We start from the raw sequence: 57671 nt of genomic DNA, 5'->3' as shown, positions 1-57671 counted from the left end.
CGACCGCTCCGGCGGCCAGCGTCCCCAGGGAATAGACTCCGCCGAAGGGCGCCCAGGTAACGCCGCCGTCCGCGGAGATTTCGGCGTTCTCCAGCCCCGCAGGGAGCGGGTCGTTCAGGACGGCGCCCTCCGCCGCCGAGGGACCGGCGTTGGAAACTACAAGCGTATAGGTGATCCGTCCCCCGGCCGGCACCCGGTCGGGGCTTGCCAGCTTGATAACGGAAAGGTCGGCGGAGGGCCGGACCGGCGTCGTATCCGTTGAGAGGTTGTTGCCGGGATTGGGATCGGGCGTGGCGCTCTCCGCCACGGCGGTGTTGACGATCTCGCCGGTCGCGGAGGCGCTGAGCGTTCCGCGGAGCAGGATCGTTCGGCTTGCGCCCGCCGCGAGCGTGCCGAGCGCATAGGGACTGGCCCAGGGGAAGAAGGTGACGCCGCCGTCCACGGAAAATTCAGGGTCGTGCAGGACGGCGGGCACCGCGTCGATGAGCGTCACGCCTTGGGCGTCGGAGGGTCCGGCGTTGACGACCGCGATGGTATAGCCGAAGGTCCGGCCGGGCACGGCGGGGCTGCTGTCGGCGGTCTTGAAGACCGCCACGTCGGCGGACACCGTTACGGGAGTCTCAACCGTGTCGGAGTTGTTGCCGGGATCGGGGTCGGGCGTGGCGCTGCTCACCACGGCGGTATTGGCAATGGTCCCGCTGGGAGTGGAGGGGTCCACGGTCCCGCGTATGGTCAACGTGAAGGATTCCCCCGCCGCCAGGGTGCCGATCCCGTAGGGGCTGACCCAGGGAGTGAACACGGTCCCGCCCTGTACGGCGAACTCCGGGTTGAGGATTGCGGCGGGGAGCAAATCCGCCAGTTCCACGTCCAGCGCGGTGCTGGGGCCCGCGTTGGACACCGTGACCGTGTAGGTCAGCAGTCCGCCCGCCTCCACGGGGGTCGGAAGCGCCGTCTTTCGGACGGACAGGTCCGCGGAGGCCCCCACGGGGACGATGGCCGTGGAGGTGTTGTTGTCCGGATCTGGGTCGGGGGTGTCGCTGGAGACGGCGGCGGTGTTGACGATGGTCCCGGAGGCCGAGAGGCTCACGATCCCCCGGAGCAGCACCGTCCGGACCGCGCCGGTCGGCAGCGTCCCCGCGGCGTAGGAGCCGGTCCAGGGGGACCAGGTGGTGCCGCCGTCCGTGGAAAATTCCACGTTGGAGAGGGAAGCAGGGACCGCGTCGGCCAGCAGGGTGTTTACCGCCGGATCGGGACCGCCATTCGCGATGGTGACGCTGAAGAGCAGGTATTGGCCGGGAACCGCCGGACTGGGGCTGCCCGTCTTGACAACCGACAGGTCTGCCGAGGTGTCGATGGGAGTGATCTCGGTGGCCCGATTGTTGTCGGGGTCGGGATCGGGGGTGGGGCTGGCGGCCTCGGCGGTGTTGGTAATGGTCCCGGACGCTCCGGCGCTCACGGTGCCGCGGAGCAGCACGACGCGGGAGCCGCCGGCGGGCAGAGTGCCCAGAACGGCCGAGCCGGTCCAGGGCTGGAAGGTGGCGCCGCTGTCCAGCGAATATTCCACCCCGGTGAGCTCCGGAGGCGGCGCGTCAGTCAGCGTCACGTTCCGCGCGTCGCCGGGGCCCGCGTTGGATACCGTCACCGTATAGGTCAGCACGCCGCCGACGGGCACGGGCGACGGACTGCCGGATTTGGTCACGGCCAGGTCGGCGCTTTCCGCCACCGGGGTCTCATCAGTTGAGGTGTTGTTGCCGGGATCGGGATCGGGGGTCGCGCTGCCCACCACGGCGGTATTGACGATGGTCCCCGCCGCCGAGGGGCTCACCCGCCCGCGGATCAGCACCTGGCGCACGGTGTTCGGCGCGAGGTCTCCCAAAGCAAGGGACCCGGTCCAGGGCTGGAAGGAGACGCCGTTGTCGACGGAATACTCCACATCGGTCAGCGCGGCGGGTATGGTGTCCGTCAGCAGCACGCCGATCGCGGCGGAGGGGCCCGCGTTGGAGACGGTCACCATGTAGGTGAGCGGCTCTCCGGGCACGGCGGGCTTGGGGCTTCCCAGCTTTACCACCGAGAGGTCGGCCAGCTCGTTGACGGGCGTCACGACCGTATCGGAGTTGTTGGAAAGATCGGGATCGGGCGTGGACGAGAGCACCGTGGCGGTGTTTTCGATCCGCCCGTTTGCCGAAAAGTCCACCGTGCCGCGGATAAGGATGGTCCGGCTCTCCCCGCTGATAAGTCGGTCCAGCGGATAGGGGCCCGCCCACGGGCTCCAGGTCGCGCCGCCGTCGGTCGAAAGCTCCGCGTCGGCCAGGGTGGAGGAGACATTATCCGCAAGCTGCACGTTTTCGGCGGGCGAAGGCCCCGCGTTGGATATTGTAACGGTATAGGTCAGCAGGCTTCCCGGGTCCACAGGGCTGGGGCTGGACGTTTTCACCACCGAGAGGTCCGCCGATTCGCCGACTTCCACCGGCACATAGTTGGAGACCACGTTGAATTCCCCCGGGATACCGCCCTCCACCGGCGTATACTCATAGCGGACGGACGCGCTGTTCAGCGTGGGATTGGGGGTGGGGACCTCCGTTACCGCGGCCGAGAACGCGACGGTGACGGTCCCGCCGCCCGGGACGTCCGGCAGTGCGAAACCGATGTCCGGGTCGGCCGCCGTGTCCGGCGCGCCGTTTACCGTGACGCTTCCGGGAACGAAGACGAGCCCGTTCGGCACGGAATCCCGGAAGAACACGCCTGTCAGGGGGCTTTCGCAGGTGTTGGTCAGCGTCACCGTGTAACGGACCGTCTCCCCCACGTTGGCGGCGGGCCTGTCGACGGTTTTCACCGGGATGAACAGGGGCTCCTGGATCTCCTGGAAGGAGACGTCGTCGATGGCGTAATCGTTGCCGATCACCTCCGGGCCCTCGCTTAAAAATTCCACGGTCAGGCTGGTATTGTCCTGCGAATTGATCACGCTGCCGATCTGCCTCCATTCCGGCGCGTTGACGTTGACGGGGATCAGAATGCCCAGGGTCGCGCTGTACAAAACGCCGCCGTTTTGGCCCAGTACGCGCACGCCGAGTTCCGGGTTGGGGTAGCCCGTCACCCGGAAGAGGTTCAGGATCCATGAGGTGAACAAATAATTCGTGTTGGGCTGTACCGGAATCACGGCATGGAAGAAGACCGCTCCGGGGTTAAAGCCGTTGACGATCATCATCCGGCCGGTCTCATTGCCCGTGGTGTGGTCCGCGATCCGCCACCACGCGCCGATCACCTCGCTCAGGGCGTCGTTCATGATGTTCTGCACCGTGTATTCTCCCCCGGCGGGCGCGTAGACGTCGGGGTTGGGCAGGACATAAGTGAAGTCCGGCGTGACGCCGGGATAGGGTTCCACGGGCGCGCCGGTATTGGCCGGCGTCCCCTGCGGGAAGGCGCCGAAAGTCCCGTCGTCCGCGACCCGGATCAGATTTTCGCCCGAAATGACGGCGCAGGAATCCAAGATCGTCTGGATGGGCGTATAGATGACGGGGCCGTTGAGAAAGTTCTGGTTGGCCAAGTCCGTGCCGGCGACTGTGACCAGCAGCGTGTCAGGCGTGACAGAATCCAGATTTGTGGAGCCGGGCGGCGGATTGACCGCCGCGCCGATGGGCGGGTTGACGCCCTCGGGGACGCTCCCCGCCACGGCGGCGGAGAAATCCCCCGGTGTCGGCGTCCCGCCGGGCGCGCCGTAGGATTCCACGATCCGGTAGCTGCCGCTGGGCACATTGAGAAAGGTATAGTTGCCGGCGGCGTCCGTCAAAACGGTCAGCCGCGCAGACGTATCAATATTTTGAAGCACCACTGGGATCCCGGCCAGCCCGGAATCGCCGCTGGAGATCGTGGCGCTTCGATCCCTGTCGAAGACGACACGACCCGATATCGTTGCCATAGTGATTGCACCTCTCGATCTAAAATAAACGCCGCCAAGTTCCTTGGCGGCGGAAAATGGTTTCGGACAGCAGCCGGTCCGGCTGCCGGGGTGTGGGCGCAACCGCCCGTTCCGCCCCTTGTACAATATATGCCTTTCTTAGCCGGCGGGTACCGTTTAAAAGCCCAAACTTCCGCGGCCGATACTTCGGACAACCGGGAAAAACAATACGGGCCGGAACCCCCAAAATGGTTCCGGCCCGTATAATCGGGAATCCCGCTCTGAAAGCAGCCGCAAGCCGTTCCTGCGGCCTTCCCGGCCCCAGTCCGCCCATCCGGGCATCCCGGCGCTTTCCGATGCCGCAGGCATCCGCGCCTATTTCAACGGGAAGAAAAAATCGGTCAACTCGTCCAGCGGCCTGTTTTTGCCGCTCTCCTGGATGCGGGACCATGCCAGCGGGACATTGTCTGTCACGACGCCGTCCGCATCGTTGTAGAGGATGGAGTCGATGGAACTCTCCGTGTTTGCCGTCCACGCATAGACCTTCTTCCCCTGGAAGTGGGCCTGATACACCATTCCGACGGACAGGGAACCGGTTTCCACGCTGTAGGCGTCGATATCCTTGAGGTCGTATCGGTCGGTGAGCAGGAGCATGGAGATGTAGACCGTCTCCATCTCAGGGTCCAGGGCCTTGACGCGCTCCAGAAGATCCATCTCCATGGAGGCAACGACACATTGCCGTTCCATGCCGTTGCGCTTGATGAGGTCCAGGGTCTGTTCCACCAGGTCCGTCTCATGCCCGGTGGATTTGAGTTCAATCATCAGCCGGATGCGCCCCTTGGCCGCCCGGAGCATTCGATCCAGAGTGGGGACCGGCTCCCCGGCAAAAGCATCGGCAAAAGACGAGCCGGCGTCCATCCGTTCCACATCCCCATAGGAGGCCTCCCAAACCGGCAGGTCCACCCCCGCGGTCCGCTGAAAGCCGGTGTCGTGAATGACGATGAGGGTGCCGTCCCCGAGCTGCTGGACGTCGATCTCAGCCATATGCGCCCCATCCTCCACGGCCCGGTCAAGTGCCGCCACCGTGTTTTCCGGTGCAAGGCCGGCCCCCGCCCGATGGGCCACAACCTCCGTTTTCGGCTCCGGCGAGTAGGCCCGCCAACCGCCCGCCTCCGTTTCGCTGAAGAAGGTCACCAGCACCAGGGTGCCGGCAACGATCGCCAGCCGCAAGGCGACGCTCGGCCATGCGCGCTTCCTTTTTACCCGTCCGGGGCGTTCCTCTCCCCTCCGCTCGTGGTAGAGGCTCACCATCACCGCACAGAGAAAAGCCGATAGGAACGCCCCCGAAAAAGCCGTCCAGAACTGCTCGGCGGAAGTTATGAAAAATTGGAACTGGCCGCGCGCCTCCTCCGGGGGCGTGAAGCACTTTACCCTGAGCGCCGTGAAAACCACCACCGCGAGTATCAGGACGGCCGCCGTCAGCGTCAGGAGCAGAAGACAGGCGGCGATTTTCCTGGCGGTGCGCCGTTTTTCCCTGCGCAGCAGCCGGAAGCTCGCCCTCCAGGAGCCCAAAAAGGTTTCTCCCCCGAAGAGCAGGGACGGAAAGCCGTAGAGATAGGTGAGCAGAAGGAGGTTGGACAGGAGCACAACGACGGAAAACAGCAGGGAAAGCGCAGGGTTGCCTGCAAAAAACTCCAGGATAAATTCAGGCACCTTCACGTTTTTCAGGTAGCCGCTGGTGAGGGCAAAGACGGAAAGCGCCATGGGCGGAAAGAGCAGGAGCACCGCCAGCCGTTTGGGCGACAGCAGGCTCCGCATCCGAAGCGCCGTCTCCTTTATGAGATTCCATACGGTCAGGCTCTCCCTCCGCCAGCCCCTCTCACAATAGACGAAGAGGCCGACGATCTCGATGCAGACGAACAGCGCCGCCAGCAGGACGATGAACAGAAGCAGCAGGAGGGCGGTGGGATGATGCAGGATGGACGCAAGGTTTTTCTGTCCCAGATAAGGCTCTCCCACCAGTCCCGGCAGCAGGCTCAGCAGATAGCGGAGCCAGGGGAACAGGACCTCAAAGCCCATGACGCGATAGAACACCTCAAAGCACAGCAACGTGCTCCAGTTGCGCAGGACGACGCCCCAGATGCTCCAGGGTATCCGGTCCATCCGTTGGTATTTCCCCATTTTGTCGCCTTCTTTTCCATTCGTTCGAGTATGGTCTATCCTATTATGTCACCGGCGCGGATCGCCTGATTCTCCGGAAGTGGACTTTTTATCTATTTTAGCATATGGGGAGACAAGATACCAATCCAAACGAAAAAAACCGACGAGGGCCGCATGGACAAACGCCCATACGGCCCTTTCGCAGCTTTATTGTTTTTTCATCAACGCCTTTTCCGGCGTGAGAGGAGGATTCCGCATCCGGATACGGCCAGTGCCAGCAGCGCCAGCCCGGACATGGAACGGTCCCCCGTCAACGGGATCGGTTTTTCCTCGATCAGGACCGTCTCGAGCGGCTTCGGGTCCTCCAACGACTTGAGCAGGCGTTTGGGCGGCTTCGGGTCGGAACCGCCCCCGCCGCCGTTTCCGCCGGCGGGCTTGTCGGGTCTTTCAGGCGTCGGCGCGTCGTGGGCAAACATCGCGATGCAGGTGACCCGCCGGACGTGGCCTACCACATACTCAGAACTCGACTGGGCCGTAGGGACAAATGACTCCGGGTCCACATTGGAGTAAAAATGGATCTGCTCGTCAGCGAAATGTGATTCAGGCAGGTCGACCATGAGAGCGGCGCTCCTGCCTCCACCCGTATTGTAGTAATCCACAACAATTTGTACGTTCCACCCAACAAAATGGTAGCCCTCGTCCGGCACCGGCTCCGGGATACCGACACTCGATGTTCGAGCAAGAGAATATTTCTCGCCCGCGGTTCCGGTGATCTCGTGCATGGGCGGCCCGCCCCCATCCGGCCGCAGACTTCCATATTCGCTCGAACGGAAGCTGACTGGAAATACCATTGACGGAATCGTCATGATGATTTCAAGATTCCGGTCAACCAAAAATTTGTCCTGGAGTTTTTTCCCGTCCAACTGGAAGGAAATGTATTCTCCATATAGCTCAAAGACAGGAAGGTCATGTACAAACACATAGGTATCGCACGGCACGGCCCATTTTTCAACACAGGGAAGTCCGTCAGGGCCAAGGTGCGTACTCCCGTCAGGATCCTGATAGGTAACTGTAACGGTGTAAAAATCACTCTTGGGTGCCCACTGGGCAGAAAAGACGCATTCCACCGCGTCGCTATCAATCCAAAACCTCTTTGGAACATATCCGGTCAGGCCGTCCCACTCAATCCCTTTTCCCGGACTCGTATTTACCCGCCATCCGGTAAAATAATAGTCCTCGCAGGTGGGGATCGAAATGCGGGGCAAATAAAGTTCCGAACCTTTTTCCACAGAAAAATATTGCGGAAGTTCTTCCTGCAACGTCTGTCCATCCGGAAGATTCATATCAAATGTGACCCGGCAGGCGTCCGTTTTCGGCAGCCATTTCGCGCACAGGATCAGGACCGGCGACTCATCCGACGGCTGTTCATCCTCTTCATAGAGCCAATCGGTGGGAACCCGCTCACCGGGAGATAATCCCGACCAACCGTCAAAGTAAAAATTCTCCCTCACAAAGCCTTCTTTGGGAGCCAGCACCTGCAAGTAAGAGGGATAGGCCGGATCCGCGCAGGATTCATAACCATATTGCCCACTGTCCACGGGAAGTAGGGACTCAAGCCGTTCACGTTCCTCAGGAGAGACGCCCTCTTCCGGAAGCCCGGCGTCATACCGGACCTCCATCGGGCGGCACCACCGTGCGTAGAGTACGGTATCCTCCGTTATGGGTATTGTATCAGTATTATGTATTAAATCATTTTTTCTATAAATAATTTCTCCATTCGGTTCCGTCGTCCAGCCGTCCTGGAAATAGCCCTCCCCGCGCAGCACATTGTCCGCCACCGGGGCAGTGATCCCCTGAAGATATTTTTTCGGCGCGGGCAGTTCCCCGGTGTATTCCGCCGCGTTCGCATCATAGGTCAGCGTATATGTCCTGCCCCAGATCGCATAAAGCGTAACGTCGCCGGCGACCCGCAGCGTCCCGCCCGGCAGGTAATCCAGCCCCTGCCCATCCGGCTGCGTGTTCCAGAGCAGGAACTCGCGGCCGGGGCCCTGCACGAGCCCGTCAGGCGAAAGCACCACCGCGCCCTCGCCATACCGGTAGACGGTGGGATCGGCGGGCGCCGTCCCGCCGAGGCCGTTGGCGTCGTAGGTCACACGGCAGGAATCGGGCTCGACAAGCGCGGCGTACTGGGCGTAGAGCGTCAAATCCTCGGACAGCCGGGGGCCTCTCCCACCCGGGAAGTAGCCTTTCCCGCTCCCATCCGCCGCCGTGTTCCAGGAGGTCAGGACGCCGCCGTCTTTTTTGAGGTCCGCGGGGAAGGGCAACGTTACATCTTCGTCGATGGAATGGAAGGCAGGATCCATCGGGACACTCCCCTCCGTGTTGCCGTTTCCATCGTAAAGGATATGGCCGCCGGTTGCCCAGCGGGCGGTGAGTCCAATCCCCTGCACGCTCGGATTTTCTCTGTATTGGTCGAGGTCCCTCTGCGTAAACCATTCGGGGATTTCTTCATCCGGATTTGTTTCGGGAGTAAAATAGACTTCCGCGGACCAGCCCAGGAATCCCTCCCGGTCAAAGCCCAGTTCCTCCGGAGTCCGCAGAGCCGTTTCCGACGAGAGGTCGAACGTCTGATAATCGACATTGGGTCCCCAGTAAGGAGCATCGAAAAAATAGGTTATGAACCGGCCGTCCTCCGCTTTTGTCCACTGCGCATATAAATCCGCGGGGATTTCCCCCCACGATCCCAAAATCTGGCCGCCGTCCCGCTCCGTCGTCCAAAAAAGGAAACGGTCGGCCTGTTCCTCGGTTATCTCAAAGCCGGATATCTCATCCGGCCACGGAACATAAGGTTCATCCCAAACAACGGTGCAATCGTCATTCTTCGAGAGGTTCCGATGGAGGGTAACCGATTCCGGCGAAACAATGGGCGTCCACTGCGCATAGAGGGTGGTCGTCTCCTCCCAGAGGACGATGTCCTCATCCAGATAAATTTTCCCATTTCCCTCTTTGTCGCGGCACCATCCGGTAAACTGATAACCGTCACGGACACACCAAACCATATCTCCCCAGGCAAGAACGGCATCTGTATAATCCCGCTCAACCAGCGTTGATCCTTGCGCACCCTCGGACAGCACATCGAGCGGCCCGTGACCCTCCTGTCCGCCATTCAGGTCAAATACGACGTGGTATACCTCCGGTTCTGGTTCCGGTTCCACATTCCACTGGGCGTAGAGATGCAGCTCGACCGGCATGAAATTCCCATATTCTTTCAAATAAATTCTATCTTCGTCATCATAGTACCTGCCGCTACCGTCCGGTTTGGTGTTCCAGCCGACAAAGGCGTGGATCGGCAGAGCTTCTCCATAAAATACATTGGATACATGGAAAACAAATATTATTTCTCCAGCTTCCCAGATGTCCTGTCTTTCCACTTCATGCTCCGGCCAGTTGGAGTGATAATAAAGCGTGATGATCTGCTCATCCGGGCTATACATCACGGCCAGATCGTTTTCCACCGCCGGTTTTCCGGTACAATCCGCCGGGTTCTCCCGGCAGACGGGGCAGTCCCCGTTCGGCGCGTCCTCCGAGCAGGCGATCGCGCAGGTACAGACGAATTTATCCGCGTCATCGCCGTCCCTATCCGTGGGTACGCCCATGCAGTCCGCCGGGTCCTCCCGGCAGACGGGGCAGTTCCCGTTCGGCGCGTCCTCCGAGCAGGCGACCGCGCAGGTACAGACGGGTTTATCCGCGTCATCTCCGTCCCCCTCCGAGGGTGTGCCCATGCAATCCGCCGGGTCCTCCCGGCAGACGGGGCAGTCTCCGTTCGGCGCGTCCTCCGAGCAGGCGACCGCGCAGGTACAGACGGGTTTATCCGCGTCATCTCCGTCCCCCTCCGAGGGTGTGCCCATGCAATCCGCCGGGTCCTCCCGGCAGACGGGGCAGTCTCCGTTCGGCGCGTCCTCCGAGCAGGCGACCGCACAGATGCAGACCGGCTCGTCCTTCTTCTCTTCGGGAAGCTCTTCCGCCATCGCCGGCAGCCCGGCGCATAAGAGCATCAGCGCTGCCAGAAAGCCCGATAACAGTCGTTTCATATTCATTCCAACATCTCCTCTCTCCATGCGGCGACTGGGCGGACCCTCCGCCCACACCCAACCAACATACTCAATATAAAATTATGCCTAAGCGGTCACGTCGTGGTCATGAATCTGATGAAATCCTTGCATGTGAAAGAAGAGTATAGAAACTTTGCAGAAAATCCATCACAAGAGCAGGCCTGCCGATGATTCCTTCGGGCCTGCTCCCGTTACTGATCCGGTACAAGTGTCGTAAAAGTGTCGTAGATACGCAAAACCGATGGGTTTGTCATTTCAACGCAGGACATGAAGAAAGCCCGCAAATGAGCAAAATGCTCATTTGCGGGCTTTTTCTTCTGGTCCGAATAGCGGGACTTGAACCCACGGCCTCTACCACCCCAAGGTAGCGCGCTACCAAACTGCGCCATATCCGGACGGCTATATTATATTAGCATAATCGGCAGGTAAAATCAAGAGGGTTTTTCACATTTTTCGCCTCTTATCCTTCCAGTCGGAAATCCAGCAGGTTCAAGCCCGTCTCCTCGTCGAAGACGCGGCCGACGCGGCCGGCAAGCGTGCGCAGGAAAAGTTCGGCGGTCGCGCTGACGCGCGCCTCGCTCAGATGCCCGCCGATCACCGACCCGTCCGCGCGGCCAAAGGAGGCGTGGATATGCAGGTAGGGCTCCCCCTCCCGTTCCGTGACGCTGCCCTCCAAGCCGGTCATCTCAAGCGGCTCGTCAAAGACATTCGGGCAGAAGCGCTTCTCTGCCAGATCGTAGACGCCGACCACAACATGGTCCATCGCGCCCAGCCCGGAGAGGGTTCCGAGCCGGACCCGCTCCGTGACGCACAGCTCCTTCAACGACGCGGCCAGCTCCTCCCCGCGTTCGAGGCGGATGGCATAGGTGTCACCGAATTTGTGAAAAAACATGGCCCTTCCCTCTTTTCAAATTTAAAAGATGTGATATAATAGTAATAGTTCCGATATTTACTTTCTGATCTTCATTTCAAACACGCAGAGTTCCATCGGGAAATCTGGGCCGGCCTCCCATGTCCGCCTCTCCAGGAGGTGCAGCCCCAGCCGCTCGCAGTAGTCCAAAGCGCGGCTGTTTTTCCGGTCCACCACCGCATATACGCGGGCAAGCCCGCGCGCGGCGCACTCCCTCTCGATGAGTTCCAGCATCCCGGTCACCGTGCGGTTCCCGTGATATTCCCCGCGGATATAGGCATGGTACACCCAGAGGGCGTCCTCCTTTTCCCGGAGGCCGGCATACCCGACCTCCGCCCCATCATAGCAGATGAGCCGGTACTCCATATGCCCTCCGTCGATCTGGCGGCGGACCGCCCCGGGAGACTGCCAGGTCCTGAGCAGATAGTCCAGTTCCATCGACCCATAGGCCCCCAGATAGCGATCCGTCCAGATTTCCCGGGCAAGTTCGCACACCGTTTCGATCTGCCCCGCCTGCTCTACCGGGATCCATTCCAGCATCTCCATTCGGTTCCGCCTCCTTCGGCCGGACTGCTTGCAAACCCATTCCCCTTTCCATTGGTATTATACCATAAAACCCCACCCGCGTGAAGATTTTTTTCCGGCTGTTCCTATGAGGTTTCAATAAAAACAATATTCACGCGTGGGCTGGACATCCTAAATTCCGAGGCGTCCGGTCCTTTTCCCAAGGGAGCGGAAGCATATGGCGTCCCTGCCGTGACCGGACTTGCCGTTCACGAATTTTTCGCTCTTTTTTCATGAAGCGCGGCATAGGATATGCTATAATATATATCAGCCGATGGCCGGGGGCCGCCCGGCGCCGCGGCCGCATAATCCTGTTGACAGTGGCGGGCAGCCCCGCCATTTTCAGCCGCGCCGAAACGGCGCGGCAACAACGCAGACATCAAAGGAGGAAACATCCATGAGCCAGGAACAGAAATTTTTCATCTGCAAACACTGCGGGAACCTTGTCGGCATGATCCACAACGCGGGCGTCAAGATCATCTGCTGCGGCGAGCCGATGACCGAGCTCGTCCCCAACACCACCGACGCGGCGGGAGAAAAGCACCTGCCTGTGGTCGAGGTGTCCGGCAAGCAGGTCACCGTCTCGGTCGGGAGCGTTCCGCATCCGATGACCGAGGAGCATCACATCGCGTGGGTCTATCTCCAGACCGCCAAGGGCGGCCAGCGCAAGAGCCTGCCTGTCGGCGGCGAGCCGAAGGTCACCTTCCTGCTCGAGGACGACGAGCCCGTCGCGGCATTCGCTTACTGCAACCTGCACGGCCTTTGGAAGACCGTGGTCTGATCGGTCGGAGCCGGGAGGGCGGCCGTATGGCCGCCCTTTTTGCACAGGAAGATTCTGGTTTGTGGGAACCGCGTGATTGTGCTATCGTTAGATTGAAAACCATATGATGAAACCGGGGGGAATCCTGATGAAATACAATCCTGAAATGGAACGGGTCCACACCGCTCCGATCACCGAGGAACTGGCCGCGCGGCCGGAGGTGTTCGTCAGCCGGGAGGAGGGCGTGTATTTCCAGAAGATTTCCGCCGTCTGCGACCGGGTCACCGAACGGCACATCCATATCCTGCTGATCACCGGGCCGTCCGCCTCGGGCAAGACCACGACCGCCAAAAAGATCGCGCACGAGCTGCGCGAGCGCGGCAAGGTGGTCAACCGCATCTCGCTGGACAATTTCTATAAATCGAGCGACCAGCTGCCCCGCTGGGAGGACGGCTACCAGAACTATGAGAGCGTCGAGGGACTCGATCTTGACTGCTTCCGCGAAACGGTGCAGCGTCTGCTGCAGACGGGGCGCGCGCAGTTCCCCATCTTCGATTTCACGGCGGGACGCCGTTCGGAGAAGACCTTTGAAATCTCCTACGACGAGCACACCTACCTCATCATCGAGGGCATCCACGCCCTCAACCCGCTGCTCACCGACACGCTCGCCCCGCACCGCACCGTCAAGCTCTACATCAGCGTGCACAGCGACTTCGTGGACGACGGCGGGCGCATCCTGCTGGGCGCGCGCGACCTGCGCCTCACCCGGCGGCTGCTGCGCGATTTCTACTACCGGGGCACCGGCGCGGAGGAGACACTGCGGATGTGGGACTATGTTCTGCGCGGCGAGGACCTCTATATCCGGCCCTTCCGCGAATTCGCGGACGCGCACATCAATTCCACCCACGATTACGAGCCCTTCCTCTACCACGACACCCTCGCCGAAATGCTGCGGCAGACCGATCCGGACTCCCCCTACCGCGAGACGATCGGCCGGCTGACCGACTCCGCCCGGCACTTCTTCGGCATCGACCAGGCGCTGGTGCCCGCGACCTCCCTCATCCAGGAGTTCATCAAGCGGGACTGACCGGCCATTTGAAACGTTTCGGGAACCGCCCGGCTTATGCCGGGCGGTTCCTTTTGATTCCTCCCGGGTGATTGAAAAAGCCGCACGGATATGCTATGCTTAGTTTCGACAAATTTCGACATCCGGGAGGGCATCTCATGTTTGGGCTGATGGGCCTGTTCGGCGCCGCCTGCATCTTGTGGGGCGCCGGAATCTACCTGCGGCTTTTCCTGCGGCGGCCGCGCTACGACGACCCGCTCGCCTACGCGCAGGCGCTTTCCCTTTCCCGCGCGCTCGACCGGCGGCTCGAGGCCACTTCCCTGCGGCAGGTCGTCTGGCTCAAATTCTACGCCAACATGCTGCTTCCCTTCCTGGGGATCGCGGGCGGGCTCCTGCTCGGATACGTGATCCTTTCGGGCGCGCCTCCCCTCCCTGGCGCCGTCGTCTGGATGGCGGCGGGCGGCTGCGCGCTGGCCGACCTGCTCTTCCTGCGCTTTTACGACCGCCTCTCCTTCTGCGTCAACACGGCGGCCTGCCTCACGCTGGCTGCCGCCTGCTTCTTTGCGCCGCCCGGCGGGCTCTTCCCCCGGCCGCCCCTTTGGGCCGCCGTCGCCGTGTCCGTGCTGTGCGCCTGCAACCTCGCCTATTTCTGGCGGCGGCGCGCCCTCTTCTCCCCCGCCGCCGGGGAGCTTTCCGCCGATGGGGACAACATGTTCCCCGCGGAGGAACCGGAGGAGCTTCCCCTTCCGGAGACCACCGCGTTTCCCCGCGGGATACCGGGCGCCGCCCCGACCGGGCCGCCCGTCCGCGAGAGGCCCGTCCCGGCCGCATGGACGGAGAAAGAGCCCGCCCCCGCCGCGCGGACAGTTCCGGAGGGACCGGCCCCGGCCGTATTTGCCGCGGAGGAGGGGCCCGCGCCCTCCGCCACCCCCGCCGCCCGGCTCGACTGGCTGCTCGACCGCGCCGCGCCGCCGATTTCCGGCGCGGCTCCCCGGCGGGACGAGCCGCCGCACGTCCGGAGGCTCCCCCCGTATCCTCCGAACGAATGGGCGCCGCCCGCCCCCGTGCGCGCGGCGTCCTCCCCGTGGGGTGCATGGGAAGCGCCCGCCTTCGCGGAGACCGCCTCCCCTTCGATATGGAGACCTTCCGGAAGCGGGGAAGCCGCCTTTCCCGTCGGCATGCCGCCGGCCGGCGCACGCCCGCAGTTTACCCGCCGCGCCTTCGTCACCGGAAGCTTCCTGCACGGGCGGCAGGCGCGCCTCGCCGTCTGCGTTCCCGGGCAGGCGGTAATCATCCGCCACCTGCCCGACGCGCGCTTCAGCGACTATATGCAGGTCAGCGCCGTCGTGGAGGACGGGCCGCCCATCGACGTGGGGAACCTCGGGCCGGGACCCTCCGCGATCCTCTGTCCCGAGCTGCCGACCGGCGCGGCCTGTTACGGGAAGATCCTGCGCGTCTTCCCGGACGGCTACGGGATGCTCAAATGCGAGATCGCATACTAATGGAAGCAGGGCGTCCGCCGGTTGGCGGACGCCCTGCTTTTTGCGCGCGGCGCTCTTTAAAACTGTTCGATGCGGCGCTGGAGCCTCAGCTCGGTGCGGCGCGCGCCCGCCTCCCACTCGGCGCGCTCCTCGTCCGTCTCGGGGACCAGGCGGGGCACCGGGGTGGGGCGCTCGTGCGAATCGAGCGCGACGAGGGTGAAATAGGCGCGGTTCACAAGCTCCTTGCTCCCGTCCAGCCGCTCGACGAACGCCTCCACCCGCACCTCCATCGACGTGACCCCCACGTGGGTGAGCTGCCCGATCAGCAGGACGGTGTCGTTGGCGTAGGCGGCCTTTTTGAACTGGAGGTTGTCAATCGAGACGGTCGTGACGTCCCGGTGGGCGTGCCTGCGCGCCGTCACCGCCGCCACCACGTCCATCCACGCCACCAGCTTGCCGCCGAAGAGACGGCCGTTGCCGTTGGTATAGCCCGGCATGACGATCTGTATCTGCTCGGTGCGGGATTCCGCGACCCGGTGCTCAAGGTTTTCCATAAACTGACGCCTCCGTTCATTTCGTATCCCCATCTTATCAGGTTCCGCGCGTCCCCGCAAGCGGACGCCCCGCCGGGGAGACCCCGGCGGGGCGTTATATGGCCGGGAAAAAACCGCCGGCGCTTTATAAAGACAGCTCGCCCACGCGTTTATGTAGGCGTGAACTGGCTGCCCGTGTCGCCCAATCCGAAGCTGATCGAAAGGGCATGGTTGATCTGTCCCATCGAGCCGTCGTCGAGACGGCCCATCTTCTCCTTGAGGCGTTTCTTGTCGATGGTGCGAATCTGCTCGAGCAGCACCACCGAGTCCTTCGACAGGCCGCACCCGTCCGAATGGATTTCGATGTGGGTGGGCAGCTTGGATTTTTCCTTCTGGCTGGTGATCGCGGCGGCGATCACCGTGGGGCTGTAGCGGTTTCCGACGTCGTTTTGAACGATCAGCACCGGCCGCACACCGCCCTGTTCCGAGCCTACTACCGGACTGAGATCGGCGTAGTAGATCTCTCCCCTTTTTACGGTCACGTCCATCACTCTCCGTGGTTATGGGCGGGCGAGCACGCCGCCCGTATTCGCATTTTTAACGCGTTATCCTGCACCGATATTTTGAACCTCCAGGGCATGGTTTAAACAGCGCGGGGGAAAAATGTTCCCGCGCCTTTACCATTCTATTTCCGGGCGCGTCTTTTTGACAGCAAAAACGGCCCGCACCTTATGGTGCGGGCCGTTTGAAACCCCCGGGTTCATTCAAGAATCTTGAAATTCAGGATCTCCACCTCGAAGTCGTTCTGCGGAATCGACAGTTTCAGGATATTTCCGTTTTCCCCGTCGACCACGAGCGAGAAGTCCCCCTCCTCGATTTTCCCGGTCACGACGAGCTTTCCGTCCTGCTCCTCGAACCGGACCCCCTGGTCGTTGAGCGCGGCGTTGAGGGCCGACAGGATCATCTTGGAGGCGGCCTTGCCCGGCACGCTGTCGGGCGTGAAGTCGAAGCTGAGGTCCCCGTACTGGACGGTCACCTTGTCGGTAAAGAAGGTCATCTTGATGTCCCGGATGCTCTCGGGCGACTGGAAGGTCACGACCGCGCAGTTCATCGGCTTTTTGTAGATCGTCATCTCCGTCTCCAGCCCGCCGTAGCGGACCTTTGCCGTGGTCTGGAACGACTGGCTGAGGTTCTGGCGCATCTGCTCCGCCGCCGATTCCTCCCGCGCCTTCGCGCCGCAGCCCGCCGCGCCCAGCAGCAGCGCCGCCGCCAGCAGGATGCCGAACACCCGTTTCATCATCGGGACTCCTCCTTTATTTACCGGTCGTTATCCGCGAATACGCGCGGAAGCGCGTCGATCACATCGCGGGCGAGCATCGCATATTGGGAAAACTCCCCGGCGGCGTAGTCGCCCGCCATGCCGTGCAGCCAGACGCCGCAGGCGGCGGCCTCCTCCGGGCTCCTGCCCTGCGCGGCGAGCGCGCCCACGAGCCCCGCGAGCACGTCGCCGCTGCCCGCCTTGGCGAGCCCGGCGTTTCCCGTCGTGTTGATCCACACCCGCTCCCCGGGCGCGGCGGTCAGCGTGTGGGCACCCTTGAGCACCACCGTGACCCCGTACTCCCGCGCGAACGCTTTCCCGGCAGTCAGCGGGTCGGGCCTCAGCTGCTCAAGGGGCAGCGTCGTCAGGCGGGAGAGCTCCATCAGGTGGGGTGTGAGAATGACCTCCGCCTTTTTGTCCTTCAGTATATCTATATTCCGCGCGAGCGCATTTATACCATCCGCGTCGATGACGAGCGGGCGGGAAACCCGCCGCACGAGCTCGTAGACGATGCGGCAGGCGTCCGGCCCGGTCCCCAGGCCGTTTCCGACCAGCACCGCCGTGCTGCGTTCCGCCGCCTCGAGCAGCGCGTCCATCGCCTTGTAGGAGAGGGAGCCGTCGGGGTTCTGCGCGAGCGGCAGCAGCACCGCCTCGGGCAGCATGGGCAGCACGGTGCGGCAGACCTCCTTGGTGGAGGCGAGCGTCACGTAGCCCGCGCCGGAACGCATCGCGGAGAGCGTCGAGAGCACCGCCGCCCCCATGTACCGCTGGGAGCCGGCGACGTTCAGGAGCTTGCCGTAATCCCCCTTGTGGGTGTCGCGGCAGCGGCGTGGCAGCCGGTCGAAGACCCAGCCGCGGTCGACGAGGGTAAAGAGGGGCTCCACCCCCTCGTGCGCCTCGGGCGGAATGCCGATGTCCGCGACGACCACCTCGCCGCAGTACTCCGCGGCGGCGGGCATCGCGGTGGCGGGCTTGTCGCTGTCGAAGACGACCGTCATGCCCGCGCGCACCGCGCAGGGGTCCGCCTCCCCCGTGTCGGCGTTCACCCCGCTGGGGATGTCGAGCGCGAAGACCCGCACGCCCACGCCGTTGATCAGGCGGCAGACGTCCCGGTGGCGCTCGTCGAGCTCGCCGTGGAAGCCGGTGCCGTAGATCGCGTCAACCAGCAGGTCGGTCGAGGCGAGCCGCTCGGTCAGGTATTCGGGGTCGTCCCCGTAGCCGACGACCGCGATGTCCATCACGCCGATCCGCTGGAGCATCTCGGCGGCCTCGGGCGTCTTGGGGTCCCCGTCGGTCAGCACGACCGCCACGTTCGCGCCCGCCTCGCTGAGCCGGCGCGCGGAGACGAACCCGTCGCCCCCGTTGTTGCCCCGCCCGCAGAAGATCGTGACGTACCGCCCCTCCACGTCCGCCGCCCGGCGGATCGCTGCGGCCGCGGCGCTGCCCGCGTTCTCCATCAGGCGCTCGCAGCTCATCGAATAGTTGAGGGAATTGCGTTCCACCGTCTTCATCTGTTCGGATGTCAGAATCCTCATGTCGTCAGCCCCCTGTCGCTTTTGTGTGTCCCGGCCGTTTCCTCTCCATAGTATAGCACAGTTTCATGGGCGGAAAACAGCGAAAGCTTGTACAAAAAAGGAGTGTCCGGGCCTTGACGAATTCCTGCAATCCTGCTATAATTTACTGGTTAGCCGCGGAATTCCTTCCGCGCTGCAAACATCCTTGCCCTTTCCATCGAGAGAGGGCCTAAAGTCCAAAAGGAGGTGTTCAAATGGCACAGCTCACAGCCAACTACGAAACTGTAATGGTATTCAGCATGAAGAACGGCGAGGAGAGCGTCAACGCGCTCGTGGAGAAGTTCTCTTCCCTCATCGGCGAGAACGGTACCATCACCAAGGTCGACACCTGGGGACAGCGCGCCCTGGCGTATCCGATCAACGATGAGACCGTCGGTTACTACGTGGTGATCAACTTCACCTCGAAGCCCGATTTCCCCGCCGAGCTCGACCGTATCTACAAGATCACTGACGGCGTCCTGCGTTCGCTGATCGTCGCGAAAGACGAGGAAGAGGCGAAGGAGGAGCCCAAGGAGGAAGAAGCCCCCGCCGCTCCCGCGGCCGAGGAACCCGCTGCTCCCGCCGAGCAGTAAGCGTAAGGAAGGTGTACCGCGATGTTAAACAGGGCGATTATCATGGGCCGCCTCGTGGCCGACCCGGAACTGCGCCAGACCCCGAACGGTGTGTCGGTCATCACCTTCACCGTCGCGGTCGACAGGAACTACTCCCGGGACCGGGAACGCCAGACCGACTTCATTGACGTCGTGGCCTGGCGCCAGACCGCCGAATTCGTGTCGAAGTACTTCAGCAAGGGCAAGATGATCATTGTCGAAGGCTCGATCCAGACCCGCAGCTATGAGGACCGCAACGGCAACAAGCGCCGTGCCGTCGAAGTGGTCGCGGACAACGTCCAGTTCGGCGAAAGCAAGAGCGCCGGCGGTTCCCAGCAGGGCTATACCGCTCCCGCTCCCACCCAGGCCCCGCCGGAGCCCGCCGTCTCCTATGCGAGCGGCGATGTGGGCGACTTCTCCGAGATGTCGTCCGATTCCGACGACCTTCCCTTCTGACCGCATTCTTCCACCTGTGAACCCCATATCATTACAAGGAGGTTAGAATCATGGCTTACGACAGATCCGATAACCGTGGCCCGCGCGGCAGAAAAGGCCGTAAAAAGGTCTGCTCCTTCTGCGTCGACAAGCTCGGCCCGATCGATTATAAGGACGTCCCCCGCCTGAGAAGGTATCTCAGCGAGCGCGCGAAGATCGTTCCCCGCCGTGTCACCGGCACCTGCGCGCGTCACCAGCGCCAGCTGACCCTCGCGATCAAACGTGCCCGTCATCTCGCGCTGCTCCCCTACACCAGCGACTGACTGCTGGCAAAACAGCACATCAAAACGGCCGACCGGCATTTGCCAGTCGGCCGTTTTTTGCCGCCTGTTATTTGCAGTACGCGACGGCGATCCGCGCCGCCACGCGCGCGTTGTTGTAGGCGAGCTCCAGGTTGCTCGCCAGCGACACGCCGTGGGTCATGTCCTTGATCGCAGCCAGCAGGAAGGGGGTCGTCGCCTTGCCGTGGACGCCCTGCTCCTTCGCCATGGCGAGCGCTTTGGTGATCACCTGCTCCATCTCGTCGTAGTCGAGCGCGTACTCCTCCGGGATCGGGTTCGCGATGACCGCGCCCCCCTTGAGCCCCAGCTCCCATTTGGTGCGGAGGATGCCGGCGATCTCCTCCTCGGTGTCGATCCGGTAATCCACCTTCAGGCCGCTGCTGCGGCAGTAAAAGGCCGGGAAATCCTCCGTGCGCACCCCCAGCACCGGCACGCCGTACGTCTCGAGGTATTCCAGCGTGAGGCCGAGGTCGAGCAGGCTCTTCGCCCCCGCGCAGACCACGCCGACCGGCGTGTTCGCGAGCTCCTGGAGGTCCGCCGAGATGTCGAAGGTCTCCTGCGCGCCGCGGTGGACGCCGCCGATCCCCCCGGTCGCGAAGATGCGGATCCCCGCCAGCGAGGCGATCAGCATCGTCGTGGCGACCGTCGTCGCGCCGTCCCGCTTCTGCGCCAGATAGACCGCCACATCCCGGCGGCTCACCTTGCCGATGTCGCCCGGCTTGCACATCCGCTCCAGCTCGTCCGCCGTCAGCCCCACCTTGAGCTTTCCGCCGAGGATCGCCGTGGTGGCGGGGACCGCGCCCTCGGCGCGGATGATCTCCTCCACCTTGTGCGCGAATTCCAGATTCTGCGGATAGGGCATGCCGTGGCTGAGGATGGTGGATTCGAGCGCCACCACCGGACGGTTTTCGCTTACGGCCCGCGCGATTTCGGGCGTGATATCCAAATATTTTTCCAGGTTCATAGCAGTCATACCTCCACGATTCATTTTATTTTGGTCAATATCATATAGACATCTAGATCATTATTCCGATTTTTCCGGGACCCCGGGTCGACCGGGATCCCTCAGCCCCTGCCGTAGGAGCCCTGTTCGATCTGCATGACGTACCGCTCGCCGATCGAGTCGGTGACGTCGAAAAACACCGGGTCCCCCGACGCCAGGAAGCCGACATGCTCCAGGCGCAAGATGGGGGTGGAGGTGCTGACGCCCAGCCGCTGCGCCAGCTCCTCGCTGGCCAGCGTCGCAGTCACAAAGCTCTCCCCATGCTGGAGCGGGACGCCGAGCTTTTCGGTAAACATCGCGATCAGCGACATCTCAAGGTCGCCCGCGCAGAGGCCCGTCGCGTAGGCCGGGTTGATGTACGCCGTGCAGTAGGAGATCGGAACCCCGTCCGCCAGCCTCACGCGGGAGAGCCGCCAGATCGGCGTGCCGGGCGCGAGCCCCAGGTGTTTCGCCGTCCGCTCGTCCGCGAAGTCGGATTCGAGGTTCACGTCGCGGATCCCCGGCACGAGTCCCGAGGCCAGCAACTGGTCCGTGAAGCTCTTGACGACCGCGGTGGAGCGGTCGAGCGCAACGCCGCTCTTGAAGGTCCCCTTCCCCTGGATCTTGGTCAGCAGGCCCTCGCTCACCAGCGCGGTGATCGCCTGGCGGACGGTGCCCCGGCTCACGGCGTACTTTTCCGCGAGCTGCTGCTCCGTTTCAATCTGCTCCCCATAGGCCATCCCCTGGATCTCTTCGCGAAGGTCTTCCATGATCTGGTGGTACAGGGAAACCCCGGCGACCCTCTTCAGCGCACTCATCTCTTCACCCAAATTCCGGAGTCATGCGAGCTCCATTTAATCAAACGTCTGTATGTATGTCTCTTCCTGTTTTCATAATACACATTCCAATTGGTTGTGTCAACCAATTCGGCGGCCGCCGCGCGCCGCCGATTTTCCGCGAAACCCTCCGGGGAATCCCCCGGAGGGTTCGCGCTTCTCTCTTCCGCTTACTTGTGCAGCGGCTCGGTGGAGATGTCGATTTTGCCCGCGATGATATCGTCGTAGGCCGCCTTGATCTTCTCCTTCGCCTCGTCGCTCAGGGGGGAGTTGTCCAGATATTCAAAGGTGCAGACGCCTTCGGAGATGCCGTAATCGACGCGCTTGCCGCCCTGGAAATTGCCGGAGATCGCGTCCTCGATGAACTGGATGACCATCTTGTCAAAGAAGTTGACCGCGCTGCCCAGCTCCAGGTCTCCCAGCACGTCCTGATAGTGCACGTCCCACGCGACAAAGTAGACGCCCTTTTCCGCCGCGGCCTGCGCGCCGCCGACGCCGGTGCCGCCCGCCGCGGCCGCGATCACGTCGCAGCCCTCGTTGACGAGCATGAGGCCGAGCTCCTTGCCCTTGGTCGGGTCGGTCCAGGTGTTCGCATAGGCGACCATGTCCTCGATGTCGGGGTTGACGCTGCGCATGCCCTGCTGCCAGCCGGCGACGATCGCGTTGATGACCGGCTCGTCCGCGCCCGCCACGATGCCGACCTTATTCGCCTTGGTCGCGCAGGCGGCCGCCACGCCGGCAAGGTATCCGGTCTCGGTGCGGTTCAGGCCGAATTCCTGCAGGTTGGGATAGTCCGCGATGTCCGAGATCACGCCGTCCAGGCTGCCGAAGAGGATGTCCGGGAAATCCGCGGCCACGGCGGTCGTCGCGTCAGCCATGCTGGAGTTGGTGGTGATGATGATGTTGTAGCCCGCCTGCGCCAGCGCGCGGGTCTTGGGCTCGTATTCGCTCGACTGGGTGGCTTCGACCACCTTCACTTCGATGTTCGGATGCTCGGTCTGGTAGTCGCCGAGGCCGGCAACCAGGTTCTGAAGCCATTCGGCCTCGTCGACGGCCATGTCGGAGACGAGCGCCACCTTGTAGCTTTTTTCCGCGGCGTCCCCATCGCCGGGCGCGGGGGCGGAAGCGTCTTCCGCGGGAGCGGCCGGGGCGGAGGTCTCTGGCGCCTTTTGGCCGCCGCAGGCGGTAAACGCCGCCGCGACAAGAACCAGCGCCATTGCGAGAGCAAGGATCTTTACAGACTTTTTCATTTTCCGTTCTCCTTTGAATTGATTTATTGACGGTCTCCGGCGGTAACGTCGGACCCCATAACAATCAGCTTCTTTTCCGCGGAGCGCTTCCGCAGCCATTTGACAAGGCTCTTGATGAGCAGCGGCGCGATGACCACGATCAGCGCGAGCACATAGGGCAGCATCGAGAGGATCTGCACCGGGTAGCCCCTGCCCGAAAGGGTCAGCACCAGCGCGTCGGAGAATCCGAACATCAGGCAGGCCAGCAACGAAAGCACCGGCTCCGCCCCTGTGAGCACGAGCACCGCGATCGCCGTAAAGCCGCGCCCGTCGGTCATCCCGACGTTGAACATGTTGAGGGAAAGCGCGAGCTGCGCGCCCGCCAGCCCGCAGAAGACGCCGTTTAGAGCGAGCGCGAAATAGCGGATGCGCTTGATGCCGATGCCCGCCGAGAGGGCCGCGTCGGCGTTTTTCCCGATCGCGCGTACCGACAGGCCCATGTTCGTCCGGTAGAGGAAGACGTGGACCGCGAACGGCAGGAGGAGCGCCAGATAGACGAGGACCGAGTGGTCGTTCAGGACCGGCCCGATCAGCGGGATTTTTTCGAGGAAGGCAAAGTGGATGGTCGGCAGCGCGAGCTCGGACGGCAGGATGAACCGTCCGCTCGCGCCGAAGATCGGGACGAGCAGGTACCGCGTCAGGCCGGTGGCGATCGTCGTACACGCCAGCGCGCAGATGATCGGGTCGACATCCAATTCAAAGACGAAGAGCGCGTAGACCAGCGCGACAAGCAGCGTCAGCAGGACGGCGAAGAGGATGCCGCCCATAACGCTCTGCGTCATATAGGTCCCGACCACGGCGGCGAAGCACCCAAAGAGGGTGAAGCCCTCGAGCGCGAGGTTGAAGATATCCACCTTGATGGAGAAGAGGCCGCCCAGACAGATGAGGATGACCGGCGCGGCCAGCCGGACCGACAGGTTCAACAGCTGTTCCACATTGATCATGCCGTCTTCCCCTCCTTCCGCCTGCTCTGGAGCAGGTACCGCAGGATGTTGATGGTGGCGAAGAGCATGACGAAGCCCTTGACCACCTGAACCATCTCCGCCTGGACGCTCGTCTCGACCGACAGCGTCACCGCGCCGCTCTGCAGGGCGCCGAGGATGAGCGAGCCGAAGATGATGCCGAGCGTCGAATCCTTGCCGATGAGCGCGGCGGTCATGCCGTTGAAGCCCATGTCCACCGCGAAATTGTTGTAGACCTTGTGGTAGACGCCCATGACCTCGCCCGCGGCGGTCAGCCCCGAAAAGACGCCGCCCAGCAGCGCGACGACCAGGACGATCCGGATCGTTTTGACGCCGCACGCCTTGGCGAACTTCGGATTGTGCCCGATCATCCGCAGCTCATAGCCCGGGACGGTCCCCCGGATGCAGAGCGCGTAGGCGATGATGATGGCGACGACCGCGACCAGGATCAGGGTCGTGTTGAGGGAGGGCGCGAGGTTTACCGACATCGGCACGGTGGTGTCCGCCTTTGCGATCGGCCCGTTGTTGAGCAGATAGTCGGTCAGCAGCAGGATGATATAGTTCATCAGGATGGCGATGACCACCTCGTTGACCCCGAACAGAAATTTGAACACCGCCGGCAGCAGCGAGATGAGTCCTCCGAAGAGCGCCCCGGCCGCCACCATGACGACGGCCTGCACCCAGAGCGGCGCGTTGGGGATGACCTGCGGCACGAAGGCGATGCCCAGCGCCGCGAAATACATCTGGCCCTCCTGGCCGATGTTGAAGTAGCCGCAGCGGTTGCAGATCGAAAAGGAAAAGGCCAGCAGGATGATCGGCAAGGTGTAACGGATGGTGTTCTTGATGCCGACCCAGCTTCCCAGCGCGCCCTTGGCCAGCGCCCGGTACGCCTCGAGCGGGTTGCCGCCCGAAGCCAGCACGACCAGCCCCGCGACGGCGAATGCGATCAGCACCGCAACCACCGGGGACAGGCCGCCCAGCAGCTTCTTCAAGGAAACCTCCGGGAGCTTCCGTTCCATGACATTCTCTCCCATCTCAGTTCGCCTCCCTTTCCGAGCTTGTAATGCCGCCCATCATCAGCCCGATCTCCGCCTCGGTCGCCGAGGGGATGTCGGTCACCTCGCCCGAGCAGCGCCCCTCGTAGAGGATAATCATGCGGTCGCTCAGGCTCATCAGCTCCTCGAGGTCGGCGGAGACGAGCAGGATTGCCGTCCCGCGCCGCTTCTGTTCGAGCAGGTGCTCCCGCACGAAGTTGATCGCGCCGATGTCGAGCCCGCGGGTCGGCTGCGCCGCGATCAGCAGCTTGGGGTTCCGGCTGATCTCCCGCGCCAGTACGATCTTCTGCATATTGCCGCCCGAGAGGGACCGGACGGGCTTGTCCTGCGTAAGGCCGCGGATGTCGAACTTGCGGACCATCTCCGCCGTGTTTTCCGCGATCGCCCTGCCGCGCAGGATCCCGCGCCTGCTGAAGGGCGGCTGCCCCGCGACCCCGCAGATGAGATTCTCGTCCGCGTTCGCCTGCAGCGCCAGCCCCGTCGTCATCCGGTCCTCCGAGATATAGCCGACCCCCTTGGCCCGCCGCTGGCGGATCGGCAGGCGGGTGACGTCCTCGCCGTCCAGCAGGATGCTGCCGCCCGAGAGGCGGAACATCCCGATCAGCAGGTTGATGAGCTCCGTCTGCCCGTTTCCTTCCACGCCGCCCACGCCGAGGATTTCCCCGCGGCGCACCGCAAAGGTGAGGTCCCGGATGCGCGGGATGCCGTTTCCGTCGATATACCAGAGGTTCTTGCAGACGCAGACCGGCTCGCCCACCTCGCCCCGCTCGCTGTTCTGGATCAGCTGGACGTCCTGCTTGCCGATCATCGCGCGCGCCACGTCGGTCTCGGAGGCCTCCCCGCGCTTGAAATGCGCCACGACCCGCCCCTTGCGCATGACGGTGATACGGTCCGCCACCCGGATGACCTCCCGCAGCTTGTGGGAGATGAAGACGATGGAGGTGCCGTCCTTTTTGAGCTCGTCGATGACGCTGAAGAGCTCGTCCGACTCCTGCGGCGTCAGCACCGCCGTCGGCTCGTCGAGGATGAGCACCCGCGCGCCCAGATAGAGCGCCTTGATGATCTCGATCTTCTGGCGCTCCCCCACGCAGAGGTTCCCGATCGGCGTGTCGGGGGAGATCTTCTGCATGCCGAAGCGCGCGAGCAGCCCGCGGATCTTCTCCTTGGCCGCCCGGTAATCGATGAAGTCCGCCCGGGTGGGCGCGTGGCCGAGGATGATGTTCTCGGTGATGCTCATATGGTCGATCTGCATGAAGTTCTGGTGCACCATGCCGATCCCGTGCTTGAGCGCGCCCGAGACGTGATAGGAACAGGGTTCCCCGTTGATCAGGATCTTGCCCGCGTCCGGCGCGTACTGTCCGTAAAGGATCCGCATCAGCGTCGTCTTGCCCGCGCCGTTTTCCCCGACGAGGGCGTGCGTCTCGCCGGCCTCCAGCGAAAAGTCGATCCGGTCGTTCGCCACGAGCGCCCCAAAGCGTTTTGTAATGGATTCCATCCGTACGACAGGAGCCATCCGATAACCTCCTTCGGTGCAACCGCCTGGTTGTTCAGTGGAAAGATTTAGTGTTTTATAGATTTAGTTGTCTATATGTTTATGGCATAAGGGTAGCATGCGCTCTCCGTAATTGTCAATAGTTTTCTTTTTCAATTTTCAATTTTATTATGCAGAATGAGCCCCTTTCCCCCATCAAATGCCCGCGTTTTCTCGCATTTCATGCTGGATTGCGGCGCTTTATGCAAAACGCCCAGCCCCCATGGAGAAATTTCCGGGTGAAATCTGTGCAAATCGTAAAAATTGTAAAAACATCTATACAACTATATCATATTGTGTTATAGTGAATCCATCAAGTCTGGAAAAGAGGGATTCCTTATGGATGCTTTCACGCCCGAGACCATCTGGAATGAATATGAAGAGCTATTGGAGATGACCCGCAGGCACAGCTTTTCCTCCCGGATCCGCAAATACCGGGACCTCTCCATCCTCCGGCTGCTGGGGGAAGTGAGCCTTGTCGTCGCCTGCGATTCCAACGCCTCCAACGGAGAAAAGCCGAACGACACCCACCGCAACACCTATGACGAGACCGCGGTCAGCGCGCTGAAGGTCCCCACCATGGAGGTGCTCGCCACCGGCGCCACCCCCATCGTCATTGCGGACAACCTCTGCGTGGAGATGGAGCCGAGTGGACGGAAGATCATCTCCGCCATGCAGGAGGAGCTGGACCGCTGCGGGCTGCTGGACAGCATCCAGTTCACCGGCAGCACCGAGGACAACATGCGCACCCTCCAGACGGGCATCGGCGTCACCGTCGTCGGGCTCGTGAGCGACGCCGCCCTCCGGCTCGGTCGCACCCGTCCGGGCGACGCGGTCTACTGCGCCGGCGTCCCGCAGAGCGGGATCATCGAGCATTACAGCGAACGCGACGGCACCGTCGCCAAAATCTCCACCGTGGCGAAGCTGCGGGAGCTGGATTTCGTCCACGAGATCCTCCCCGTCGGCTCGAAGGGCGCCCTGTATGAGGCGGGCCAGCTCGCGGAATGTGTCGGCCGGCGGTTCCTGCCCGTCGAGCAGCCTCCCGTCGACCTTAAGACCTCCGCCGGCTCCTGCACCGCCGTGCTGGTCAGCCTGCCGGAGGAATCGGGCGCGGCGCTCGCCGCGGAACTGGACATCCCCTGCTTTTTCATCGGCCGGATTCAATAAGATACCATATTAATAAAGGAGCGATCACCATGTTACAGGACATCCAATTCCAATCGGCACAGCACGTCATCGACGAGGTGCGCAATATGAACGTCAAGGGCGGCAGCCCGTTCGGGCGCGCCGCCGCGTGGGCCTACCGCCTTGCCTGCACCCAGGAGGAATTCGCGGATGTGGCCGCGCTCAGGGAACGGTTCGACTATATTTCGAGCGAGCTGCTCAGCCTCAAGCCCACGATGGCCACCATCTATAACTCCAAGTCCCTCGTCTATAAAAAGCTCGACTCCTTCCCCGCCGGCACGGAGATTTCCACCATCACCGGCGAGATCTCGGCGCTCTGCCAGCGGATCATTCAATATTCCCTCAGCGCCGTCGACCACCTCGGGGAGAACGGGGCCAACCTGATCCAGGACGGCTGCACGGTCATGATGCACAGCTATTCGAGCGCCCTGATGAGTGTCTTTACCGCGGCCGCCAAACAGGGGAAACGGTTCAGCCTGATCTGCACCGAGTCCCGGCCCCTGCGTGAATCCCGTGTCGCGGCAAAGATCCTCCAGGAGCTGCATGTCCCCGTCACCTATGTCACCGACGCCTCCATCTGGGAGTTCATGCCCGCCTGCGACCTCATCATCATGGGGGCGGACACCATCGCATGGGACGGCTCGGTCGCCAACAAGATGGGCACCGCGCTGATCTCCCAGCTCGCGCTCTCCTGCAAGAAGCCGGTCTACATCGCCAGCGAAATCTATAAGCTCGACCGCCGCACCGCGCAGGGGCACCCGATCGTGCTCGAGCGCCGCACCCCCGCGGAAATCGTCTCCCCCGGCGATTTCGACAGCATGGAAGGGATCGAGGTCATCAACCAGTTCTTCGACCTGACCCCCTCGCATCAGATCACCGGGCTCATCACCGAGCGCGGCGTGATCGCTCCCTCGATGATCTCCCTCAACTGGGACTGCCTCGAAGCCCAGCTTCTCGGCTGATCCCCATTCTCCCATACAAAAGCGCGGCCCCGGAACCGGGGCCGCGCTTTTTCGTCACATGCGTTCATAGATCTCCCGGGCCGCCGCTTCCAGCTTCCCGAGCGCGCGCCCGTCCAGCGCCAGCCTGCCATGCTCCCGTACGGCGTAGCCCTCCGCCTCCAGCCGGTCGAAATAGCGGTAGAGGGTGCGCAGATTCAACCCCAGCAGCTCGGAGAGGACGCGCCGGTTGATCCGGACGGATACCGGCGGCGTCTCCTGCCGGACCCGCTCGTGGAGGTAGAGGAGCACCGCCTCGTATCCGCCCGCGAACCGGCGGCGGACGCTGGTCTGCATCGCCCGCTCCACAAGGGACGCGAGGTAGCGCAGCACCACGCCGGAAAAACCGCCGCCATTTTCAAGCAGCGCGCAGAAGCGCCGCGCGTCCGCCTCGGCAAAGAGGCAGTCCTCCTCCGCGGTGATCGACGCGCTGAAGGCCTCCCCGCCGCAGAGCAGCTCGGTGAGGCCGTAAATCTGGAAGCCCTCGTTGACGTAGGCAATGAAGCTGCGGCCGTCGCGGGAGATCGTGAGGACGTGGCACCGCCCCGACAGCATGATCCGGACGGAGCGGATGGGGAACCCCGCGTGGAGAATCCGCTCCCCTCTTTTGACCCTGCGCGCGCGCAGTCCCGGCCCGCAGCAGCGGGACAGCAGCTCGGGGCCCGCTTCCCCGCGGACGGCGGCGTCCATGAGCTCCGTGAGGCCCTCCGCGAATTCCATTGGGTATCCCCCTTTCCGTCACCAGCATAAAACACTTTAGGAAAGATGTCAATTGTCATTTTCTTTGCCGGGCCGCCGGCCTATGATGGAAACAGAACAATCACCGGAAAGGCGGCGATCCAATGGAATCGATCCAGCGGCAGGTCCTGGAGATCATCAAGGACCCCACCAAGACGCACATGCAGACGGTTTTTTCCCTGGCGGAGTTCGCGGAAAATCTCTGCGACTACCCGGCGGGCGTGCCGGACAACTTCCAGCGGCTCGTGGAGGAGGAGATTCTCTGCGACCACAACGACGGGCACGCCCCCCTCTGCCCCCGCTACATCCTCCCCGACTACGAACGGTTTATGGAGCGGGGCTGCGCGTTCCTCCGCCTCCCGCCGCCCGGGACGCTGGCGGAGGCACTCGCCTCGCTGATGATCTTCTATTCCCACGTCCCGTCGGTGACCCATTATCCCGTATACATCGGGCGGATCGACCGGATGCTCGAGCCGTTCGTCCGGAAGGTCCCGCGCGATGAGGCGCGCGGCATGCTGCGCCTCTTTTTGACGGCGCTCGACCGGACGGTGAGCGACAGCTTCTGCCACGCCAACATCGGCCCCGAAGCCACCGTCACGGGGGAGCTGGTCGTCGAGCTGCTTCCCGAGCTGCAAAACGCCGTCCCCAATCTCACGCTGCTCTACGACCCCGCGGTCACGCCCGACGAATTCGCGGTCAAGTGCGTCTCCAGCGCGCTGAAGTGCGCGAACCCCGCGTTCGCCCATGACCCCTATTACCGTTCCCGCATCGGGGAACGGTATGGGATCGCAAGCTGCTACAACGGCCTCTATGTCGGCGGCGGGGCCTACTCCCTCTCGCGCATGCGGCTCTGCCGGATCGCCGAACGGTGCCGCAGCCTCGACGAATTCTTTTCCGTGCGCCTGCCCGAGGCGGTGGACGCCGCCTGCCGGTTCATGGAGGCGAAAATCCGCTTTATCGCCGAGGAGATCCCCTTCTTCCGGACGAATTTTCTTGTCAAGGAGGGGTTCCTGGAGCGGGAACGCTTCGTCGGGCTGTTCGGGCTGGTCGGCATGAACGAGTGCGTCAACACGCTGATGGACCTCTGCGGTAGGCCGGGCCGCTACGGTCCGGACGAGGAGGCCAACCGGCTCGGCCTTCGGATCGTCGAGGCGATCGAACGGCAGGTGAACGCCTTCCAGAGCAAATACTGCGAGGTCAACGGGCACCGCTTCCTGCTGCACGCGCAGGTCGGCGCCGTCGGCGACAACGGCGTCACCCCCGGCGTGCGCCTCGCGATCGGCAGCGAAATCCCCCTCTACGACCACCTGCGGCAGGCGGGGATGTTCCACCGCTTCTTCCCGTCGGGGATCGGCGACATCTTCCCCTTCGACCGGACCGCGCTCCAAAACCCCGCCGCCGTGCTCGACGTCTTCAAGGGGGCCTTCCGGGTCGGCATGCAGTATATCTCCACCTACGAGTCGGAGAGCGACGTGATCCGCGTGACCGGCTACCTCATCAAACGCTCCGACTTCGAAGCCCTGCAAAAGGGCGCGCCGGTCGCCAACGGCGCGGTCGCCGCCTCCAGGGAAACGATCGAGGAACGCGGCACCTACAAACGGATGGTGCGCAGCGTCTAAAAGCGGCCCCCGGCAGGATTCCCGGGAAATAAAAGACGCCCGCGAAACGCGGGCGTCTTTTGACTCTATTCGTCCAGCAGGATTTCCAACGCGTGGGAAAACGCTTCGTCGTCCGCGGCCGTGCGCTTTTTGATCGTGCCCGTCCTGCCCCCCGCCCGGCGCACCTTCTGCCCCAGATGCCGCTCGAAGAGCAGCCGGTCCATATTGCCCGAATCGTACACCATCCCGTTCTGGTTGAGGGCGCGCGCGCCCTTGCCCAGCGCCATCGCCGCCACGCCGAAATCCTGCGTCACGACGACGTCCCCGCGCTCCATGAGGTTCGCGAGCTTGATGTCCGCGCTGTCCCGCGCCTTATCCACCGTGATCACGGTGCTGTAGCCGTCGCTCAGGACATGGGTATTGTCGATCACCATGACGACGGCGATCCCCCGCTTTTTCGCAAGCCGCACGATCTGATCCTTGACCGGGCAGGCGTCGGCGTCCACCAGAATCCGCATTTCACGGTCCTCCCAAAGGCAGGGGACCGGCATTCGCCGTTCCCCTGCCGTCTCTTTCTCATCGTTCCCGCGCGGCCGGAGCTTACCCCGGCGGAAGCCCAAAAACGGCCGCCGGCGGCGGCCGTTTTTCATGTTATTTGAGCCGCAGGATTTCCTTGCGCGTAAAGCTGTCGAGGTCGTAGCTCACGATCCAGTCGGGCGAGAAGGTGTAGAGGATGTTCCCGATGTAGAGTCCCCGGTTCACCCCGGAAAATGCGTTGGGCCCGAAATCGTCGTGGCTGATCTTTGCCTTGAGGGTAAAGCCGTCCGCGTCCTTCCCGTAGCCGAACACGTAGTAGCGGCTGACGATCCGTCCGAAGCCCGTATCCACCGCAAACCCGAAGAGGGAGCGTTCCTCGTCAAAGAGGACGGCCTTGTGGTTGGACAGCGCCTCCGCCCAGACGCCCTCGCCCCCGAAGTTGTAGACATAGAGTTCCTTCGGGTTGAGCGGGTCGGAGACGTCGAACATCGAGAGCTTGACGCCGTTCGCTGTGCCACGCTCGTCGACGCTCTGCCCGATGCCGAGCAGGAGCCCGTCGTCCAGCGGGTGCAGGTACTCCGAAAATCCGGGGATCTTGAGCTGCCCGAGCACCTTGGGCGCGCGCGGGTCCGAAAGGTCGATCGCGAAGAGCGGGTCGGTCTCCCGGAAGGTCACGACGTAGGCCATCTCGCCGAGGTAGCGTACCGAATAGATGCGCTCGCCCGGCGCGAGCCCCTCGAGGCGGCCGATCTGCCGCATACCGCTGTCGAGCACATAGAGGTTGTTGCTTACGCCCTTCACGGGATATTCCGCCGTGGCGGCCACCCGCAGGTTGCCGTCGAGCTCGCTGAACGCGAACTGCCCGTCGACGTATCCGTCGATCCACGCGGTCCCCATGAGGTCCAGCTTGCCGCCGGCGGAGAACTTGACGATCCCGGTGCGGCGGTAGCTCTCCGAATCGGAGACGGACCCGCGCCAGGAGTCATAATAGACATAGAGGTTGTCGGTCGACATGTAGACGCCGTCTCCCCCGCCGAGCACCGCGCGGGTGTCCGATTTCCCCGTCCGCACATTGACGGCGGAAACCACCGCGTAATCTGCGGAGCTGCAATCCGGCGCGATCGCAATCTTATCCGCGGGCAGAAGCCGGGGTTCGGCGGCGCCGCTCTCGAAGTAGACCGGTACGATGTCGCTCATGGGGGTGCGCTTATCGGTGAGGTCCGCGTAGACATATTTCCGGCTGACGAGATAGAGGGTCCCGTCCATCAGGCGGGAGGAGACGTAATTGCCGTCCTGCCGGAAGGTGCGCACCTCCTGCGGTTCGGCCGGGTCGGAAATGTCGTAGACCGTCATCTCCACTCCGCCGTCCCAGCTCCCGTTCCATGGGGCTGCGTCGTCCGATGCGGCGGACCTGTCGACAAGGCTGTCGTCCGTCGCCTCGACCACCGTCTGCTTCGGCGTCGGGAGTTCGTCCGCGCTGTAACCGACGGTGACCAGCCTGTCGCCGTCGAGATAGAATTCATCGATCGCGGGATCGACCTCGATCGTCGCGGCCAGGGTCATCTCCTGCGCATCCGCGATGAAAATCGCCGGGGATTGGCTCGTCGTATTCTGATAGACGTAGCTGTAGAGGTATTTCCCGTCCGTCTTGACGATGTCCGCCTCGTCGACCCCCGCCTCCTGCACGTTGGTGCCGGAGAACGCGGCGGGCGCGCTGCGGATCATCCCGCCGGCATCCGCGGCGGGGGCCGCGTCTTCCACCGCGCCCGCCTCCGGCGCCGCCCCGTCCGCAAGGTACAGGTCTCCGCTGAAGCTGCCCTTGAGCATCCGGTCCCCTGCCAGCCGGTAGATCGTGTCGCGGACCTCGGTGTAGTCCGCCGCGTAATAGGCCGCTTCCGCGCCGCCGGAAGCCGCGGACGCCAGCATCGGCATGGCCGCCTCAGCCGGCGCGTCCGCCGGGGCCGCGGCCATATCGGCCGCCGTCTCCGGCATCTCCGCCGTTTCCGCCTCCGCCAAAGCGGGGCCGTCAAGCAGGTCGGCGGATTTCGCCGCGCCTGAATTCAAAAACCATACCGCGCCGAGCACCACCACAAAGCAGGCCGCGACGCTCGCGATCGCGCGCCACCGGATGACCTTCCCGGATCTCTCCTCCGGGACCTCCTCGATCTCCTCCAGCCGCGCGCGCAGCACCTCCGCGTCGAGTGAATGTGGCAGCTTGATGTCACGATTCAGTTCCTCGAACCTGCCGCGCAGAAAATCCAACGATTCCTGCAACTCTTCCTGTCTGTCGGGCTTCACGCACATTCACTCCTTTCGGGTTATTTTTCCAGCTGGGCGCGCAGTTTTTTGAGCGTCCGGTGCAGCTTGGAGCTCACGGTGCCCTGCGGCGCCCCCAGGATCTCGGCAGTCTCGCGCACCGTGTAGCCCTGCACCACCGCCAGCGCGATGATCTGGCGCTCCTGCGGCGTGAGGGTTTCCAGCGCGGATACGAGCGCGAGCTTTTGGGTGGAGTGCTCCTCCACGCCCTCCCCTTCCTCGGTGAGGTCGAGGAAATCGTCGATATCCAGCTCGTTGCGCCCCGAAATATACTGCCCGATCTTCCGCTTGCAGCGGATCGAAAGGATCCGCATGATCCATGGCCGGAAGCTGTTGTCGTCCCGCAGGTTCTTGATGCCCTTGAACACCTCGATGAAGGTTTCGCTTACCACGTCCTGCGCGTCATGGGCGTTGCCCAGCGAATAGAGCGCAACACGATAAAGGTCATCAGCGATCTGCTGATAAACCTTTGCGAAACTATCCTTGTCTCCGAGGCGGGCCTCACGCACCGCCGTAACGTCAACAACCATCTTCATTTACCACCATTTTCTTGCAAACGGTTCACTGATATAGTGAAGGGAAAGCTGCAATTTACTGCACATGATTTGGAAAGAATCCAAAAAAGAATGTGTGCGTCGGCAAAGCCAATGCACACATTATAGCAAGCATCGCGGAAAAGTGCAACTTTCGTCACGCTTCGAGCACGTCGGTCGGGTTCTCCACCGTCAGGATGGCGTAGACGCAGGTGGTCACCACCGACAGGAAGTTCGCCAGCAGGTTGATCTGCGTCTGCGTCAGGTTGTCGCAGAGCACGTTCGCAACGGTCGCCGCCGCGTAGACGAACTGCGCGCCCTGGCCGCTCTGGGCCTGCGGCCCGGTGGGCCGCGTGGAGCCTGTGGAGCCCGTGGAACCGGTGGGACCCGTTGGGTCCGCCGCCCCCGAAGCCGCGGAGAAGGGGCCCGCCGCCCCCGTGGAGGAGGCCTGCCCCGCGGCTTCCGCGGCCGCCCGCGCGGCGCGGTTGACCTGCGCGTCCGAAACGAACACCCCTTCGATCCCCGCGGCCCCGACCACGCCCTCCGAACCTGTCGCCATGCGCACCACCTCCCCTACAGTCTATGCGGGCGGGCGGCCGCGCGCCAAAAAAGGAAGGCCGCGCGCGGCCTTCCTTTTTTTGTTATCTGTGGTTGCGCGCGCCGATGTCCCGGCGGAAATGCACGCCCTCGAATCGGATGCCCTCCGCCGCGCGGTAGGCGTTTCGGAGCGCCTCCCCGGCCGTCAGGGCGGTGCAGGTGACCCCCAGCACGCGGCCGCCCGCCGTCTTATAGACGCCGTCCTCAAGTCGGGTGCCCGCGTGGTAGACGGTCGCGCCCGGGACCTGCCCGTCCGCGCCGAGCCCTTCGATCGGAAGGCCGGTCCGGTACTTGAGCGGGTAGCCGCCGCTCGCGAGCACGACGCAGGCGGCGTTTTCGTCGGAAAATTCCACCGGAAGCTCCCCGAGCCGGCGCTCGTCGATCGCCAGCATGATCTCCAACAGGTCGGTTTTGAGGAGCGGCAGCACCACCTGCGTCTCGGGGTCGCCGAACCGGCAGTTGTACTCAATCACCTTCGGGCCGTCCGGCGTGAGCATGAGCCCGAAATAGAGGCAGCCGGAGAAGGGGCAGCCCTCCGCCCGCATCGCCGCGAGGGTGGGCTTGAAGATGCGCTCCATGCACTCCGCGGCGATCTCCGGGGTGTAGCAGACGTTGGGCGCGACGGTGCCCATGCCGCCCGTGTTGGGGCCCTCGTCCCCGTCGAAGGCGCGCTTATGATCCATCGACGAGATCATCGGCGCCACCGTTTCCCCGTCGCAGAAGGAGAGCACGCTCACCTCGGGCCCGGTCAAAAATTCCTCGACGACGATGCGGTTGCCCGACGCGCCGAAGAGCTTGTCCTCCATGATCGAGCGGACCGCGTCCTTCGCCTCGGCGAGGTCCCGCGCGATGACGACCCCCTTGCCGAGCGCCAGCCCGTCCGCCTTGACGACGGTCGGGAAGGCGTTCTGTGTCTCGATGTAGGCGACGGCTTCGGAGGCGCTGTCAAAGGTGCGGTATTTCGCGGTCGGGATGCCGTATTTCTCCATGAGGTTTTTGGCGAAGACCTTGCTGCCCTCGATGCGGGCGGCGGCCTTGTTGGGTCCGAAGGTGCGGACGCCCGCGGCGTTCATCGCGTCGACCATGCCGAGCGCGAGCGGGTCGTCGGGCGCGACGACCGCCAAATCGACCGCGTGCTCCTTCGCGAACGTGACCATCCCGTCGAGGTCGGTCGCCTTGATGGAGACGCACTCCGCGTCGGCGGCGATGCCGCCGTTGCCGGGCGCGCAGTAGATGGTTTCCGCCTCGGGGTTCTCGCGGAGCTTACGGATGATCGCGTGTTCGCGCCCGCCTCCGCCGACTACCAGAATCTTCATGAGGCCGTCCTCCTGTTGTTGTTATCTCAGATCCGGCGCGCCTTAGTGGTGGAAAAGCCGGATGCCGGTGAAGGCCATGGCGATGCCATATTTATTGCAGGTCTCGATCACGTTGTCGTCGCGGATCGAGCCGCCCGGCTGCGCGATGTAGCGCACGCCCGAACGGTGGGCGCGCTCGATGTTATCGCCGAACGGGAAAAACGCGTCCGACCCGAGCGAAACGCCGTCGAGCCTGTCGAGCCACTCGCGCTTCTCCTCCCGCGTCAGCGGGACGGGGCGCTCGGTGAAGAACTGCTGCCACGTCCCCTCCGCCAGCACGTCCATCCAGTCGTCCGAGATGTACACGTCGATCGTGTTGTCCCGGTCGGGGCGGCGGATGTTCGCCTTGAAGGGCAGGTTCAGCACCTTTTCATGCTGGCGCAGCCACCAGATGTCCGCCTTGTTGCCCGCCAGGCGGGTGCAGTGGATACGGCTCTGCTGGCCCGCGCCGATGCCGATGCACTGGCCGCCCCTGGCGTAGCAGACCGAATTGGACTGGGTGTATTTGAGCGCGATCAGCGCGATCACAAGGTCGCGCTTCGCGTCGTCGGGCAGGGTTTTGCAGTCGGTGACGACGTTCTCGAGAAGGGCGTTGTCGATCTTGAGCTCGTTGCGCCCCTGCTCGAAGGTGATCCCGAAGACGTCCTTGTGCTCGACCGGCGCGGGGGCGTAATCCGGATCGATTCTGACGACGTTGTAGCCGCCCTTGCGCTTGGTCTTCAGCACTTCGAGCGCCTCGTCGGTATAGCCGGGCGCGATGATGCCGTCGGACACCTCGCGCGCGAGCAGCTTGGCGGTCTGCACGTCGCAGGCGTCGGAGAGCGCGACCCAGTCGCCGTAGGAGGACATGCGGTCGGCGCCGCGCGCGCGCGCGTAGGCGCTCGCGATCGGGCTGAGCTCGAGGTCGTCCACAAAGTAGATCTTCTTTTCCACCTCGCTCAGGGGCAGGCCGACCGCCGCTCCGGCGGGGCTTACATGCTTAAAGGACGCCGCGCTGGGAAGCCCCGTCGCGGCTTTCAGCTCCCGCACGAGCTGCCAGGAGTTGAACGCGTCGAGGAAGTTGATGAAGCCGGGCTTGCCGTTCAGGACCTCGACCGGCAGCTCGCCCTCCTTCATAAAGATGCGCGCGGGTTTCTGGTTGGGGTTGCAGCCATATTTCAGTTCCAGTTCCTTTGCCATGCCGCCGTCCTCCTCAGTGGTTTTTGTTGACGATGCGCGTCTCGCAGGTGCCCGCCGCCACGTCGATGTAGCGGACGAAGAGGGAGACCTTGTTCGCGTCGTTGAGATTCTCCCAGAGCGTGCCGGTGAAGGCGTCGATATTCCCTTCGACCGCCACCTCCTCCGGCTCTCCCTCGAACGAGGGGATCGGGTCGCCGTCGCAGCGGTAGGTGTGGATGAAGTGCCCCTCGCCCGGGCGCGGGTCCCAATACTGGAAGAAGTAGCGGCGCACCGACGAGGGGTCGCCGTCCGCGCTTTTTAAAATCGAGAGGCGGTAGTCGAAGCCGTGCAGCAGCCCCGACACGCGCGGGGTGTAGTTGGGGGCGTCCGGCTCGAAGGTGCGGGTGCGCAGCGCGTCCGCGAAGGAGCCGCCCTTTTGGAGAAAGTCGAAGATCGTGTCGGTCTGGTCGCCGTTGGTGACGATCGTCGTGTCGCCGATCACCCGGACCGGCGAATAGATGATGAGCGACGGGTCGGAGAGCTTGGCCGGGTCGAACGCCTCGGTACGGATGCCCTCCCCGTCGGCGACAAAGACGCGGTTGCGGCTGTTTTCGCTGCGCCCCATGATGAAATAGGCGGCGACGGCGTGTTTCCCATCCGCGCTGCGCCCGAGCAGGATGCCGCGGCCCGGGTAGGCGTTCTCTCTGAGCAGCTTTGCGATGTCCTGTTTCATTTCATTCCCTCCAATTGTCCGCTGCATACCAATTCCAGCGCCTTCGGGAGCAGCACCCATTCGGCCTGCTCCATGACGCGCCTCTGTAACCGTTCGGGGGTGTCGCCCGGCAGGACGTCGACCGCCTTCTGCAAAATGATCTGCCCGCCGTCGGTCACCTCGTTGACAAAGTGCACCGTCGCGCCGGTGACCTTCACGCCGTAGGCGAGCGCCGCCTCGTGCACGTGCAGGCCGTACATCCCGTCCCCGCAGAAGGAGGGGATGAGCGCCGGATGCACATTGATGATCCTGCGGTCGTAATTTTCGACGACCTTATCCCCCAGCACGTAGAGGAAGCCCGCCAGCACGACGTAGTCCGCCCCGAACCGCTCGAGCGCGGCGATGATCGCCTCGTCGTAATCGGCGCGGGAGGCGTAGGCCTTTCGCGGGACCACCTCGGTGGGGATGCCCGCCTTTTTGGCGCGCTCGAGCGCGAAGGCCCCCTCCTTCGAGGAGACGACCCCGGCGAGCTCGGCGCTCGGCAGCTCTCCGCGCGCCTTCGCGTCGATGAGCGCCTGCAAATTGGTCCCGCCGCCCGAAACGAGCACCACGACCCGTTTCAGCATAGCTCGACCCCCCGCTCGCCGTCGTCGACATAGCCGATCACCCTGGCGCGCTCGCCGTGGTCGTTGAGGATCTCGACCGCGCGCTGCGCGTCGTCCTTATCGACCACGAGCACCATGCCGGTGCCCATGTTGAAGGTGTTGTACATGTCGTGCTCGGAAATCCCGCCGATCCGCTGGATCATGTCGAAGAGGGGCAGGGGCGTCGCGAGCCGCTTGCTGATGAGGGCGCGCTTGCCCTCGGGCAGGGCGCGCGGGATGTTTTCGTAGAAGCCGCCGCCCGTGATGTGGGCGACCGACTTGACGGCGAGCTCGTCCATCACGGCGAGCACCGGCTTGACGTAGATGCGGGTGGGCGCGAGCAGCGCCTCGCCGAGCGTCGCGCCCAGCTCGTCGTAGTAGCGGTCGAGCACGCCGGGGGCCTCCACGTCGAAAACCTTGCGCACGAGGGAGAAGCCGTTGGAGTGCACGCCGTTCGACTTGATGCCGACAAGCGCGTCCCCCGCCGCGACGGTGGTGTTGTCGAGGATTTTGGACTTGTCCACCGCGCCCACCGCGAAGCCCGCGAGATCGTACTCGTCCTCGGGGTAGAAGCCGGGCATCTCGGCGGTCTCGCCGCCGGTGAGGGCGCAGCCCGCCTGGACGCAGCCCTCCGCGACCCCCGCGACGATCTGCGCAATCTTCTCGGGGACGTTTTTGCCGCAGGCGATGTAGTCGAGAAAGACGAGCGGCTTCGCGCCGCAGCAGATGATGTCGTTGACGCACATCGCCACGCAGTCGATGCCGACGGTGTCGTGCCTGTCCATCAGGAAGGCGAGCTTCAGCTTGGTGCCGACCCCGTCGGTGCCCGCGCAGAGCACCGGGTTGGGCATGCCCGCCAAATCGAGCTCGAAGAGGCCGCCGAACCCGCCGAGACCGCCGAGCACGCCGCCCGTCATCGTGCGCGCCACATGCGACTTCATCAGTTCGACCGCCCTGTATCCGGCGGTGACGTCGACGCCCGCCGCCTTATAGCTCTCGGAATAGCTGTTGTTCATGCCTGTTCCCTCCGCTTGGCCTTCTCGCTGATCTTGTGTTCAAACTTGTCCTTGGGGGTCTCGTCGGGCACCTTGATCGGGTATTCGCCCGTGAAGCAGCCGACGCAGAAGCCGCAGTGCGCCCCGCGGGCGATCTGCTGGACCCCCTCGACGCTCAGGTAGTGGAGGGAGTCGACGCCGATCGTCTTTGCAATCTCGGGGATCGTCATCCTGCAGGCGATCAGCTTGTCGCGGCTGTCGATGTCGGTGCCGAAGAAGCAGGGATTCCGGAAGGGCGGCGCGGAAACGGCGAAGTGCACCTCCTTGGCGCCCGCCTCCCGCAGCAGCTTGACGATCCGCCCGCAGGTGGTCCCGCGCACGATCGAATCGTCGATCAGCACGACCCGCTTGTCCTTCACCGTCTCGGCGATGACGTTGAGCTTGATGCGCACCGCGTTTTCCCGCTGGCCCTGGGTGGGCTGGATGAAGGTGCGCCCGACGTAGCGGTTCTTGATGAAGCCGACGCCGTAGGGGATGCCCGACTCGCGCGAATAGCCGAGCGCCGCGTCGAGGCCCGAATCGGGCACGCCGATGACGACGTCCGCCTCGATCGGGTGCTCGCGGTAGAGGATCCGCCCGGCTCGCTGGCGCGCCTCGTGCACGCTCACTCCCTCGACCACCGAGTCAGGGCGCGCGAAGTAGACGTATTCAAAGACGCAGAAGCTGCTCCTGCCGCCGCAGTGGGTGCGGATGCTCCGGAGCTCCCCGTCCTCGGCGACCACGATCTCGCCCGGCTCGACGTCCCGCAAAAACTGCGCGCCGATGCTGTCGAAGGCGCAGCTCTCGGAGGCGAAGGCATAACCGTCCTCCGTTTTGCCGACGCACAGCGGCCGGAAGCCGTTGGGGTCGCGGGCGGCGATCAGCTTTTTGGGGGACATGACGATGAGCGAATAGGCCCCCTTGAGCGTGTACATCGCCTTGGCGACCGCCTCCTCGATGCTCGGGGAGAGCAGCCGCTCGCGGGTGATGATATAGCTGATGACCTCGCTGTCGTTGGTCGTGTGGAAGATCGCGCCGTTCATTTCGAGCTGGCGGCGCAGGTCTGGGGCGTTGACGAGGTTGCCGTTGTGGGCGAGCGCCATCGTGCCCTTGCAGTGGCGCACGACGAGCGGCTGGGCGTTGACGACGCTGCCGTTGCCCGTCGTCGAATAGCGGCAGTGGCCCACCGCCATGTTGCCCTGCCCGAGGCTTTCGAGCACGTCCCGGTTGAAGACGTCGGGCACAAGGCCCACGTTTTTGTGGCAGTTGATGACACCGTCGTCATTCACCGCGATGCCGCAGCTCTCCTGGCCGCGGTGCTGGAGCGCGTAAAGCGCGAAATAGGCGCTGGTCGCCACGTCGGTGCGGCTGTTTTCGTAGATGCCGAAAACGCCGCACTCCTCATGCAGTTCGCTGTACAAATCGATTCCCTCCATCGGAAATTCGCGGATCTCTCTCATTTATTCGCCGAGCAGGCGGCGCATCACTTCGTGGTACGCCCCTTCGACGCCGCCCATGTCACGGCGGAAACGGTCCTTGTCGAGCTTTTCGCCCGTCTTGCTGTCCCAGAAGCGGCAGGTGTCGGGAGAAATTTCGTCGGCGAGGATGATCCGGCCGTCGGGGGTCTTGCCGAATTCGAGCTTGAAGTCGATGAGCTCGATGCCGAGATCCTTGAGGTAGGCGGCGAGCAGGTCGTTAATTTTGAAGGCGTAGTCGGCGATCGTCTTGAGCTCCTCGGGGGTGGCCAGCTCCATCGCGAACACATGGTAGTCGTTGATCATCGGGTCGCCGAGCTCGTCGTCCTTGTAGCTGTACTCGAGCACCGTCTTGGCGAGCTTCTTGCCCTCGGGCAGGCCGAGCCGCTTGGAGAGGGAGCCGGCCGCGATGTTGCGGACGATGACCTCGAGCGGGACGATCGTGACCTTTTTAACGAGGGTCTCGCGGTCGGAGAGCTCTCTAATCAGGTGGGTGGGGATGCCGTTCTCCTCGAGCATCTTCATCAGGTGGTTGGAGACCTTGTTGTTGATGATGCCCTTTTCGGCAATGGTGCCCTTCTTCTGGCCGTTGAAGGCGGTCGCGTCGTCCTTATAGGAGACGATGTAGGCGTTCGGGTCGTCGGTCGCAAAGACCTTCTTGGCTTTTCCCTCGTAGAGCTGTTCCCTTTTTTCCATTTCTGTTTCCTCCTAAAGTCCTGAAGTATTTGAATCTTCCGATGATCATGCACATTTTGGCGGAGAGATCAGCCGAGCTGCTCCTGGAGCTTGCGGTCCTTCTCGATGACGCCCTGCTTCATCTCTTCCTTCCTGACCGACAGCTTGTACGCGACCTCCGCGTCGGTCACGCCGATGATCTGCGCCGCGAGGATCGCCGCGTTCTGCGCGCCGTCGATCGCCACCGTCGCCACCGGGATGCCGGAGGGCATCTGCACCGTCGCGAGCAGGGCGTCCAGACCGTCGAGGGTGGAGGATTTGACCGGGATGCCGATGACCGGCAGCGTCGTGTGCGCCGCCAGCACGCCCGCTAGGTGCGCCGCCTTGCCCGCCGCCGCGATGATCGCGGCAAAGCCGTGGTCGCGCGCCGACGCCGCGAACTCGCACGCGAGCGCGGGGGTCCGGTGCGCGCTCATGACGTGGACCTCCACGCCGATGCCAAACCCCTTGAGGGTATCGATCGCGCCCTTGACGACCGGCAGGTCGCTGTCGCTGCCCATAATGACCGCTACTTTTTTGTCCGCCAATTCCGACACTTCCCTTTCCATTTCCGATTTTGTTTTCTGCAAATGAAAAACAGGCTGCGATCGCTCGCAACCTGCACTACTTCCGCGAAGGCATGGCGGACCCGCCCGCCGCGCGCCCCAAAAGGCCGCCTGCCAGCCGGATGCAGCTCTCCCTTGATGATCCGCATTTGCCCATCAGAAGAGCCATTTCCGCCACCTCCGCAATCAAAATACACTTCCAGTTTACAGGATTCCGCCGGCATTTTCAATTGGAAAATGCACCGTTTTGAAAGATTGGAGGGTTGATTTAAAATGTACGATCTTGCAGGATTCTTTTTGTCGAATTGCACGACATGTCATACTCTTTCTGCCAGCGGTTTTTCCACCCGCCCGCGGACGGCCGCCGTCACCGGACCTGCCCGTCCTCCAGGGGCTTCACCAGAATGATCGCGTATACCGTGTCGACCTGCGCCGGGTAGCTCTCGGCGATCGTCCCGTCGTAGTAGACGCGCACCCCTTCCCCCACGCTGAAGTGCGTCATGCTGTCCCCCAACGCCGCGTCCAGCGAGACGCTGACGAGATCGCTGGTACGGCAGACCTCCTCGTCCTCGTTGACGCGGACGAGGATGCTCCCCTCGCGCGCCTCTTCGACGACCCCGGCAAAATTCGGCTCCTTCCCGACGGTGTCCATGCTCATCGGCCGGGCGCAGCCGGACAGCAGGAGGAAAACGCACAGGCAAAAAACCAGCTTTTTCATATCATCCACCTCACAGAGATTGCTTCGGACCGTCGTCCGTATCCCGGAACCCGCGGTTGAGGCGCAGCTTGACGGGGAAGAAGATCGCGAAGGTGAGCGCCTCCGCCGCGAAGAGCGCGAGCCACACGCCGCTGAGCCCCCACAGCGCGGAGAAGGCCCGCAGCGCCAGGTAGACGAGCACGATGCCGCGCAGCAGGGCAATGGCCGTCGTGCAGAGCGACTGCTCGATCGACTGGAAATAGTACATGAGGATCGTGTTCGCCCCGGTGAAGGGCAGCGAGAGGAAGTAGAGCATCACGGCGGGCACGCCGATGGCGAGCACCCGCGCGTCGGTCGAGATGAAAAGCCCGATGATCTGCCCCGGGAAGAGCAGGATGACCCCGTAGACCGCGAGCGAAAAGAGCACCGCCGTGGCCATCGCGACCCGGTCGACCGCCTTCATCCTCCCGTACCAGCCCGAGCCGTAGCTGATCGAGATGATCGGCTGGGCGGCCTGCGCCATGCCGTTGAAGATGCCCTTGCCCACATAGCCGATGTTGGAGATGATCGAGAAGACCGCGACCGCCGTCTCCCCGCCCACCCGGATGAGCACGATGTTGAACATGAGAATGACGAAGCCCGCCGAGGTCTCAAGCACCCCCGAGCCCGCGCCGTTTTTGACCATCCGCCACCAGAGGCGGGGGGAGAAGAACCGCCGGGTGAAGCGCACCTCGTTGCGGCGGGTGACAAAGTGCAGGCTCAGCAGCCCGCAGGTGATGAAGGGGCCGATGATTGTCGCAAGCCCCGCGCCGAACGTCCCCATCCCCAGCGGGATCACGAAGAGATAGTCGAGCAGGATGTTGGCGACGTTGCCCGCCGCTCCCGCGACCATCACGAGCCGGGGATTGCCGTCGCTGCGCACGATGACGCACATCGCGCTCGAAAGCATATAGACGAAGCAGAGGGGACTGATTGGAGACAGGTAGGCGACAACGTTCCCGACGATCAGGTCGGTCGCGCCGAAGAGGCAGGCGATCTGCCGCAGGAAGAGCGTCCCGAAGACGGAGAGCAGCGCGCCCGCCGCAAGCACCGAAACGACCGCCATCGTAAAGACACGGTCGCCGCTTTCGGGGTCCCCCTCGCCGCGGCAGACCGAGATCGTGGTCGCCGCGCCGACGCCGATCAGGATGGAAAAGGTGGTGTAGACGGTAAAGATGGGCAGCGCGACGTTGAGCGCCGCGAGCCCGTTTTCCCCCACCGCCATGCCGACGAAAAAGACGTCGGCCAGGCAGTAGCAGCAATGCGCCACCTGCCCGACGATCGTCGGGACGAGGTAGCGGAAATATTCCGACCGGACCTCGGCGCGCCGCGCCTTTCCGGCAAGCGATTGTGCTGGCATAGAGCTCCTGTCCGGGCGCGCCTTCAGCGGGGCGCGTCCTCAATGATGGATTTCGTTTTCCAGCCGCCCGAAAAGAACCGGGCGGCCGCGATGACGAGGCCGATCGTCCAGCCCATCGGGATCGACCACCAGACGGCGGCCTCCCCGATAAACGCCGCGAGCGTGTAGGCGAGGACGACGCGCGCCGAAAAATTGCCCAGCGTCCCGATCATGAACACCTTCATGTCCCCCGCGCCGCGCAGCACGCCGTTAAAGTCGCTCATAATCCCCATCACCGCGTAGAAGACGGAGACGACGGTGAGATATTCGACGCCCGCCGCGATCACCGCGGCGTTGGCGGAGGAATCGACGAAGAGCCCGACAAACTGCGGGCCGAACCCCCACAGCACGGCGGTGGTCGCGCCTCCGATGACCGCCGACATCACAACCGCCGCGCGCAGGCCCTTCCCCACCCGTTCCGGCCTTGCCGCGCCGATGTTCTGCGCGGCGAAGGAGGAGACGGCGTTGCCGATGTTGAGCATCGGCATGATCGCGATGCTGTCGATCTTGGTCGCGGCGGTGTAGCCCGCGATCACGTCGGAGCCGTAGCCGTTGACGAGCGCCTGCACGAAGAGCGCGCCGAATGAGACGATCGACTGCTGGATGATCGACGGCACCGCCACCCGGCAGATGTGCCGCAGGCGCTCCAGTTCAAAGACGCGGGGCTTCCCCTCGCACGGCATCCGCCTGAGGCGGCGCAGCAGCACAAAAAACGCCAGCAGCGAGGCGAGCGCCTGCGCGATGAGGGTCGCCCACGCGACGCCCGGCACCCCCATCCCGAAGCGAATGACAAAGAGCAGGTCGAGGAAGATGTTGGTCATCGACGAGAGCATCAGCAGCCAGAGGGGGGTGCGGCTGTCCCCAAGGGCGTTAAAGGCGGCCGTCGAGGTGTTGTAGAGAAACAGGAAGGGCACCGCCGCCACATAGATGCGCAGGTAGGCATCCGCGTCGGAAAAGATGTTGCCCGGCGTGCGCATGAGCAAAAGCAGCGGGCGCGCGAGCAGCAGCCCGGCGAGCAAAAGCAGGGCACTCAGCGTCATCATCGAGGTGAGCGCGGTATAGACCGACGATTTCATCTCGGCAACCCGCTTGGCGCCGTAAAACTGCGAGATCACCACCGAGCAGCCGATGGAGGCGCCGGTGGCGACCGCGACGAACAGGAAGGTGACCGAATAGGAGGCTCCGACCGCCGCGAGCGCGTCGGAGCCCACGAAGTTCCCGACCACCACCGAGTCCACGATGTTGTAGAGCTGCTGGAAGACGTTGCCGAGGATCATGGGCAGCGCGAAGGTCACAAGGATCTTCGACGGGCTGCCGACCGTCATATCCCTTACCATTTCATCGGTCCTTCCGCGCCAAAAGCCTATTCCATCTCGGTGTACATGCTGTAGAGGCGGTGGTAGAGCCCGCCCTTCGCCATCAGCTCGGCGTGGGTGCCCTGCTCGGCGATCCCCTCCTCGGTCAGCACGAGGATGAGCTGCGCGCCGCGGATGGTCGTCAGGCGGTGGGCAATCGTAAAGGTGGTCCGCCCCTTCGCAAGCGTCTCAAGCGACTGCTGGACGATCCGTTCGCTCTCGTTGTCGAGCGCGGAGGTCGCCTCGTCGAGGATGAGGATGGGCGGGTTCTTGAGGAAGACCCGCGCGATGCTGATCCGCTGCTTCTGCCCGCCCGAGAGGCGCACCCCGCGCTCCCCCACGTAGGTGTCGTACCCGTCGGGGAACTCCATGATGAAGTCGTGCGCGCCCGCGAGCTTCGCCGCCTCGACGACCTCCTCGCGGCTCGCTCCAGGGCGGCCGTAGGAGATGTTTTCAAAGACGCTGCCCGCGAAGAGGTAGACCTCCTGCTGCACGACGCCAATATTCTTGCGCAGGGACTCGAGCGTGAGCCCGCGGATATCCTGCCCGTCGACGAGGATGCGCCCCTCGGTCACGTCGTAAAAGCGCGGGATGAGGCTGCAAAGCGTCGTCTTGCCGCCGCCCGACGGCCCGACGAGGGCCACGCTGTCCCCCGGGCGCACATGCAGGTTGATGTCCGAGAGCACGCAGTGGTCGTCGTCCGAATAGTGGAAGGCCACATGCTCGAAGGCGATGTCGCCCGCCACGTCCCGCAGCTCCTTCGCGCCGGGCGCGTCGTGGATGTCCACCGGCGCGTCGACCACCTCAAGGAACCGCTCGATGCCCGTCATGCCACGCTGGAACTGTTCGGTGAACTCGACGATCCTGCGGATGGTGGTGAGCAGCGTCGTCACATAGAGCAGGTAGGCCATCAGGTCGGCCGCGTTGATATGCCCGTAGATCATGAAGAGTCCGCCCGCGATCATCACGGCGGCGTACATGATGCCGTCGAAGATACGGGTCACGCTGCCGAAGCCCGCCATGTAGTGGTACTGCTCCCGCTTGATGTCGAGGAATTCCTCGTTGCCCTCGCGGAACTTCTCCCGCTCGATCGGCTCGTTGGCGAACGATTTAACCACCCGGATGCCGAGCAGGCTGTCCTCCACCTGCGCGTTGAGCTCGCCGATCTGGTTGCGCGACTTTTTGAAGGCGCGGCGCATCCGCTGGTTAAAATAGGTGGCGCAGAGGACCATCAGCGGGATGAGCGCGAAGATGATCAGCGTGAGCCAGAGGTTGGTGTTCGCGAGGATGATGAAGGACACGACGATCTTGAGCGCCGCGATAAAGTACTCCTCGGGGCAGTGGTGGGCGAACTCGGTCACGTCGAACAGGTCGCTCGTGATGCGCGCCATCAGCTGGCCGATCTTGGTGCTGTCGAAATAGGTGAAGGAGAGCCGCTGGAGATGCTCGAACAGGTCGCTGCGCATGTCCGTCTCGATGTGCGCGCCCATGATGTGGCCGATGTTCTGCATGTAGTAGTTGGCGGCCATGTCAATCACCCGCAGCAGCAGGTAGAGCAGCCCGATCTTCAGGATGAGCGAAACGGTGAGGCTCGCCAGGTCGTTCATGCCGAGGTCGGTGATATACCGCACCATCAGCGGCAGCACCAGCTCGCACACCGTCGTCAGCGAGGCGCAGAAGAGGTCGAGCGCCAGCACCCCGCGGTATTTCTTAAAATAAGGAGCGAACCGCCGAAGCAGCTCGCTGGTTTTGATTTGCCGGTTCATTCCGTACCCCTCTCTTTCCATCAGTCTATCTTAACACATCTTCTTTCAAAATGCCATTCCCGCAAAATCGACAAATCGCAGGCCCGTCCCCGCCCACATCTTTATGGATTTCGGCGCACAAAAAAGAGGCCCGCCGTCCGGCGGGCCTCTGGGTTTCCGTTATTGCCGCTCGTGCAGCGGGATGTAGTCGGCGCGGGGCGCCACGCTCTGATAGGCGGGGCGGATGATCTTGCCCGCGTTGCACAGCTCCTCGATGCGGTGGGCGCTCCAGCCCGCGATGCGCGCGATGGCGAAGATCGGGGTGAACAGCTCGGTCGGCAGGTCGAGCATGCTGTAGACAAAACCGCTGTAGAAGTCGACGTTGGCGGAGACGCCCTTGTAGATGCGGCGCTCCTCGCCGATGACCTCGGGGGCGAGCCGCTCGACGAGGGAGTAGAGCTCGTATTCCTTGTCGAGCCCCTTCTCCTCCGACAGCGATTTGACGAACGCGCGGAAGATGTCGGCGCGCGGGTCGGAGAGGGAGTAGACCGCGTGGCCCATGCCGTAGATGAGCCCCGCGTGGTCGAACGCCTGCTTGTTGAGCAGCGCCTTGAGGTAGCCGCGCACGGCGTCCTCGTCGGTCCAGTCGGGCAGGGTCTTCTTCATGTCGTCGAACATCTTGACGACCTTGATGTTCGCGCCGCCGTGCCGCGGACCCTTGAGGGAGCCGATCGCGGCCGCGATGACCGAATAGGTGTCGGTCGCGGAGGAGGAGACGACGTGGGTGGTGAAGGTCGAGTTGTTGCCGCCGCCGTGCTCCGCGTGGAGCACGAGCGCCACGTCGAGCACGCGGGCCTCCAGGGCGGTGTACTTGCTGTCCGGGCGCAGGATGCGCAGGATGTTCTCCGCCGTCGAAAGCTCTGGGTCGGGCGCGTGGATATAGAGGCTCTGCCCCTCGTGGTAGTGGTTGTAGGCCTGGTAGCCGTAGACCGACAGCAGCGGGAAGAGCGCGATAAGCTGGAGGCACTGGCGCAGCACGTTGGGGATGCTGATGTCGTCGGCGCGGTCGTCGTAGGAATAGAGGGTGAGCACGCTGCGCGCGAGGGTGTTCATCATGTCGCGGCTCGGCGCCTTCATGATGATGTCGCGCACAAAGCTGGTCGGAAGCGTGCGGTAACGGGCGAGCAGGGCCGAGAAATCCTTCAGCTGCCGTTCGCTGGGAAGCTGCCCGAAGAGCAGCAGGTAGACGGCTTCCTCGAAACCAAACCGCTTTTCGCGGATGAATCCGGAGACGAGGTCCTTGATGTTGATGCCGTGGTAGAAGAGCTTGCCCTCACAGGGGATGGTCGAACCGCTCTCGTCCACCATGCTGGACTGGATTTCGGAGATCTCGGTGAGTCCCGCAAGCACGCCCTTGCCGTTGATGTCGCGCAGGCCGCGTTTCACGTCCAGTTTCTCATACAGCGCGGGGTCAATGGCGCTGCCCTTCCGGCAGAGCTCGGAAAGGTCCAGTATTTCCTGCGTAATCTCGGAATACGGGTTGTTGGACGACATGTGTCACACTCCCTTTCTGTTCCTCTTTATGTTTTTATTGATTTAATGAATCACCTTATTATACCAAAAATTGTGGACAATTCGTTTCCAAACTTTGAATAACGCAAAGCCGCCTGTCGAATCGAATCTCGGCAGACGGCCATCCGTCATGGCGCACACGGCCGCGGGGCAGGCCCGGCGGTCCCGGTTACAGCTTACAGAGGGACGAAACATTCTCCCAGTTTAGTATGGTGTTATTATAGCACATTTTCCCCGTTTCGGCAACCCCGCTAGAAAAATCTCCCTGACAAAAAGAGACCGCCCAACGGGCGGTCTCCCATCTCCGATCGCCATACTTCCATCGGATTTCTCCTGACGTCCGGGCGGCGTCACCCGCCCGGCGCGAGATAGGGCGCGAGGTAGGCCGAAAACGCGGAGGGCAGCGGATAGTCCTCCCGCAGCCCCCTGGGATCGATCCACTCGAGCCCCTCCCCCGTCTGCGCCTCCTCGACGGTGACGCGGTAGCCGGTCATGTGCCACTCGATGTGGGTGAAGATGTGCTTGGCCGGGCCGAGCGGCTCCACCCGCAGCGGGGCCAGCCCCAGCGTCCGCGCCGCCTCGACGGCGCCGGCACCGTCGAGCGCGCCCGGCAGGTTGGGCAGCTCCCACAGACCCGCCAGCAATCCCTTCGCCGGGCGGCGGCGCAGCGCGAGCAGCTCGTCCCGCACGAGCAGGAGCACGGTGCGCTCCTCGACGCGGCGCGCCTTCTTCGCGGCCTTGACGGGATAGGCTGTTTCGTTTCCCGCCGCGTGCGCCGCGCAGAGGCCCGCGAGCGGGCAGCGCCCGCAGGCGGGCGGGCCGTTCGGCGCGCAGACGGTCGCGCCCAGCTCCATGAGCGCCTGGTTGAACGCCCCCGCGCGCCCGGCGGGGATGATCCCGCGCACCGTCCGTTCGGCGGCGCGCTTGACCGCGGGGTCCGCGATGTCGCTTGCGTCCGCCGTCAGCCGGGAGAGCACCCGCAGCACGTTGCCGTCCACGGCGGGCTCGGGAAGGCCGAACGCGATCGACGCGACCGCCCCGGCCGTGTAGGGGCCGACGCCCGGCAGCGTCAGCAGCGCCTCGTGGGAGGCGGGCAGTTCCCCGCCGTACGTTTCCATGATCACCCGCGCGGCCTTCCGGAGGTTGCGGGCGCGGCTGTAGTAGCCGAGTCCCTCCCACAGCTTCAGCAGCTCCCGCTCGTCGACGGCGGCCAGCTCCGCCGGACCGGGCAGCGCGCTGATAAACCGCGCGAAATACCCCTTGACCGCCTCCACGCGGGTCTGCTGGAGCATGATCTCGGAGATCCACACGCGGTAGGGGGTGACCTCCCGCCGCCAGGGCAGGTCGCGGGCGTTTTCCGCGTACCAGCCGAGCAGCGGCTCTACAATCTTCTCCAGCCTCACGGCAGCTTTCGCATCCGTTCCACCAGCTTGCGGTAGACGGGGTACATCTCCGGTTCACTGCTGTAGCTTTCGATCTCGCTGATCGGGATCCACTGCACCCCGCTGTTCTCGTCGCTCTTGACGGCCAGCGGCTGGTCCTCCGGCGCGGCCAGCAGGTAGGAGACCGACAGGTGCAGGTGGGTGGGAACGTATTTTCCCCGTTTGACATGCCCCGGCACCGTCAGCACGTCCAGCCCCGCGATCTCCCGGGAGAGGGGCGACACCCGCAGGATGCCCGTCTCCTCGCGCGCCTCCCGCAGCGCGACCGCGAGCAGGTCGGGCGCGCCGTCCGCGTGGCCGCCCGTCCACGCCCACGAGCGGTAGATGTTGTGCCACGCCATCAGCGTCTTGTCGCGCGTCTCATTGACGATAAAGCCCGACGAGGTGATGTGTCCCGCGAGGCATTCGCGGGTGAGCACCGTATCGGGATAATGCTCGATCATCGAGAGGATGAGCGCCTGGTCGGCGGCCTCCTCCTCCCCGCGCGGCCGGTAGGCCGCGATCTCTTCACGGTAGTTCAACTTGCTGTCATTCCTTTCGATAGAGCGGTTCCCCCGCCTTGATGGTCGCCAGCACCCGCAGGTTTTTCAGCTCCTCCGCCGGGACATCCAGCGGATTGCGGTCGAGCACGACCAGATCCGCCCGCTTGCCCGCGCGGATGGTCCCCTTCCGGTCCTCCTCAAAATACTGGAAGGCGGCGTTCGCCGTGACTCCGCGCAGCGCGTCCGTTACGGAGAGCCGCTCCTCCGGGCCGAGCGCAACGCCCGCCCTGGTGCGCCGGTTGACCGCGCACCAGACGGTGAAGAGCATATCCGGCTGGATGACCGGCGTGTCCTGATGGAAGGTGTAGACGGCCCCCGCCTGGAGCGCGCTCGCGGCGGGGCTGATCTTTTCGGCGCGGGCGGCGCCGAAATTCTTGAGGTGCACGTCCCCCCAAAACCAGGTGTGCGCCACGAAGAAGGAGGCGATCATGCCGAGCTTCGCCATCTCGGCGAGCTGATCCTCCCGCACGAGCTGCGCGTGGATCATCACCGGGCGAAGCCCCAGGTCCCCGCCCGCGACCTTTTGGTAAGCGCCGATGAGCTGTCCGCAGGCCGCGTCGCCGTTGCAGTGCACGAGCTGCTGCACCCGTTCGTCCACCGCCTGCCGCACAAAGGCCTCCAGCTGTTCGTCGGTATAGGAGGGGTAGCCCCGGTAGCCGTCCGCCGCTCCCTCATAGGGCTCGCTCATCCACGCGGTGCGTCCCTGCGGCGAGCCGTCGAGGAAAATCTTATATCCGCCGATGCGCAGGTTCCCGCGGTACCGGCCGTACCACCCCGGGTTCTCCCTGAGAAGCCCGGGGCACTGCTTCTGATCGAGGTAGCTCACCACGTCGAGCCGGAGCTTCCCCGCCTCCGACATCCCCTTCAGCAGCTCCCACTCGGCCGGGCGGGTCAGGCCGTCCTGCGCCGTCGTGATGCCGTACCGCAGGTAGGCGTCCTGCGCCATCTCCATCTGGCGGAACCGCTCCTCCTCCGAGGGCAGAGGGACCGCGTTGGAACGGGAGATGAACGCCGTCTCCTCAAGGTAGCCGTCCGGTTCCCGGGAGCCGTCCACCCTGCCGATCCGCCCGCCGTCCGGATCGGGGGTGTCCGCGGTGATCCCCAGCTCCCGGAGCGCCGCCGAATTGACCGCCCCCATATGTCCCGACGCGTGGGAGATCAGCACGGGATTGTCCGGGGCGGCGCGGTCGAGCGCCTCCCGGCCGGGGTGGCGGCGCTCCTTCAGGTCGTTGTGGTCGTAGCCGAACCCGCAGATCCATTCGCCCGGCTTCACCCGGCCCTTTTCCCGGTAGTCCGCGATCCGTTTGACCACCTCCGCGATCTCCCGGCACCCCTCTAGGGATACGAGCCCGAAGGTCTGCGCGCAGGAGGTGATGTGGCTGTGCGGGTCGATGAAGGAGGGCATCAGCGTGCGACCCCGCAGGTCCGCGCGCTCCGCGCCCGGGAAGGAGGCCAGCAGCGCCTCCTTCGTCCCCAGCTCCCGGATGACCCCGTCCTCCACAAGCAACGCCTCGGCGCGTCCGCCGCCTTCGAGCGTGAGGATGTCCCCGCCGTAATAAACCGTCCGTTTCATACCGCGCCCCCTTTTTGGTTTCCCCACTATTCTACCACAGCGCGGTGGGAAAATCCAATCAAAAAGCCGCCCGGCGTCAGCCGGGCGGCCCGTCCGCGTGGGGTTATTGGAGCTGCGCCTTTCCGCCCACGGCGACCGCGCATTTCCGGATCCGGGCGTACGCCTCCCCGTCCGAGTAGTAGTTCTTTCCGCCGAGCGAGAGCAGCGTCAGTGGCTGCGGGTCCTGCCCGTCGCGCAGGCGGTCCGTGTTGGGGTCGAGGTAGAGCTTCACCTCCGAGCCGTCCGCATAGGAGAGGGTAAGGCTCGCGCCGTCCGTCTCGGCCGCGCCGCCCAGCCGCCAGTCGTCGGGCACCGGGCGGAACCGCCCCAGCTCGTTCATCACGTAGGTGACGGGCGAGACCTCCTCATACCGGCCGCGCCGCGTCAGCGTCGCGGCGGTCATCTGCTTGCCGTTGCCGATCATGATGCCGATCTCCATCGGTTTTTCAAGCGCCAGCCGGTCGGCGGGCTCGGTGACCGTGAAGGGCGCGGACACCCGCAGGCTGCGGTTGCCGCAGCGCAGGAGCTTGACGACGCGGTACCGCGCCGGGACGAGCGTCTCCCCCACCTGGGAGAGGTCCACCTCGCAGGAGGCTTCGCTCCCGGCGGGCAGGACGCCCGCCCAGTCGTCGAACGCCCCGTCGAAGGGGACTGCGGTCCATTTGTCCTTCAGGTACGCCTCGAGCGCGAACACCGCGTCGAAGCTCGCCTCGTCCCCCGTGTTGTTCCGGATCAAAACAGAGAGCTTCTCGGTCCCTTCGGGACAGCTCTCCTCCTCCGCCGCCATCTCGATGGGGATGAACCGCGCCACCGTCAGCTTTCCTCCCGACGCGCCGGACAGGCGCAGGTAGGCGGTGCTGCCGCCCGAATCGACGCTGTGCTCCCACTCGATGGCCGCCGAGGCATAGACCCGCTCGGTGATCCCGCGCAGGTCGTCCGCAAGGCTCCCGTCGCGTGTGCGGTCGACCGTGCAGAGGATTTCCTTCCCGTCGTAGGCGAGGTCGTAGACGATCGGCCCGCCCGTTTCCCCGTAGGAAGCGACGCGCACCGAGGCCGGCGTCCTGCTCTCCACCCCCGAAAGGAAGGTGTCGAGCTTTTCGCGGTTGCCCAGCGCGGATGCGCCTTCACGCGAGACGACGTCCCCGTTGGCGAGCGCCGTCTCGGCCGGATACTCCTCCGGCAGGTCGGAGAGCGCCATGCGGGTGCTGTCCGAAGCGAGGCCGAACTCAAAGGCATAGGAGGCGCTCCCCTGCTCCCACTCGGCCGCGACCTCATAGATATAGGACCCCGTGCCGGGGACCTCGATCCTCAGGTCGCGCAGCGTCTGCGTCTGGGGCTCCGCGCCAAAATTCCCGCGGTCGGAGAGGTCCCAGCGGCTGACGGTGACCCGGTCGGGACGCAGGCCGAAGGACAGATCGATCCGCCCGACGCTCACGCGCCGCAGCAGGATCGGCATCCGGTAGCCTTCGTCGAGCGGGTGCGGCGCGTCCGCGATCTCCTTCGAGCCGTCCCCATAGTCCCACTCATAACCGCCGGTCGCCGCCGTGGCGCGCTCCGCGCCGTAGGCCAGCGTCAGCTCCGGGAGCTCCTGCCGCGCGGGCGACGATTTGAGCAGCGCCGACGCGGGCAGTCCCGCGGATACAAGCAGGAGCAGCGCAAGCGCTGCTCCTGAAAATTTCCGTAAAAGCTTCATCCTGTTGTCCTCCCCCGGCAAAACGCCGCTCTCTGATGTGGGAAGCCTATTTCGTCTCGTCGTAGCGGATCGGCTCCACCCGGTCGCCGGTATAGTCGTCGATGCCGTAGACGACCGTGACGCCGTCCTGCGTCTCCCTGACCAGCTTCGCGTAGGTGTAGCCGCTGTAGGTGTTTTTTTCCTGGCCCTCGGTACGGGTGTTGTCCTCGTCGCAGTGGACGCGGAAGCCGTCAAAATAGAGGTCGCGGATGATCGGGCCGCCCCGGTCGAAATCCGTCACGCGGATGATGAGCTGCGTCCACTGCGCGGGGCTGGCCTGCTGCGCGTTCAAGAGCTCCTCGAGCGCCTGCACGTTTTCGATCCCGCCGCCGCTGATCACCACGTCCCCGTTCTCAGCAGCCTCCTCGGGCGTGTAGGGGTCGGGAAGCAGTCCCTGGTCGACCGGCAGGTGGGGCGGATGGGGCGCGTCGGGCGGGTAGAGCCGGATCGACGCGGCGATCCGTACCGCCTCGTCGAGGGTCATATCGTTGGTGAGCACCATATAGGAATACTGGTTGTCGTTCCACAGCACAAACTGGCTGCCGCGGTTATCCATTTTATAGGCGGTCTCGCCGCCCAGGTCGAACTCCTCGAGCTGGGAGCCCTCGGTGTTGATCGCCATCGTCCCGCTGCCGAGGATCGACTGCTGGAAGGAAATCATATCCCCCTCCGCGTTGGTGTAGGTCGACCAGTTGATGCTGTCGGCGAGCATCTGCTCGGTGAGGCGGAATCCGTCCGGCAGGTAGGCGGGCTGGTACTCGGCGAGGGTGAACTCCGCCACGCCGGCGGCGCCGTCGACCGGCTCGTAGGTGATGCTCGAGTACTCGGGGAACTTCTCCTCCACCATCTTGAAAAGGCCCTGCTTCCACGCGTCGACGCTCAGGACGCAGGCGGAAAAGCCGACCACGGCCGCCACCACGATCACCGCGGCGCGGCGCGCGAAGGCGGTCATCCGCCGCTGCCACGGGCTGCGTTTCTCCGCCTGAATCATCCGCCGCATCCGTTCTTCAAATTCCCCGGAGAACACATGATCGAGCTTTGCGTCGTCCGGAAGCCGCGCGAGCATTCGTTCGCGCGCCTCGCCGAAAGCCTTTTCCAGCAGGTCGTCATGAAGCTCTGTCATATGTTCACCTCCTCCGTCAGGAGCTCCTGCTCCAATTTCTTTTTTGCGCGCTGAAGCCGCTTTTTGACGTTTTCCTCGCTCAGGTTCAGCATCGAGGCGATTTCACCCGTCGAAAAGCCGTTGTCGTATTTCAGCATCAGCACGCTTCGGTAACCCTCCGGCAGCCGGTCGATCAGGTCCATCAGGTGCATGTAGCCCTCGCGTGACTCCACCTCGTCCACCGGGACCGCGGCGGTATCCGCCGTCCAGTTTTCGAGCTCGTCGAACGAGACCACCGCCTTTTTCTTGCGGCTGTTATAGAGGTTGATCGAAATGTTCCTTACAATTATAACCACAAAGCTTTTGGTTTGGGGACACTCCACCTCGCCAATATTTTGCATGTGGTCGAGGATGCGCAGGAAAGCCTGGTGCACCGCGTCCTCGGCGAGCTGCGGGTCGCGCAGGATGCTGTTCGCCGTATAGAACATCACCTGGCGGTAGGTCAGGTAGACCTGTTCAAACTTCGTCCGCTCCCGCTCGCTGTCGAGCGCGGCCAGATACACCAGCATTCCTTCACCGCCCTTTCCTCCCGTGGATTATACCGAAAAAAGTATACCATACCTTTTCCCCGAACAAAAGGCCCTCCGCCGAATTTCCGGGCGGCCCCGCCGGGTTCAGTGCTCCCGGATGTACTTCTTCAGCTCGGAAAGCGGGATCGCGGGGCTGAAGAGGTACCCCTGGTAATATCTGCACCCGAGCGTGCCGAGCGCCTCAAGCTGCGCGGGCGTCTCCACATACTCCGCCACCACGCGGAAGCCGAGCGATTCGGACAGCCGCACGATCGTGGAAATGATCTCCCCGGTGCGGGGATTGTCCGTCATTTCCCGTACGAGCGAGCCGTCGAGCTTGACCATGTCGAACTGGCTGTCCTGCAGGTAGAGCATCGAATTGTGCCCCATGCCGAAATCGTCCATGATGATCCGCGCGCCCGTCTCCCGCAGCGCCGCGAGCCGTTCGGTCATCTGCGGCGCGCCGGACAGCGCGTCCTGTTCGGTCAGCTCCACGCCGAGCCTCCCCGGCGGGATGTGGTAGCGTTCGATCGCCTTTTTCACGAGCTCCGGCGCGCCAGGCGCGGTCAGCTGCCCGGCGGTCAGGTTGCAGGAGATCTCCAGCTCCCGGCAGCTCCATTCGCTGAGCGCCGCCAGGTCACGGCAGGCCGTGTCCACGACGAACGCGGCCAGCTCGTCCGCGAAGCCGCCCTCCGCCGCCAGCGCGACCGCGAGCGGCGGGTACACGAACCCGCCCGGCCCATGCTCCCAGCGCAGCAGCGCCTCCGCGCCCCACACGCGCCCCCGCGCGTCGGTCTGGGGCTGGTAGTAGAGCCGCACGCCCCCGCTGCGCAGCGCGTAGCGCAGATCCTCCGCCAGCAGCTTTGCCATCGAGCCGAGCTGGCCGCCGCGCGCCAGCAGCGCCGGGCGTTCGCCCGCCGCCTCGCAGGTCCGGACCTCCCCGGCCAGCCGTTCCATCTGCTTTTCCAGCGACCGCAGCTGGCGGGCCTGCGCGAGGCGCACAAAGGGCAGGTAGATGCCCACGCCGACCGCGAGGTTCACCAGCTGGAGCAGGCTCCCCGCGACTGACCCGGTCGCGGCGTAGCCGCTCAAAAAGATCGGGGTCGTCCATTCGACCGTGTGAATCGCGACGGGCACCAGCCCCGCCAGCGTCGCCAGATAGCTGATGACCGTCAGCACGAGCGGCGTGCAGAGGAAGGGCACCAGGTAGATGGGGTTGAGCACGATGGGGACGCCGAACATCATCAGCTCGTTGATGTTGAAGAGCACCGGCACAAGCGCCATCTTGGAGAGCCCGCGGACGTTTTTGCG

49 protein-coding genes and 1 tRNA gene (2 of these 50 cut by a window edge) are annotated in these 57671 nt (G+C 63.9%); 9 read left to right on the top strand and 41 right to left on the bottom strand.

What is annotated here, in order from left to right:
* The 6 genes from NE609_RS03040 to NE609_RS03015 form a co-directional block, all read right to left on the bottom strand.
* Positions 1–3916, bottom strand: partial view of a DUF11 domain-containing protein gene (locus NE609_RS03040; protein WP_256151656.1) — the 5' portion only. Its footprint begins 1295 nt before the window's first position; the window shows 3916 of its 5211 coding nt (coding positions 1–3916); the start codon lies at positions 3914–3916; its stop codon lies off the left edge, out of view.
* A gap of 354 nt (positions 3917–4270) precedes the next feature.
* Positions 4271–6076, bottom strand: coding sequence for a glycerophosphodiester phosphodiesterase family protein (locus tag NE609_RS03035; RefSeq protein WP_256151655.1), 1806 nt, complete (start codon positions 6074–6076; stop codon positions 4271–4273).
* 200 nt (positions 6077–6276) lie between these two features.
* A complete protein-coding gene (locus tag NE609_RS03030) occupies positions 6277–9711 on the bottom strand; it encodes an InlB B-repeat-containing protein (RefSeq protein ID WP_256151654.1) in 3435 nt (1144 codons plus the stop codon).
* Between the two features lie 774 nt (positions 9712–10485).
* Positions 10486–10562 (bottom strand) — tRNA-Pro (locus NE609_RS03025).
* Positions 10563–10627: 65 nt separating this feature from the next.
* The gene (locus tag NE609_RS03020) at positions 10628–11059 is read right to left on the bottom strand and encodes a PPC domain-containing DNA-binding protein (protein WP_121586809.1); all 432 of its coding nucleotides are present in this window, start codon (positions 11057–11059) and stop codon (positions 10628–10630) included.
* 57 nt (positions 11060–11116) lie between these two features.
* Positions 11117–11623: a GNAT family N-acetyltransferase gene (locus NE609_RS03015; RefSeq protein WP_256151653.1), complete on the bottom strand. Its 507-nt coding sequence runs from the start codon at positions 11621–11623 to the stop codon at positions 11117–11119.
* Positions 11624–12038: 415 nt separating this feature from the next.
* Between NE609_RS03015 and NE609_RS03010 the strand changes: the two genes are divergently transcribed.
* The 3 genes from NE609_RS03010 (at position 12039) to NE609_RS03000 (ending at position 14969) form a co-directional block, all read left to right on the top strand.
* On the top strand, positions 12039–12422 hold the full coding sequence (locus tag NE609_RS03010) for a desulfoferrodoxin family protein (protein ID WP_101550074.1): 384 nt from the start codon (positions 12039–12041) through the stop codon (positions 12420–12422).
* A gap of 127 nt (positions 12423–12549) precedes the next feature.
* Positions 12550–13488: a uridine kinase gene (locus tag NE609_RS03005; protein ID WP_256151652.1), complete on the top strand. Its 939-nt coding sequence runs from the start codon at positions 12550–12552 to the stop codon at positions 13486–13488.
* A gap of 137 nt (positions 13489–13625) precedes the next feature.
* Positions 13626–14969 (top strand): hypothetical protein, encoded by a 1344-nt coding sequence (locus tag NE609_RS03000; protein ID WP_256151660.1) that lies wholly within the window; start codon positions 13626–13628, stop codon positions 14967–14969.
* Between the two features lie 56 nt (positions 14970–15025).
* Here the strand turns inward: NE609_RS03000 and NE609_RS02995 are convergent, their stop codons facing one another.
* The 4 genes from NE609_RS02995 to NE609_RS02980 all read right to left on the bottom strand — a co-directional run bounded on the left by NE609_RS02995 (position 15026) and on the right by NE609_RS02980 (position 18334).
* Entirely contained in the window at positions 15026–15502 is a 477-nt protein-coding gene (locus tag NE609_RS02995; protein ID WP_121586805.1) for an acyl-CoA thioesterase, read from the bottom strand.
* 149 nt (positions 15503–15651) lie between these two features.
* Positions 15652–16023: a type II toxin-antitoxin system PemK/MazF family toxin gene (locus NE609_RS02990; protein WP_101553195.1), complete on the bottom strand. Its 372-nt coding sequence runs from the start codon at positions 16021–16023 to the stop codon at positions 15652–15654.
* 218 nt (positions 16024–16241) lie between these two features.
* Entirely contained in the window at positions 16242–16781 is a 540-nt protein-coding gene (locus NE609_RS02985) for a hypothetical protein (protein ID WP_101550067.1), read from the bottom strand.
* A 17-nt stretch (positions 16782–16798) separates the two neighbouring features.
* Positions 16799–18334, bottom strand: a complete 1536-nt coding sequence (locus NE609_RS02980; RefSeq protein WP_256151651.1) for an NAD(P)H-hydrate dehydratase — start codon at positions 18332–18334, stop codon at positions 16799–16801.
* 233 nt (positions 18335–18567) lie between these two features.
* Between NE609_RS02980 and rpsF the strand changes: the two genes are divergently transcribed.
* The 3 genes from rpsF to rpsR are packed head-to-tail and all read left to right on the top strand — an operon-like array spanning position 18568 to position 19721.
* Entirely contained in the window at positions 18568–18945 is a 378-nt protein-coding gene (gene rpsF, locus NE609_RS02975; RefSeq protein ID WP_101550064.1) for a 30S ribosomal protein S6, read from the top strand.
* 21 nt (positions 18946–18966) lie between these two features.
* A complete protein-coding gene (locus tag NE609_RS02970; protein ID WP_101550060.1) occupies positions 18967–19419 on the top strand; it encodes a single-stranded DNA-binding protein in 453 nt (150 codons plus the stop codon).
* A gap of 50 nt (positions 19420–19469) precedes the next feature.
* Positions 19470–19721 (top strand): 30S ribosomal protein S18, encoded by a 252-nt coding sequence (gene rpsR / locus NE609_RS02965; RefSeq protein WP_256151650.1) that lies wholly within the window; start codon positions 19470–19472, stop codon positions 19719–19721.
* A 67-nt stretch (positions 19722–19788) separates the two neighbouring features.
* Here the strand turns inward: rpsR and NE609_RS02960 are convergent, their stop codons facing one another.
* From NE609_RS02960 to NE609_RS02935, 6 genes are all read right to left on the bottom strand, one after another.
* Positions 19789–20703, bottom strand: coding sequence for a pseudouridine-5'-phosphate glycosidase (locus tag NE609_RS02960; RefSeq protein WP_305144833.1), 915 nt, complete (start codon positions 20701–20703; stop codon positions 19789–19791).
* 101 nt (positions 20704–20804) lie between these two features.
* Entirely contained in the window at positions 20805–21539 is a 735-nt protein-coding gene (locus NE609_RS02955) for a GntR family transcriptional regulator (protein ID WP_101550054.1), read from the bottom strand.
* 188 nt (positions 21540–21727) lie between these two features.
* Positions 21728–22807, bottom strand: a complete 1080-nt coding sequence (locus tag NE609_RS02950) for a BMP family ABC transporter substrate-binding protein (RefSeq protein WP_158595622.1) — start codon at positions 22805–22807, stop codon at positions 21728–21730.
* A gap of 23 nt (positions 22808–22830) precedes the next feature.
* A complete protein-coding gene (locus tag NE609_RS02945) occupies positions 22831–23790 on the bottom strand; it encodes an ABC transporter permease (RefSeq protein ID WP_101550051.1) in 960 nt (319 codons plus the stop codon).
* The gene (locus NE609_RS02940; protein WP_158595621.1) at positions 23787–24827 is read right to left on the bottom strand and encodes an ABC transporter permease; all 1041 of its coding nucleotides are present in this window, start codon (positions 24825–24827) and stop codon (positions 23787–23789) included. Before NE609_RS02940 ends, NE609_RS02945 begins: the two co-directional genes overlap by 4 nt.
* Positions 24828–24843: 16 nt before the next feature.
* Complete coding sequence (locus tag NE609_RS02935; RefSeq protein WP_101550047.1) at positions 24844–26376, bottom strand: ABC transporter ATP-binding protein; 1533 nt, start codon at positions 26374–26376, stop codon at positions 24844–24846.
* Between the two features lie 357 nt (positions 26377–26733).
* Here NE609_RS02935 and NE609_RS02930 point away from each other — a divergent pair, with 357 nt between their 5' ends.
* Positions 26734–27561, top strand: coding sequence for a hypothetical protein (locus NE609_RS02930; RefSeq protein WP_121586799.1), 828 nt, complete (start codon positions 26734–26736; stop codon positions 27559–27561).
* Positions 27562–27590: 29 nt separating this feature from the next.
* On the top strand, positions 27591–28541 hold the full coding sequence (locus NE609_RS02925; protein ID WP_256151648.1) for a translation initiation factor eIF-2B: 951 nt from the start codon (positions 27591–27593) through the stop codon (positions 28539–28541).
* 54 nt (positions 28542–28595) lie between these two features.
* Here NE609_RS02925 and NE609_RS02920 read toward each other — a convergent pair whose 3' ends face one another.
* Positions 28596–29297 carry a Crp/Fnr family transcriptional regulator gene (locus tag NE609_RS02920; RefSeq protein ID WP_121586797.1) on the bottom strand — a complete coding sequence of 234 codons (702 nt, stop codon included), beginning with the start codon at positions 29295–29297 and terminating at the stop codon, positions 28596–28598.
* Positions 29298–29419: 122 nt separating this feature from the next.
* On the opposite strand from NE609_RS02920, the gene NE609_RS02915 reads away from it, so the two are divergent.
* Entirely contained in the window at positions 29420–30934 is a 1515-nt protein-coding gene (locus NE609_RS02915; protein WP_256151647.1) for a YjjI family glycine radical enzyme, read from the top strand.
* A gap of 65 nt (positions 30935–30999) precedes the next feature.
* Here NE609_RS02915 and NE609_RS02910 read toward each other — a convergent pair whose 3' ends face one another.
* From NE609_RS02910 to NE609_RS02795, 24 genes are all read right to left on the bottom strand, one after another.
* A complete protein-coding gene (locus NE609_RS02910) occupies positions 31000–31431 on the bottom strand; it encodes a YaiI/YqxD family protein (protein WP_256151646.1) in 432 nt (143 codons plus the stop codon).
* A gap of 133 nt (positions 31432–31564) precedes the next feature.
* Entirely contained in the window at positions 31565–33748 is a 2184-nt protein-coding gene (locus NE609_RS02905; RefSeq protein ID WP_256151645.1) for a beta-propeller domain-containing protein, read from the bottom strand.
* 20 nt (positions 33749–33768) lie between these two features.
* Positions 33769–34302 carry an RNA polymerase sigma factor gene (locus NE609_RS02900; protein WP_256151644.1) on the bottom strand — a complete coding sequence of 178 codons (534 nt, stop codon included), beginning with the start codon at positions 34300–34302 and terminating at the stop codon, positions 33769–33771.
* 154 nt (positions 34303–34456) lie between these two features.
* On the bottom strand, positions 34457–34858 hold the full coding sequence (locus NE609_RS02895) for a hypothetical protein (protein ID WP_101550032.1): 402 nt from the start codon (positions 34856–34858) through the stop codon (positions 34457–34459).
* Positions 34859–34940: 82 nt separating this feature from the next.
* Positions 34941–36212 (bottom strand): phosphoribosylamine--glycine ligase, encoded by a 1272-nt coding sequence (gene purD / locus NE609_RS02890; RefSeq protein WP_256151643.1) that lies wholly within the window; start codon positions 36210–36212, stop codon positions 34941–34943.
* Between the two features lie 42 nt (positions 36213–36254).
* The gene (locus tag NE609_RS02885) at positions 36255–37430 is read right to left on the bottom strand and encodes a phosphoribosylaminoimidazolecarboxamide formyltransferase (protein ID WP_256151642.1); all 1176 of its coding nucleotides are present in this window, start codon (positions 37428–37430) and stop codon (positions 36255–36257) included.
* A 13-nt stretch (positions 37431–37443) separates the two neighbouring features.
* Positions 37444–38142, bottom strand: a complete 699-nt coding sequence (locus NE609_RS02880) for an IMP cyclohydrolase (RefSeq protein WP_121586792.1) — start codon at positions 38140–38142, stop codon at positions 37444–37446.
* The gene (gene purN / locus NE609_RS02875; RefSeq protein ID WP_370867122.1) at positions 38139–38747 is read right to left on the bottom strand and encodes a phosphoribosylglycinamide formyltransferase; all 609 of its coding nucleotides are present in this window, start codon (positions 38745–38747) and stop codon (positions 38139–38141) included. Before purN ends, NE609_RS02880 begins: the two co-directional genes overlap by 4 nt.
* Entirely contained in the window at positions 38741–39781 is a 1041-nt protein-coding gene (gene purM / locus NE609_RS02870) for a phosphoribosylformylglycinamidine cyclo-ligase (protein WP_256151641.1), read from the bottom strand. The genes purN and purM overlap by 7 nt, the downstream gene beginning before the upstream one ends.
* Positions 39778–41235 (bottom strand): amidophosphoribosyltransferase, encoded by a 1458-nt coding sequence (gene purF / locus NE609_RS02865; RefSeq protein WP_370867124.1) that lies wholly within the window; start codon positions 41233–41235, stop codon positions 39778–39780. The genes purM and purF overlap by 4 nt, the downstream gene beginning before the upstream one ends.
* 24 nt (positions 41236–41259) lie before the next feature.
* The gene (gene purC / locus NE609_RS02860; RefSeq protein ID WP_121586789.1) at positions 41260–41970 is read right to left on the bottom strand and encodes a phosphoribosylaminoimidazolesuccinocarboxamide synthase; all 711 of its coding nucleotides are present in this window, start codon (positions 41968–41970) and stop codon (positions 41260–41262) included.
* 68 nt (positions 41971–42038) lie between these two features.
* Positions 42039–42509, bottom strand: coding sequence for a 5-(carboxyamino)imidazole ribonucleotide mutase (purE, locus tag NE609_RS02855; RefSeq protein WP_370867123.1), 471 nt, complete (start codon positions 42507–42509; stop codon positions 42039–42041).
* A gap of 412 nt (positions 42510–42921) precedes the next feature.
* The gene (locus NE609_RS02850; protein ID WP_256151639.1) at positions 42922–43272 is read right to left on the bottom strand and encodes a DUF3221 domain-containing protein; all 351 of its coding nucleotides are present in this window, start codon (positions 43270–43272) and stop codon (positions 42922–42924) included.
* 10 nt (positions 43273–43282) lie between these two features.
* A complete protein-coding gene (locus NE609_RS02845; protein WP_256151638.1) occupies positions 43283–44650 on the bottom strand; it encodes an MATE family efflux transporter in 1368 nt (455 codons plus the stop codon).
* Between the two features lie 23 nt (positions 44651–44673).
* Positions 44674–46026 carry an MATE family efflux transporter gene (locus NE609_RS02840; RefSeq protein WP_256151637.1) on the bottom strand — a complete coding sequence of 451 codons (1353 nt, stop codon included), beginning with the start codon at positions 46024–46026 and terminating at the stop codon, positions 44674–44676.
* A 26-nt stretch (positions 46027–46052) separates the two neighbouring features.
* Positions 46053–47810: an ABC transporter ATP-binding protein gene (locus tag NE609_RS02835; RefSeq protein WP_256151636.1), complete on the bottom strand. Its 1758-nt coding sequence runs from the start codon at positions 47808–47810 to the stop codon at positions 46053–46055.
* A 159-nt stretch (positions 47811–47969) separates the two neighbouring features.
* The gene (locus NE609_RS02830; RefSeq protein WP_101550010.1) at positions 47970–49343 is read right to left on the bottom strand and encodes a citrate/2-methylcitrate synthase; all 1374 of its coding nucleotides are present in this window, start codon (positions 49341–49343) and stop codon (positions 47970–47972) included.
* A 368-nt stretch (positions 49344–49711) separates the two neighbouring features.
* Positions 49712–50764 (bottom strand): A/G-specific adenine glycosylase, encoded by a 1053-nt coding sequence (mutY, locus tag NE609_RS02825; protein WP_256151635.1) that lies wholly within the window; start codon positions 50762–50764, stop codon positions 49712–49714.
* Positions 50761–51324 carry an NUDIX hydrolase gene (locus NE609_RS02820; RefSeq protein ID WP_256151634.1) on the bottom strand — a complete coding sequence of 188 codons (564 nt, stop codon included), beginning with the start codon at positions 51322–51324 and terminating at the stop codon, positions 50761–50763. The genes mutY and NE609_RS02820 overlap by 4 nt, the downstream gene beginning before the upstream one ends.
* Before the next feature lie 7 nt (positions 51325–51331).
* A complete protein-coding gene (locus tag NE609_RS02815; RefSeq protein WP_256151633.1) occupies positions 51332–52918 on the bottom strand; it encodes an amidohydrolase in 1587 nt (528 codons plus the stop codon).
* 103 nt (positions 52919–53021) lie between these two features.
* Positions 53022–54650, bottom strand: a complete 1629-nt coding sequence (locus tag NE609_RS02810; RefSeq protein WP_256151632.1) for an immunoglobulin-like domain-containing protein — start codon at positions 54648–54650, stop codon at positions 53022–53024.
* A gap of 46 nt (positions 54651–54696) precedes the next feature.
* Entirely contained in the window at positions 54697–55812 is a 1116-nt protein-coding gene (locus NE609_RS02805; RefSeq protein ID WP_256151631.1) for a DUF4367 domain-containing protein, read from the bottom strand.
* Positions 55809–56360 (bottom strand): RNA polymerase sigma factor, encoded by a 552-nt coding sequence (locus NE609_RS02800; protein WP_101550000.1) that lies wholly within the window; start codon positions 56358–56360, stop codon positions 55809–55811. Before NE609_RS02800 ends, NE609_RS02805 begins: the two co-directional genes overlap by 4 nt.
* Before the next feature lie 105 nt (positions 56361–56465).
* A protein-coding gene (locus NE609_RS02795) for an EAL domain-containing protein (protein ID WP_256151630.1) crosses the window boundary here: on the bottom strand, positions 56466–57671 show its 3' portion. It continues 912 nt past the right edge of the window; only the last 1206 of its 2118 coding nucleotides appear in the window; its start codon lies beyond the right edge, outside the window; it ends in the stop codon at positions 56466–56468.

Source organism: Anaerotruncus sp. DFI.9.16 (assembly GCF_024461615.1).
Taxonomy (GTDB): domain Bacteria; phylum Bacillota; class Clostridia; order Oscillospirales; family Ruminococcaceae; genus Anaerotruncus; species Anaerotruncus massiliensis.
The sequence above is the reverse complement of the archived record's forward strand: the minus strand, read 5'-3'. Positions and strand labels throughout refer to the sequence as shown.

Bases quoted from the DNA above. Each gene is read 5' to 3' on its own strand.
- NE609_RS02930 (WP_121586799.1), top strand. From the start codon at position 26,734: ATGGATGCTTTCACGCCCGAGACCATCTGGAATGAATATGAAGAGCTA.
- NE609_RS03005 (WP_256151652.1), top strand. From the start codon at position 12,550: ATGAAATACAATCCTGAAATGGAACGGGTCCACACCGCTCCGATCACC.
- NE609_RS02805 (WP_256151631.1), bottom strand. From the start codon at position 55,812: ATGACAGAGCTTCATGACGACCTGCTGGAAAAGGCTTTCGGCGAGGCG.
- NE609_RS02985 (WP_101550067.1), bottom strand. From the start codon at position 16,781: ATGATGAAACGGGTGTTCGGCATCCTGCTGGCGGCGGCGCTGCTGCTG.
- NE609_RS02960 (WP_305144833.1), bottom strand. From the start codon at position 20,703: ATGAACCTGGAAAAATATTTGGATATCACGCCCGAAATCGCGCGGGCC.
- NE609_RS03035 (WP_256151655.1), bottom strand. From the start codon at position 6,076: ATGGGGAAATACCAACGGATGGACCGGATACCCTGGAGCATCTGGGGC.
- NE609_RS02935 (WP_101550047.1), bottom strand. From the start codon at position 26,376: ATGGCTCCTGTCGTACGGATGGAATCCATTACAAAACGCTTTGGGGCG.
- NE609_RS02800 (WP_101550000.1), bottom strand. From the start codon at position 56,360: ATGCTGGTGTATCTGGCCGCGCTCGACAGCGAGCGGGAGCGGACGAAG.
- NE609_RS02915 (WP_256151647.1), top strand. From the start codon at position 29,420: ATGGAATCGATCCAGCGGCAGGTCCTGGAGATCATCAAGGACCCCACC.
- NE609_RS02925 (WP_256151648.1), top strand. From the start codon at position 27,591: ATGTTACAGGACATCCAATTCCAATCGGCACAGCACGTCATCGACGAG.
- NE609_RS02840 (WP_256151637.1), bottom strand. From the start codon at position 46,026: ATGGTAAGGGATATGACGGTCGGCAGCCCGTCGAAGATCCTTGTGACC.
- NE609_RS03015 (WP_256151653.1), bottom strand. From the start codon at position 11,623: ATGGAGATGCTGGAATGGATCCCGGTAGAGCAGGCGGGGCAGATCGAA.
- NE609_RS03010 (WP_101550074.1), top strand. From the start codon at position 12,039: ATGAGCCAGGAACAGAAATTTTTCATCTGCAAACACTGCGGGAACCTT.
- NE609_RS03020 (WP_121586809.1), bottom strand. From the start codon at position 11,059: ATGTTTTTTCACAAATTCGGTGACACCTATGCCATCCGCCTCGAACGC.
- NE609_RS02830 (WP_101550010.1), bottom strand. From the start codon at position 49,343: ATGTCGTCCAACAACCCGTATTCCGAGATTACGCAGGAAATACTGGAC.
- purE (WP_370867123.1), bottom strand. From the start codon at position 42,509: ATGGGCAGCGACAGCGACCTGCCGGTCGTCAAGGGCGCGATCGATACC.
- NE609_RS02845 (WP_256151638.1), bottom strand. From the start codon at position 44,650: ATGCCAGCACAATCGCTTGCCGGAAAGGCGCGGCGCGCCGAGGTCCGG.
- rpsR (WP_256151650.1), top strand. From the start codon at position 19,470: ATGGCTTACGACAGATCCGATAACCGTGGCCCGCGCGGCAGAAAAGGC.
- NE609_RS02835 (WP_256151636.1), bottom strand. From the start codon at position 47,810: ATGAACCGGCAAATCAAAACCAGCGAGCTGCTTCGGCGGTTCGCTCCT.
- NE609_RS02945 (WP_101550051.1), bottom strand. From the start codon at position 23,790: ATGATCAATGTGGAACAGCTGTTGAACCTGTCGGTCCGGCTGGCCGCG.
- NE609_RS02885 (WP_256151642.1), bottom strand. From the start codon at position 37,430: ATGGCAAAGGAACTGGAACTGAAATATGGCTGCAACCCCAACCAGAAA.
- NE609_RS02920 (WP_121586797.1), bottom strand. From the start codon at position 29,297: ATGGAATTCGCGGAGGGCCTCACGGAGCTCATGGACGCCGCCGTCCGC.
- purD (WP_256151643.1), bottom strand. From the start codon at position 36,212: ATGAAGATTCTGGTAGTCGGCGGAGGCGGGCGCGAACACGCGATCATC.
- NE609_RS02850 (WP_256151639.1), bottom strand. From the start codon at position 43,272: ATGAAAAAGCTGGTTTTTTGCCTGTGCGTTTTCCTCCTGCTGTCCGGC.
- NE609_RS02815 (WP_256151633.1), bottom strand. From the start codon at position 52,918: ATGAAACGGACGGTTTATTACGGCGGGGACATCCTCACGCTCGAAGGC.
- NE609_RS02995 (WP_121586805.1), bottom strand. From the start codon at position 15,502: ATGGAAAACCTTGAGCACCGGGTCGCGGAATCCCGCACCGAGCAGATA.
- NE609_RS02895 (WP_101550032.1), bottom strand. From the start codon at position 34,858: ATGGCGACAGGTTCGGAGGGCGTGGTCGGGGCCGCGGGGATCGAAGGG.
- NE609_RS02810 (WP_256151632.1), bottom strand. From the start codon at position 54,650: ATGAAGCTTTTACGGAAATTTTCAGGAGCAGCGCTTGCGCTGCTCCTG.
- NE609_RS02940 (WP_158595621.1), bottom strand. From the start codon at position 24,827: ATGGAACGGAAGCTCCCGGAGGTTTCCTTGAAGAAGCTGCTGGGCGGC.
- NE609_RS02980 (WP_256151651.1), bottom strand. From the start codon at position 18,334: ATGAGGATTCTGACATCCGAACAGATGAAGACGGTGGAACGCAATTCC.
- NE609_RS02900 (WP_256151644.1), bottom strand. From the start codon at position 34,302: ATGAAGATGGTTGTTGACGTTACGGCGGTGCGTGAGGCCCGCCTCGGA.
- purM (WP_256151641.1), bottom strand. From the start codon at position 39,781: ATGAACAACAGCTATTCCGAGAGCTATAAGGCGGCGGGCGTCGACGTC.
- NE609_RS02880 (WP_121586792.1), bottom strand. From the start codon at position 38,142: ATGAAACAGGACATCGCAAAGCTGCTCAGAGAGAACGCCTACCCGGGC.
- NE609_RS03000 (WP_256151660.1), top strand. From the start codon at position 13,626: ATGTTTGGGCTGATGGGCCTGTTCGGCGCCGCCTGCATCTTGTGGGGC.
- NE609_RS03030 (WP_256151654.1), bottom strand. From the start codon at position 9,711: ATGGGCGTACCCACGGATAGGGACGGCGATGACGCGGATAAATTCGTC.
- rpsF (WP_101550064.1), top strand. From the start codon at position 18,568: ATGGCACAGCTCACAGCCAACTACGAAACTGTAATGGTATTCAGCATG.
- NE609_RS02955 (WP_101550054.1), bottom strand. From the start codon at position 21,539: ATGAGTGCGCTGAAGAGGGTCGCCGGGGTTTCCCTGTACCACCAGATC.
- NE609_RS02970 (WP_101550060.1), top strand. From the start codon at position 18,967: ATGTTAAACAGGGCGATTATCATGGGCCGCCTCGTGGCCGACCCGGAA.
- purC (WP_121586789.1), bottom strand. From the start codon at position 41,970: ATGGAAAAAAGGGAACAGCTCTACGAGGGAAAAGCCAAGAAGGTCTTT.
- purN (WP_370867122.1), bottom strand. From the start codon at position 38,747: ATGCTGAAACGGGTCGTGGTGCTCGTTTCGGGCGGCGGGACCAATTTG.
- NE609_RS02910 (WP_256151646.1), bottom strand. From the start codon at position 31,431: ATGCGGATTCTGGTGGACGCCGACGCCTGCCCGGTCAAGGATCAGATC.
- NE609_RS02950 (WP_158595622.1), bottom strand. From the start codon at position 22,807: ATGAAAAAGTCTGTAAAGATCCTTGCTCTCGCAATGGCGCTGGTTCTT.
- purF (WP_370867124.1), bottom strand. From the start codon at position 41,235: ATGGAGGGAATCGATTTGTACAGCGAACTGCATGAGGAGTGCGGCGTT.